The organism is Paenibacillus senegalensis JC66, assembly GCF_000285515.1.
Taxonomy (GTDB): Bacteria; Bacillota; Bacilli; order Paenibacillales; family NBRC-103111; genus Paenibacillus_L; species Paenibacillus_L senegalensis.
In genome coordinates this window covers 1,526,468-1,579,373 of sequence record NZ_HE610957.1, presented here as the reverse complement: position 1 = coordinate 1,579,373, position 52,906 = coordinate 1,526,468, and the positions used below count along the sequence as shown (strand labels likewise).

The window sequence follows — 52,906 nt, the reverse complement described above, 5'->3', positions numbered from 1 at the left end:
GGGGCTATAGCCAGCTGCGGCTGCGGGGCTTTTATCGCGATTCTCATCCGAAGGCAAATAAGGATAGCTCCATAGTCGGACTCGAAGATTACATTAACGAGTACTGTAATTTTGGTTGTGCGTACTTCGTGCTTGAGAAGCAGCCTAAGCAGCAGCGCAATTCAGCGGCAGCAGAAAGATAAGGAGTGCATCTGCCCTCCTTGTTGGCGTAAAATGCGGACAAAGCAATGAGTCTGTCCAGAAAGCCATTTTTAGCCAATTGCAGCGAAAGGAAAACCCCAGGAACGTTGATATAACCGCGTTCTTGGGGTTTGCTTTTTTTGGATATCGGGCTGAAGGAACTGCCGCCTTGGCGGACAGCCCTGTTCGATGAGCATGCATAAAGTAAAACATGTACTGTCCAGTGCGATGAATGAGAGGAGGCCAGTTGTTTTAATCCTCTGCTATCTACTTGTAGTCCATCCCAATAAACGCTTTTTGTACCCGGCTCCAGAACGGAAATGGACGAAATCGTGCGAATTTTACTTTTTGGTCAGGGCTCACCTTGCAGCGAATGGAAAGGACATCATCCCGCTGCAAATAGAGATGGTCTACGGATAACAGCACTTTTTTCTTGGTCTGCGGGTATATATCGCAGCTGTGATGCTTCGGCAAAATCATCGGCGAGCCAAGCGTACGGAATACGCGATTGTTAATCGATGCGATTTCCGCTATTTGAAGAGCCTCAAGCGAGGGGTGAATGAGGGCCCCATTGAGTGCTTTATTGTAGGCGGTACTCCCCGATGGGGTAGAAATGCAGATGCCATCACCGCGAAACATTTCAAACATCTCGTCATTTATATTTAATTGGGCGACCATCGTTTCTGCGATGCCTCTTAACGTGAACTCGTTGAGCGCAAGGTAGCTTTCCATTCCTTCCGCAGTTGTAAAGGTGATCTCCACAAGCGGATATTCAACTATCTGCATGCGGCTTTCTGTCGTTTGATGATACATAAGCTGAGCCAATTCCTCTAGCTCGTCGGGAGTCCAGTCCGCGTAGAAGCCCAAGCGGCCGGTGTGAATCCCTACGAATGCCGTATGCTCCAGCAAGTGCCGGAAACGGTGGAAGGCGTGAAGCATCGTCCCGTCTCCGCCAATCGAGAGTACAATGTCAGGCTTTGTACCATCCAGAACCATACCATAACCTTTGGCTAATTGATGAAATTGTTCAGTTAATCTGAGAGAAATGTCGTCCCCACGGTCTACTACAAAATAATTCAACGGTCATCCCCCTAATCGTTGCAAACCCTTATGTATAAGCTCCTGCAGCAGGAGATTGTTTAGCACATCAGAAAGTATAAGTGTCAATATCGAAACCCGCTTTCTGATTGGCATGAAAAGTTACCGCTAATACCGGGTTATCATCTTCGAATGGGCTTCGTTAGAAGCTTTCTTATCTGTTCTCATCATACCTAATAAGACTAGAGAACACAACTTGGGAAACTAGCGCCTTGCTAGGGGAAATGGGATTCCGTTATTTACTTAGACTTAAACCGAAGCAGCTTCGCTAGGAAAGACCCGGCCAACAGGATCAGGATGAGCAGAATAAAAGCTTTCATATTTCCTTGCAAGCTGTTCAGCCAGTCAAAGGAATAGTTGGGTGCTGAGAAAGGGAGCCAGACTTCTGTGGCGATAGTTAGCGGCTTCCACAATACAACTACGAGCATCGCGGCGAACAAACTGTGGGCCACTCTCGCCAGCAGGAATGGAGTGTAACGGATATTTGTTCTGTACAGCAAGCTGACGATCTGACCGTGTACAGACAGTCCGCCCCATGAAAGGACAATGGCTGCCAGCATGGCTTTGTACATTAGCGGAGTCTGAGCAGAGGCTTCGGCTGCCGCTTTGGCCCCTAAAGTGACCTCAAACAAGCCATTGACTATGGAATCGGTCAAGGGAGCAGGAATGGACAAAAGCGCGAAGAAGCCACCAGCCAATTGCTCTAACCATTGCAGCAGATAAGCCTGCCGGAAAAGCTCCATCACGACCGAAAAAAATACGACTAGACCGCCGATAACAAAAATCATATGCAATGAAGAGGTGACTGCATCGCGAAGCAGCTGGCCAATTGTTCTTCCATCTTTTAATCGTGCTTCATGCATGGCTTGAAACGCCCGCAGGATCAAAGGCGAGGCAGCTGAGGCGGATGCAGATTTAGGTGATGGAGTGGAATTTTTGCTGTGGAATCTCATCATCAAGCCGACAAGTAAAGCACCGCCATAATGAGCTGTTGCGAGAATGACAGCCAGCTGCGTACTGTGAAAAAAGCCAACAGAGACGGCGCCGATTAAAAAAATGGGATCAGAGCTGGTGGTGAAGGCAACAAGCCTTTCACCTTCTTCCCGAGTAACGAGCTTCTGTTCCCACAGCTGGCTGGTCAGCCGGGCCCCCACCGGATAGCCGGAGGCAAAACCCATAGCCATGACGAACCCGCCAATGCCCGGTATTCGAAATAAAGGTCTCATTATCGGATCAAACAAAGCCCCCATAAAATGCACCAACCCGAAACCAAGCATGATCTCCGATACGATGATAAAAGGTAGGAGTGTGGGAAAGAGAATTTCCCACCAAATCGCAATTCCTCTAAGCGAAGCTTCCATAGCGGCAGCCGGAAAAAGCAAGAGCAAAAGGGTAAGAGTTAGAGCGGAAAAAGCCAGCAAGTAAATTTTTATTGAACGTAGCCTAGGCATATATGCGTACCTCCTGCGTAGTCAGGAGATTGTCCCTGCTAACATCAATATATGTGAAAATAGGACTTCCATTCCTTGCAAATGGGTGCTGATCTCTAAAAGCGGTTATGATACAATAGGACTATATCAAATGTCAGGGGGGGAGCGAGGATGGGCATCATAATAACCGCTCTACTCGTATGTGCATTTGTTTATGTTATTAAAGAACATCTGATGAACTCCGCTGAAGATGATGCGGATTGCTGATAAGGAGCTTGCTTAATGATGAGATCATCCGAGCCAGGTACGATTTACGAGGCGATGGGCGGAGCTGAAGCGGTACGCCGTTTGGTGGAAGCTTTCTACCCGAAGGTTCAGCAAAATGAATTGCTTGCTCCCTTGTTCCCAGAAGATATAGAGCCTGTTATGGAGAAGCAGTATATGTTTCTTTCCCAGTTTTTTGGCGGGCCTTCCCTATATTCCGATGCATTCGGCCATCCGATGATGAGAGCAAGACATATGCCGTTTCCGATCACACCCGAACGGGCTAATGCTTGGCTGGGCTGTATGCGGGAAGCGTTGGAGCAAGAAGTGGAGGATCCGGAGCTGCGGAAGGTGATTCTGGAACGGTTGAAGGGCCCGGCGTACCACTTTGTGAACCAGCCATAGGACAAGAATAAGAGTGCGAGTTTCCGTACAGGATTCGCACTCTTTTTTTATGGATAAATGCTATCAATCAGGTGAACTTGCGCAAAGGCCGGTCTGCAAGCAAATAATCGCCATCTGCTTCTATTATGCTGACCTTATTAAAGCAGCAGGGGAATACAAGAAGCTTCTTTTCTCCTGTATTTACATGAGATAAATGTTTTTTCTTGAGGGGCAGCAAAACATGGCTCGCTTCACAAAATGGGCAATCCTGTACATACAGGTCATCGCCAATACTTTCATAGGGCCAGGTGTGGGAGAAGGGGATCATCCGCGGTTCTCTCCGGAATCTTTAGGTTGTTCCATGCTGCTGCTCGGGTGTCCGGCTTCTTTTTCCTGTTGTGCCAGCTCTGCAAGCTTTTGCATTAGAATATGCTGGGGCATGTGCATGAGATTCTCGATTGGGACGTTAAGCTTTTCCGATAATTTAATGGCGGTTTCAGCTGATATTTGCAGTGGTTTCATTGGATCACCCGCATTTTCATTTATTTCTTTCATTATAGGCTTCCCTGGAAAGGATGGCAAACGGATATGAGGAAACGGGGGGTTAGCCAAACCGGTTATTTATGTTTTAATAGAAGTAGTTATTAATCCAGCATTTTGCATAAATCCCAGCTAAGTGTTAAGGAATCGAGGTATAGATCAAAACAGTTTTTCTTTGTCTATATCTGGCTGCCGCATGCGGATGAATTCGATTTAGGCAAAATGCATAATCCTGAAAGTGAGGTGCTTCATGAAAACACCACTACAACCGACATGGGATCTAGATGTTTTGTTTACAGGAGGCAGCGAGTCTGCTGAATTCAAGCAATATCTGGACAATATTAAAGAACAGATTGCGCGCTTTCGCCAGCTTGGCCTTGAGACGAAAGCACCGGCAGCAGTTGAGGAAGCAGCGGAAAGCCTGCGCCCACGGGTGGAGCTTTTGCAGTCTATTTCGATCATGCTTTCGGAAAGCTCGGCGTTTACTTCATGTCTCGCGGCCCAGGACCAAAGAGACAAAAAAGCGGTACAGCTCGGTGCCGTAGTCACTTCGTTAAAAGCCGAATTTCTATCCGCTGTTACCGGACTGGATCAATGGCTGCTGCAAATTCCAGATGCAATCTGGACGGAGCTATTGACGATGGAGGAATGGGCTCCGATTGCATTCGGTTTGGAGGAGCGGAGAAACCAGGCCAAAGAAAAGCTGTCGCCCCAGTTGGAGGCGCTGATTCAGGATCTGTCTGTGGATGGTTATCACGGCTGGAGCCGGGCCTATGACACTGCAGTCAGTCAAGTGCGAATTGTTCATGAGGAAGGCGGCCAGCAGCATGAGCTTTCTGCCGGTCAAGCATTCAATAAACTGCACCAGTCTGACCGGGACAGCCGTCAAGCCTTGTTTGCCAAGTGGGAAGAGGCCTGGCAGGAAAAGGCGGATTTTTGTGCAGACGCCCTTAATCACCTCGCGGGCTTTCGGCTGCAGGTTTACAAGCATAGACAATGGTCTTCGATCCATAAGGAACCGCTAGCTATTAACCGGATGTCGGAAGAGACGTTAACGGCGATGTGGGATGTGATAGAGCGCAACAAAGCTCCGTTCGTAGAGTATCTTCAGCGAAAAGCGGAACGGCTTTCCATAGATCAATTAGAGTGGCATGATGTGGATGCTCCTTCAAGCAAGACCCAAAAAACATACAGCTATGATGAGGCAGCGGCCCTGATCGTTGAGCAGTTTGCCAAGTTCAGTCCGCAAATGGCCGACTTTGCTGTTCACGCCTTTGAAAACAGATGGATTGAAGCGGAGGATCGCGCTAACAAAAGACCCGGCGGCTTCTGTTCATCTTTTCCTGCGAGCGGCCAGACCAGAATCTTTATGACCTATGCAGGGACAGCAGACAATGTTTCGACTTTGGCCCACGAGCTTGGTCATGGATTTCATCAGCATGTAATGAAAGACCTGCCGGCTTTATCGCAGAAATACGCGATGAACGTAGCGGAAACCGCTTCGACTTTTGCCGAGATGATTGTCAGTGAGGCGGCGGTGCGGCAGGCTGCTTCGCCTGATGAAAGGCTGGCTTTGCTGGAGGATAAAATTCAGCGGTCCGTTGCGTTCTTCATGAACATTCATGCACGCTTTTTGTTCGAAACCCGCTTTTACGAAGAAAGGGTGAGAGGACCGCTAAGTGTTGATCGGCTTAATGAGCTTATGATAACTGCGCAGAAGGAAGCGTACTGCAACGCTCTCGGCAGCTATCATCCTCATTTCTGGGCGTCCAAGCTGCATTTTTATATTACCGGCGTTCCATTTTACAATTTTCCTTATACCTTCGGGTATTTGTTTAGCGCAGGCATTTATTCAGCAGCGATTCAGGAAGGGAAGTCGTTTGAGAATCGTTACATTGCCCTGCTTCAAGATACCGGCAGAATGAACGTAGAGGATTTGGCTCACAAGCATCTGGGGGTTGATCTGCGGCAGCCTGAATTTTGGCAGCAGGCTCTGGATTTATCCGTACAGGATGTCAGGCAGTTTCTAGAACTTACGAAATAGAATGTTTTCGAGAGCGCTAATTTGTCTGTATGCAGCTCTGAAGAACATTAACGAAGATCATTAACCCTTTCAGCACCGCACGAGAACTCCAAGCACGTGGTGTGTGGGTGCATAATGTAAGCCTCATAAGCAGCTATTTGAAATACAAGCAGCTATATGAGGCTTAGCGATAAAACATATAAATACGTTAATCAACAAATGAAATTGATTATGACGTTATATTTTGAAAATTTGGATTGTCCGCATAAGCTTGACCACGTTGGAGGTCATCTGTTCTGCCTGCTGCAGCATCTCTTGAACTGCATTAATCTGTTCGTTCATCGAAGCGGATACTTCTTCGGTACCGGCTGCGGATTGCTGGGTGATGGCTGCAATGTTCTCCATCGTTGCAGCGATCCTGCGGGCTCCCGAGAGCATTAACTCGCTTTCTTCGGCAAATGAGGATATGGATTGGCTGATGAAGCGTATGCTGTCCACGATTTCTGTGAATACGGATTCAGTTTGCAAAATAAATTCTTTCTGCATAAGAACGATCTCTTCATTAGTCTGAATATGGTGCAATGCTTGCTGGATCTCCCGGCTGATTCCCTGGACGAGGCCAAACACTTCCTTGGTTGACGCAGTAGATTCCTCGGCTAATTGGCGCACTTCATTGGCGACAACAGCAAAGCCTTGTCCGTGCTCGCCTGCCCGGGCGGCTTCAATAGAAGCGTTCAGCGAAAGCAGGTTGGTCTGCTCGGCGATATCGGATATCGTTCTGGTAATCCGGTTAATTCCTTCCGCTTGCTCCGCTAACTGTGCAATGGCGGTTGAAACCAGGGAGGTTGCTTCAATATTTTTCTGCATGCCGTGATTCTGACTCTCAACCGCGCTCTGACCTTTGGCGATCAGCTCAGCCATTGCCTGGGAACGGGAGTTCATCTCGCGCGAAGCGTCCACGGAACTGGCCATTCTTTGCTCGATTTCGTTAAGCGCTGAGGAAATCCCCGAGATTTCTGCGGAGATCTGATTGGCACCGGAGGCAAGCTCATCGGTGGAAAGCGTCACTTGTCCAAGCACCTGCTTCAGGCTCTGATTCTTGATGTAATTCTCGCGATTTTTGTCTGAAACGGTGCGCGAAATGGTTGTCGTCTCTTGTAAAATTTCCTTGAGCTTGTCGGTCATGCTGTTAAAAGCATGTCCTAACTCACCGACTGCATCGCTGCTATCCACTTTGATACGCTGGGTGAAATCCCCCTTGGTTATGGCTAAGGCGGCTCTAGCCATAGCTTCAATAGGTGCAGTCAGTGATCTCTCTAAAGCTTTAACCGCAGGCAGGGCAGTTAAAGCGATTGCAAGAAGGATCAGCAGATTTAGCCAGATAGCCAGCTTGGAAAGAAGCAGGAGCAGGATGGAGAAGACGCCAATGAGAACGTAAGCTCCGATGAGCAGCTTGGTGCCGAGGGGCATAGAATGAAAACGCTCCATACAGGTAACAGCCTCCTATCTACAAAGAGTGTAAAAATATGTATATAATTGGATTATAGCATTGCAGTGACTAACGGTCTATAAAGAATCTCACAAAAAACAGGTCTAGGGACCTGTTTTCGTTGTTTTTTTGGTTCCATAGACTGAAAAAATGCTTCGCTTGACCGGCAGTATGCCACATGAAAAGAGCAAGTAATTTGTGTTACAGCCTTGTGGGACTTGACGTATTGGACTTTTTTGCAATCCTCACGTTGAGAAATTGAGCGAATTTGGTAATTTTTTGTTGAACTAAGTCGGAGGTCGCAGTATAATGAGTCTAAAGTCTTGCTTAATTTTCTTATTTTTACATAATTTAGCGAGGGAGGGGTTTATTTGATATTAGAACGGGTTCCTCTGGCCAAGCAATTAGATCTAGTTTTTAAGGAAATCAGTGAAGAGTTGATGCATTTATCTTCTGGAGTTGTATTTGTTCAAATTCGTCAAAATACGGTAGGGAAATTCGGAGTCAGGCATTTCCCTGTAGAGAGCCGATCCGGTGTGCTGGAGCCTAAGCAAACAGGCTTATCCAAGGAGCATATTCGAATGTTCACTGAAATGGCGGTGGCTTCTTTGAAACGCAAGCACCACTGGACCCATGGGGAAATTCATTTTGAATTTGCACTCATTCAGAACACCTTGCGCGCCAGCGTCCAGTTCGAATCCAATTATAATATGATTAGAAAAGCCCGATAGTATAAGGGTTTTTTTCAGCGAAAATTCGCATTGCCCACTTTTTGCCCACTAAAGATTAAGTGCTTGGTCTAATTGCTCGGCAAGAGACTCTTGCATATTGGGGAGTACGTGAGTATAAGTGTTCAACGTAGTAGATGTTTTTGCATGGCCCAACCTCTCAGATACCGCCTTCAAACCTTGAGCTAGTCCAAATGGTGGAGGCGACAATAGGTAGGTTGCATGAGTGTGTCTAAGGTCATGAGGCGTTATCATTGGCAGTCCGGTGTTAGAAACGTCCTCTTTCATGATTTGATTGAGTACGGAGTTATACATAATCGGCCCTTTTCTTCCATGTATGATGAGGTTCAATTCATTTGGTTCCTGAGATACTTTTAATTCCCTTAAAAAGTTTACGGTTGTTTGGGGGATTGCGATAGTCCTTCTTGATGCATCGTTTTTTGGAGTTTCTTTAATAAAAATCCCCTTCTCCTTTGTCCACACGGTTGTCCTTTCTACTCGAATCGTTGATTTCCTGAAATTAATATGATCCCATGATAGAGCCGTTATTTCACCTGGTCGCATGCCGGACGTAAGGGCTATTAAATAAAATGGGTAAACTCGGCTAGAGTTACTTTTCTTCAGAAAATACTCAAATTGATCTTTCGTCCAAACTGAGAATTTTTTAACTTTATAAGTTGGTTTACTAACCAATGAAGCGACGTTTTTAACAACGTATCCCCACTCAACAGCTTTATTCAGAGTCTGGTTTAGTAATCGCATAATGTTGATTATAGTGCCTGCACTTAAATTCTTTGCCATGAGACTGTTAATAAAATTTTGAACTTGCATCGGAGTAAGTTTTTGCAATCCTATTTTACCTAAATGCGGCAAAATATGATTCTCCATAATAGCTATTTTGCCTTCATAAGTTTGCAATTCAATCTCGTTTTTCAATACATTATCCAAGTACTTTTTCATGAAGGATTCGACATTCTCTATTTTTGCGGATGCTGACAAATCACCTTTATTGTATTGTGTCAACATTTCAGCTGCAGCTTTCTCTGCTTCCGGCTTAGTTTTGTATCCACTCCCACCCGGTTGATGTCTTTTCCCGGTTGCAGGATCGATTACATTAATTCTAAATTCCCATGTTGCTCCGCAGTTACACTTCTTCTTTTTTTGGCAGGTGCATCCCCGTTTCCTAAAACTAGCCATTTCAACAACCTCCATTCAAACATATGTTCGGTTAATAGGTATATTTAAACAGCCTTGCAGCTGGAAAGCGCAAAAGTTTTAAATTATGAATCGACTCATTTCTTTGGGTACACCGCAGCGGGACAAATACCATTCTAATGGTTCGTCAATGTCTGGATCCTCAGCAGCTGTGAGCAAATGGGTTGCAAACTCGTCAGCCTGGTTCTCATAGCGGCCTAAGGAGAATCCGGTATGCCGGGTAATAAAGTAGTGACTATGGTCTTTATGGAGCCTAAAATGCGCTAGCTCATGTGCGCAAATAAACCGTTGCTCTTCAAATGGCAAGTTACCGTTGATAACGATAATCTTTCGGCGGAGTATCCTGTCCTGATAGCCCTTTACGTTTTCCGGCAAGTCTAGAAACATAATCGTTATGCCCAACTTGCCTGCAATCGTAAAGGGACAACTTGTCCTATATTTTCGATGTAAATTCCTGGCCCGACGCCTTATGTTCAAGTTGTCTCCCCCTAGCCGGCCAGACCGTTGTCATTCCTTGATGTTCTTCTGTCTGGATTTTTTGTAAACCTCTTTATTCTGCCGTTTGGCTTCCCAAAACATTGCTTCTAGCATACCTAACATTTTTGCACGGTCTTCCTCAGAAAACTCAATACCTTTGTAAAACAAGCCTTGGGGATCGGCAAGGTATTTTTCAAGATCACGCTTATCTTTTGTTGTAGCCCATTCAGGTGCGTCACTTGAGGCAAGATGGGGTTCATCGGTACGACCCAGTAGATAGTCTGTGGAAACCTTGAAATAGTCGGCAACTCTTATTAAGTTGGTCCCCTTGGGCGTATTCTTTTTCCAGGAATACAATGTGTTCTTACTCAATTCAAGCTTTTCTTCAAGTTTATTAACCGACATTCCTTGTGCATCACAAAGTTCTTTTAAGCGATCAAAAGCGGTCATCTCAACGATTCCTTTCTTTCGCTTACAAAAAGTTAAAACTAATTTTAATTTATGTGTTGACATTTAAAAGTAGTTTTAATATACTCTAGGTAAGCTATTCGGTTAGCTAAAAAGACAATAAAAAATATAACCTTTACAAATACATTTTCGCGCTGGGGAGCAAAGGAAATGTACTACACAACAGGCTTTTTAAAGTCTTATTTAGCTATGTCTATATATTAAATCTAGATTTAAAAAATGTCAATATTTTTAGCTAACTTTATAGCTTGATTTTACAAACTTTGTAAAAGGAGGTTAAGAGAATGCAGAAATATTCGGATTTCGGTCTGCAAGCACGAAAACTAATGCTTCAAAAAGGAATCACCTTGAAAGACATTGCAGAAAAACTTAATTTGTCCACTCCATACGTTTCCGAGATTCTAAAGGGTACACGAAGGGGCGAGAAGCAGAAGCCTATCATTGCTGAAATGCTTGGCATGGAGAAGGAGGTAGTGAAGTGACTCAACAGCAAATCATCCGAAAGTTACAGGAAGTTAGCAATGGTTTGGAACTTCATATCAGCAAATTGAACAGTAACGAATTGATGAAGAAGGCACTAAGTGAGGATTTAGAACAGTTGAGAAGGGTGACGGAGGATATAAAAACCCGCTCAAATTAAAACGGGTTTTAGGTGGAAATTTTATTCTCTTTTCATTTGAAATGCCTTGGATTTTTCAGAAACATTAAAAACCCAGTTTAGCTCTGAAGTATCTTGAACTTTGAATCCACACTTGAGCATTGCACCTTTAAATGCTCCATTGCCGACATAGCACCCTCCATTTCTTTCAAAAACATGCTTCAGTCCATATGACGTGTGCTTGTTATTGAACGATTCTCTGAAAGTCAAATTTTCTTTGATCCAATTAGTTAAGCGGTCTTGTTCTCCGGGTGTCAAATAATCAAATGCTTCAGGCTGATTATATCGCTCCGTTCCTGTTTCACTCATTCAATGACCTCATTTCTTAGAAAAATATGGTAAGCGTCAATTACCATTTTATCAGATCAAGAGGGAATAGAAAGGAGAAAATTCATGAACAATCTTCCTACTAACCTCACGGTGAAGCAAGTTGCCGATCTAGTAGGCTGGCATCCCAACACGGTTTATAAGCGCTGTACTAGCGGGGAGATCGTAAGTTTTAAGTCTGGCAACAGCCGCCGCATTCGCAAAGAAGCTTACCTAGACTGGATAGCTAGATTAGAACAAGGAGGCCACTCACAATGATCGGCATACACCCGGTACACCGTAAACTTGCTGAGATTGCCTACATGTCTACCGACAAGCACGGCAACTTAATCATTGGCTGGACGGAGCTGCAGCTCATCATGCCGCTGCTACGCCGAAACTTGGAGTTGGTGCGCAGGCTAGACGAGTTAAAGGAGCTGGCCTTCACGGTCCAGTGTGCAGGTCAGGATGAATGGGTGCAGGATATTTGCAAACAAATTGAGGAGTTAGTGGCTGAATTAGCGATTTAGGAGAGGGAGGGTGGAAATCCGATTAAGCAATATTTAGCTGTATCGGCTCGACAATCAGCAGAGTTAGAAGCCATTAAGGCTGAAAGGCCACCGCATTTATTAGTTTCATATTTTTACTTTAGGAACCGATCACTGCTTGACTTCGTTGCTGAGATTGGATATGTGCCGGAATTCTTACTAGATAGTGGAGCATACAGCGCATATACACAAGAGCGAAATATTAGCCTTATCGACTACATGGGTTACATCAATCGCAATGTACACGTCATTCAGAAATATATAACTCTTGACGTAATAGGGAATCCCCGTATCTCTCGTAGGTACTACCAAATCATGCGAGAGGAAGGTTTTAATCCGATACCAGTATTCCACTACGGTAGTGATTTTTCTTATCTTGATTGGTACGAATCCAAAGGGGAGGATTTCATAGCACTGGGCGGTACGGTTCCAATTCAGGATAAGAAGCGAGTAGTTGATTGGATAAATAAATGCATTAATAGAAAGCCTGGAGTTCGCTTTCACGTTTTGGGAACGAACCACAAGCAGATTTTAAATACTTGTACATCTTTAGAGAGTGTAGATTCTTCGACTTGGATTATGGCAGCCGCAAACGGATATCCCAAAACAATTCCCGGACGTGACAGAGAGGCCAAGATAGAACGTGCAAAAGCTAATATCAGGTCTATTGTGGGTACTGGCTCGATTAAATGGGGGAGGTGAACACCAAATGACCATTAATAGAATCGCTCCAGAGCAAGTAAAGGAAGCATATGAAAAAACTGGATTAAAGCCGATGCAAAATGGCTGGTTTGAAATTAGTACCAAATGTGCTTGTGGCCTGTCAGCAGTTCTTGCAGCCGAAAAAGGTATTGAATGGTTGGAAAGTCAGTTTCGTTTGCGTAGGAGTAGGAGTTACATAGCTAGCGAGAGATTAAATCTATTGCCCAGCTATGTAACTGGATTTACTAGTGGTTTTGATGGAGGAGTTTTCTTTCACTCGGAAGGCGGGACGTCCGCGCTAGGCTACGAGGACGGCAAAGCCGCTTGGGAAGCAGTTAAGCATTTAGCAGGGGGAGGTGAAATCTTAAATGAACGTAACCGCTAAGGCTTGGCTTGAATTTACCTTTGACGAACGCATGGTGATACTGCAATACGTCGTATCGGTCAATAAAACGCGAAAAGCCGCCGGCCAGGGCAGCTAATCGAAAAACACACTATTGTGCCCTCAGTATACCGTGAAACGGCTGAGAGGGCAAGAGGGAGGAAGTATGAACGTTACTAAAGCTCAATTGAGGGATTTCATCGACAAGAAGATTTTTGACAAAAAGGAAAAGTTAAAAAAGAAATTGAAGAAGCTGCAAAGATGGCGATGGGGAACGCATTGGATGAATTATTAGGCGACTTGACCGAATTCGGAAAGGTAGCCGATCAGTTCGGTGATATGTTGGCTGAAAGGATCGAATTGATTGGTAAGGATTCACTCAGCCACTACACTACAGTAACAATGATATACGCCAATAAACTCAGTAATCCAAAGGAGCATTTTCTTAAGGATGTTCTCAGTGATGCCGTGCCTGCTCTATTAAATGATAGTTACTACAGTAGGTTTAAGAGCGAGTCTTTAATGCCTGCGTTTAATGAGCTTAGCGAAAGCCTCCAGCCCAAAATCAAGCTTTACCATGACGGGCTGGATCAATTGAAGTGGGAACTAAACACCGCCATAACCAACGAGACAACAGGAAAAAAAGCTTATAACGCTTTGGTTGCCCTAGGTGTGGATATGTCCGATCTGCCGGAGGTAAATCCTAATCTTCCAGCAGTAACAAAGCTGTCCGTTGACGTATGCGTGATTAATGATAATTGCGGCGAGTCGCCATGAAGCGTAAAAATTTGACCTCTATCGGCATCGTCTGCACAATCGACCGTCACGGGAGAGTCACTGTCCCCGCCGTGATGCGGGACAGTATGGAGATCGAGCCCGGCAGCCAGTTAGATTTATTTGTTGTCGGTGACAAGCTTGTCCTGCGCAAGCATTACCCCGGTTGTGTGCTGTGTCTGGATACAGAGGACAAATTGGTCATGACGCCTACAGGCAAACAAGTCTGTATGCGCTGCGTAAATCGACTAAAAAGGGAGGTCATTCGATGAAAGCTACTGGAATTGTACGCCGCGTTGACCATTTGGGAAGGATCGTTATCCCCGTAGAACTTCGCAGAACTTTAGGGATTCAAACAGCGGACGGTCCTATAGATGGCGATTCGCTAGAAATTTACATGGACGGTGAACGGATCATTCTTAAGAAATACGCACCTGGCTGCCATTTGTGCGGCGAGGCAGGTCTACCGCTGCAAACAGTCATGAGTAAGCCTATATGTGGCAAGTGTGTCGCTGCTGTATGTCGGCAGGCTGGTTGTTAGTGATGAGTAAAGTAACCAACGTGTTATTGGCTGATGAGTGCGAGGTTTGCGGCCAAGAAGTTCCGCCTCAATACCTCATGAGCTGGAATGATAGAGAAGTTTGTAAGTACTGTATCCAAGAAATCACTAGGGAGAGTGAGCGATATGCCAGTAACAATCACAATTAACGGAGATTCCGCAACACAAGCTATTGAGGAGTTTGCAACGTTGTCAGCTGCTTTTGTGGGGGAGTCTGCTTCCACTGCTGAACCGGTCCAGCAAGAGAAGAAGCAGAAGACTAGAAAGCCTAAGAAGGAAGAGAAGCAGGCTGAGCCGGAAGAGGAATTAGAAGAGCAGTCGGAGGATCTGGAAGAAAAGAGCAGTAAAGTCGAGGAGCCGGAAACCGATCCAGAGGATGACAGCGGCAATGATGAAGGAGACGACATTCCTTCTGTGGAGGATTTGCGAGAGAAAGCTTCTGAGCTGGCGAAAGGCGGCAAGCGTGCAGAGGTGCGGGAACTGCTCAGTAAATATGGCGCTAAAGCCGTGTCCAACGTGCCGGAGAAGAAACGGGCTGAATTTGCTAAAGCGCTGCATGCTCTGGAGGATTCGGAATGAGCGGTCACGCAGAGAGGAAGCATGCTAAGCTCTCCGCTTCGGGTAGCCATCGTTGGATGGCTTGCCCTGGTAGCGTGACGCTAGAGGAGTTGTTCCCTGATAACTCTACTAGTTACGCCGATGAAGGAACAGCAGCACATGAATTATCTGAGTTGGTACTCAAGCTTCAGTTAGGTGAGATCACCAAGCGCAAATATAGCGCCGAACTCAAGAAACATGAGGAGGGCGAGTATTACAGCCCTGCAATGCTGGAGTACGTACAAACCTATGTGGATATCGTCTTGGAACGGTTCGCGGAAGCCCAGGTACGGACCAAAGACGCTCAAATTCTACTGGAGCAGCGTTTAGATTTTTCAGATTGGGTTCCGGATGGTTTCGGGACTGGTGACGTTGTGATTATATCCGATGGGATCCTTGAGGTTATTGACCTTAAATACGGCAAAGGCGTACAAGTTGACGCTGAAAATAATTCACAGTTAAGACTCTACGGTTTAGGGGCTTGGAGTGAACACGGCTTTTTGTATGACTTTGAAACAATCCGAATGACGATTGTCCAGCCCCGTTTGGATCACGTATCCACTGAAGAGCTGCCGCTTGCTGATTTACTGGCCTGGGGTGAGGACAAAGTTAAACCGGCTACAAAAAAGGTTTTTCTGCCACGTCCTCCTCATGCTGCGGGCGATTGGTGCAAATTCTGCCGGGCAAAATCTCATTGTCGGACACGGGCCAGAGCCAATTTAGAACTGGCAAAACATGAGTTTGAAGAGCCAGCGCTGCTCAGTCCGGAGGAAATCGGGGAAATTTTGCATAAGGCCGATGAACTGAAAGCTTGGGCTGAAGATATCTCGAAGTATGCACTTAACCAAGCTGAAAATCACGGTGTAAGGTTCCCCGGCTGGAAACTGGTTGAAGGTCGGAGCAACCGCACCATTACGGACAAGGAGAAGGCCCGGATGGTATTGCTGGATGCTAAGTATAAAGAGGATCAAATTTTAAAGCCGCAGGAGCTTCGCGGCATAACCGATCTGGAATCTCTCATTGGGAAGAAAACTTTTACATCCCTAATGGGGGATCTGATCACAAAGCCACCAGGCAAGCCAAAACTGGCTCCAGTGAGCGACCCACGTCCGGAAATATCCAGTGCAGCGTCTGCTGCTGAGGATTTTGCGGATGGGTGATATAGCAAACTATTACGTTGATCAGATGGCGGCTGGAAGAATGTCGTCAGGATACTATAACTCAAATAAAAGGAGAACTGCCAATATGGAAACTAAAGTGATCACAGGAAAATGTCGTTTGAGCTATGCACATGTATTCGCACCGAATAAAGATGGTAAATACAGCGTTTCGGTACTCATTCCTAAATCTGATAAGAAGACTGTTAAAAAAATCAAGGACGCCATTGAGGCTGCCAAGGAGCTAGGCAAAAGTAAATGGGGTGGTAAGGTGCCGAAAAACCTCAAGCTGCCGCTCCGGGATGGCGATGTAGATCGTGAAGACGATGAAGCGTATGAAGGTCACTATTTTGTGAATGCCAACAGCAACACTAAACCGGGAATCATTGATCTGGATAAGATCGAAATTACTGACTCCACAGAAGTTTATTCCGGTAGTTATGCTCGGTTAAGCTTGAACTTTTATCCATATGACAGAGACGGGAGTAAAGGAATTGCTTGCGGTCTGAACAACATTCAAAAGGTGGCGGATGGTGATCCGCTGGGTGGACGTGCGAGAGCTGAGGACGACTTTGACGACGAGTACGACGACGAAGAAGAGGACTTTTAATCATTATTGCATCTAAGAGGGGATTCGAGAGAGTCCCCTTTCCTATCAAAAATAATGGGAGCGTGAGATAGATGAACATTAAAGAGTTGGTCGAAAAAGCACATCAAAACGCCGTAAGTAAAGGTTGGTGGGAGAAGGGGCGGACGTATGGGGAATTGATCGTATTAGTGCATTCGGAAGTGTCAGAAGCACTGGAGGATCACAGGAACGGTCACGCTCCAACAAAAGTCTGGTATGAATTTACTGCCAGTAAAGGGAACGTTCTTAGGTCTGATACTTACCGTAACAGCCGATGGAAGCCTTGCGGAATCCCCTCGGAATTAGCTGACGTCTGCATCAGGATTTTTGATATCGCTGGTAAGTATGGATGGGGGGAGGAACTTCATGAAAAATTCAAGACGGTCAATGATATAAGTTTTGAATCCTGGTATGTCAATGCCTCCCTTCCGGAGCACCTGAATCACATCTATTACTGTTTGTCAATGTCGTGGATTAAGTTCGCCGGGGGATTACCAATTAGCGCATTTAAGAGCTTGGCTACCTGCCTTGGAAGCGTGCAATACGTGGCAGATAAATACGGTATCGATTTAGAGCGAGCCATAGCCGAAAAGATGGCCTACAATGCAACGAGGCCGCGCAGGCACGGGGGTAAGGTGCTATGAAGATTAAACTCTATTCCGAGACCTCGAAACGGTGGCTGTGTTTCCGGCACGCTGTAGCGAGATCGCTTACCGGTGAGGACATCGAGCTGGAAACGGACGAAGATGATTTTACCTCTGAGTTCGACATGAGAGACACTGGCTGCGCTGATTGTCGTTTGGAGGATTTCTGATGAGAACGCTCCGAATTGATATTGAAACCTATTCCTCCGTGGATCTGCTCAAATGTGGCGTTTATCCCTATGTTGAGGCACCCGATTTTGAAATCTTACTATTTGCTTATGCCTGGGATGACGAGCCGGTACAGCTTGTTGATCTGACCGATCTGGAGGAGCTGCCGGAGGACGTTTGGGATGCACTTACTGATCATAAGGTCATCAAAACAGCGTTCAATGCAAACTTCGAGAGGGTTTGTATTGCCAAGCACTACGGCATTGAGACTGACCCGAGTCAATGGCGCTGTACGGCTGTTCAATCATTAATGTTGGGGCTGCCTACTTACCTGGAAGGTGTTGCGCAGTGCCTTAAGCTGGAGCAGCAGAAGGATGCAGCTGGCAAGAACCTGATTAAGTTCTTTTCTGTACCGTGCAAACCAACCAAGAAGAACGGCGGCCGGACGCGCAATCACTCTTATCACAATCCGGAGAAATGGGAAGAGTACAAGGCTTACTGTATTCAGGACGTGGAGACGGAGAGGGCTATCAGTAAGGCACTGGACGGGTACGATATCCTGCCGTTTGAACAGCGGCTTTGGGAGTTGGATCAGCGCATAGCAGATCGTGGGATTGCCGTTGATATGGATCTGGTACAAAAGGCGATTCAAGCCGATCAGGAGTACAAGGAACGCTTGACAGCTGAGGCCGCTGAGTTAACCGGCCTGGATAACCCCAACAGTGTAGCTCAATTAAAAGCGTGGTTCTTGGAGCATGAAGGGGTCACGATTGACAGCCTGAGTAAAGACGCTTTACCCAAGATCAAGGAAGAGTTGCAGACTGATGAAGGTCTTGAAATGTTACGGCTTCGGAAGGAGCTGTCCAAGACATCTGTCCGTAAGTACGAGGCTATGCAGCGCGGCCATTGTCAAGATCACCGGCTGCGCGGACTACTTCAGTTCTATGGCGCTAACCGGACAGGGCGCTGGGCGGGTAGGCTGGTACAGGTCCATAACTTGCCCAAGAACAAGATCGCAGATTTGAAGCTTGCACGTGATCTACTGCGTGAAGGCGATTTTGAACTGCTGGAAATGTTGTACGGTTCGGTGTCCGGTGTGCTGTCACAGCTTATACGGACGGCGTTTATTCCTTCACCCGATAGTCGTTTTATCGTCTCTGACTTCTCAGCCATTGAGGCCCGCGTGATTGCGTGGCTGTCGGGGGAGCAGTGGCGTCTAGATGTATTCAACACGCACGGCAAGATATATGAGGCATCAGCTTCCGCCATGTTTGGCATTCCCATTGATCAGATCGACAAAGGCAGCGACCTCCGGCAGCGCGGGAAGGTGGCAGAGCTGGCGCTTGGCTACCAGGGCGGCCCAGGTGCTTTGATCCAAATGGGTGCTTTAGATATGGGCATTCCGGAGGACGACTTGCAAGGGCTAGTTGACGCCTGGCGCAATGCAAACCCGAAGATTAAACAGTTCTGGTATAAGGTCGGCAATGCGGCAGTAGATGCAGTAGACCAAAAGCGCGTGATCGAGTTGCATCACGGCCTCCGCTTTATCCCTGACGATCCCTTCTTATTTATAGAGCTACCTTCAAAGCGGCGGCTAGCTTACTACAAGCCAAAGCTCAAGCCTAATAAATGGGGTGGCACACAGCTCAGTTATGAAGGCGTGGACCAGGATACAAAGCGCTGGGGGCGGCTCTCCACGTATGGCGGGAAATTGGTGGAGAATATCGTCCAGGCGGTTGCGAGGGATTGCTTGGCAGTCTCACTGTTACGCCTGGACGAACGGGGCTACGATGTTGTGATGCACGTACATGATGAAGTTGTGCTTGACGAACCGAAGGACTGGGACTGTATGCAAGAGATTACGGACATCATGGGGCAGCCGATTGCCTGGGCTCCGGGGTTGCCGCTTGCCGCTGATGCTTTTGAGACGGAATTTTATATGAAGGACTGACGCACATGCTAGAAATCTCATTCGGGCGGAACCGATCTGATAAACACTGGAAAAATGAATATCTGGAGTGGGAAGAGTTCGTTCAGCGGCTGCGTAAAGTACGACGCACGACAGAGACCATGGCGCAGTACGACCGTCAAACCAAGGCGAAGCAATTCGATATCAAAGACGGTCCCGCATTCGTTGGCGGCTCTATCCGCGGCGGACGGCGGAAAAAGGAAAACATCGAATGCCGCTGGTTGATCACGTTGGATGTGGATCACGCCGATGAAGATTTCCAGCTTGCTGCTGACCTTGTCCTGGGCGGCTCCGCCTATCTGCTCTACTCTACCCACTCACACAGACCTAACAAACCGAAATACCGTTTAATTGCTCCGGTTGACCGGGAGATGGATCAGGACGAATATGCCGCTGTAAGCCGCAAGCTTGCTGATCAAATCGGGCTGGACTTCTTCGACAAAACAACTTTTGAAGTGCAGCGGCTCATGTACATGCCGAGTTGCAGCCAGGACGCCGAACCAGTCTTTGAGGTGTTTGAGGGTGAGCCGATCAGCGTTGATAGCATTTTAGACGAATACGACGACTGGAAGGACGTTAGTTCATGGCCGCGGCACGAGGACGAGAAGACGGCTGAAGGGTTGTTTGGCAAGAAGCCACAGGACCCGACTGACAAACCTGGGCTGATCGGCGTGTTCTGCAGGACGTATTCCATAGATGAAGGGATAGAAAAGTTCCTTTCTGATCAATACGAACCGGGCACGATGCCGAACCGCTACACCTATATAGATGGTAGCAGCGCGAACGGGCTAGAGGTATTTCCGGATCAAGGTTTAGCTTATTCACACCAGGAGTCAGACCCGGTCAGCGATGGCCGGAGTCACAACCTTTTTGACCTTATCCGGATCCACCGTTACCGCGATCTGGACGACAACCTGAAGGAGAAGACGCCTGCCAACAAGCACCCAAGCTATCTCGCCATGCTGGAGTTTGCTTCCAATGATTCGGAAGTTAAGAAGGCGAAGCTATCGGAACTAATAGATGAATTTGACGAACTAGAGCTTGAAGAGGACGACGACTGGCAAGCCAAGCTGGACACTCACAACAAGACCGGTGACGTTCTGCCAACGGCCAAAAATGCGGAGTTGATCCTTCGGAACGGGGAGTTTAAAGGTGTACTAGGTTATGACTCCTTTGGCAATACCGAAGTCATCCGCGGAGCTTTGCCGTGGCGAGGGCGTGAGCGACCACATAGGAGATACGAGCCGTGGTTAGGGGCTGATGACAAGCGGCTACAACACTATTTTGGTAAACGTTACGGATTTTCAACGGCTTCGACCATTCAGAACGCGTTTACGGAGGTTGTTCATATGAATAAATTTCACCCCATTAAGGAATTCATTGAAGGCGGAAAGTGGGACGGCGAGAAGAGAGCGGAACGGATCTTCATTACTTATTTAGGGGCTGACGACTCCCATTATGTACGCCAAGTAACCCGGAAAATGCTACTGGCAGCTGTTCGCAGGCTGTATGAGCCAGGCTGTAAATTTGATCAAATGCTTGTACTTGTCGGGCCACAAGGAGCCGGGAAAAGCAGCATTTTGGCAAAGCTGGGCCGGGAATGGTTCAGCGATTCCTTACGAACTTTTGAAAACAAGGAAGCGGGAGAGCATTTGCAGAGCGGTTGGTTGTTCGAGATTGGGGAGCTGTCAGCCATGAAGAAGACAGAGGTCGAAGAGGTCAAAGCGTTTCTATCTAAAACGGAAGACCGCTATCGGGTTGCTTATGATCGTCAGGTGTCGGATTTCCCGCGTAAATGCGTGTTTTTTGGAACCACGAATACTAAGGAGTTTTTACGTGACACGACCGGAAACCGGCGGTTTTGGCCCGTTGAGGTAGTGCCGGATCGAGCTGAAAAAAGTCATTGGGACGATATGGGCGATTACGAGGTAAGCCAAATATGGGCAGAAGTATTGTGCTGGTACAAGGCGGCGGAGGCTTTGGAGCTTGACTCCAAGGCAAGGAAAGCGGCAGAAGAGCAACAAGCGGCACATCTAGAGACGGATTCTCGCGAGGGGATTATCCGCGATTGGCTGGATGCTGAAGACTTTGACACCTCCGGGGAATCTATCGGACAGCGGCAGCGCGTCTGTGCAGCCCAGGTATGGACCGAGTGTTTAGGCAATAAAAAGGGTTCTATGCAGCCCTGGGATGCTAAACCTATTCTTGATATTTTGAATAACTCACCAGGTTGGGTGCGAAGAAAAAACAGAGCGAAAGTACCCGGCTACGGATTACAAACTGTATTTGAAAGGGATGAATTTTAAGGTAACAGTAAACCGGTATCAGTGGGGGTATCAGTGAAAATTACTGATACCTCAAAAGTAACAGTGGTAACAGTAAAGTAACAGTAAATTTGGAATTACTGATACCGCCTCAACGCTGTCATACCAAGGGTTTGAGGGGGTAGGTAACAGTAATAACAGTAAATATACCCTAAATCTATAAAAATAGTATATAGAGGGGAAATAGCGTATATAGCACGCCTAAACCGCGATCCCGCGCACATAAGGGAATTTTACTGATTTACTGTTACTTGACCAGAAAGGAGTTTACAATGCTGGAATCAAGTTTAGAGAAACGTTTGGTACGTGACGTTGAGAAAGCAGGGGGGCTTTGCTGGAAGATCGGTCAGAATGGAAAGCCAGATCGGATGTGCCTCTTGCCGGACGGAAAAGCGGTGTTCGTGGAGATGAAACGACCTGGCGAGGAGCCCAGGCCATTGCAGAAGAAAATGCACCGCCGTTTGAGAAGCTTAGGCTTCACGGTCGAGGTGATTGACTCCCAAGAGGGGATTGAGGTGTTCATCCGTGAAATTCGTACCGCATCGCTATCAGGATTACGCGATTGACAAGGTGATAGATACCGAGGCGATTGCCTTGCTGCTAGAAATGGGTTTAGGGAAAACCGTAATCACATTGACAGCACTGGAACGCTTGCTGTTCGACCTGTTTGATTCGGAGCGGGTGTTGATCATCGCACCGTTGCGGGTGGCTGAGGACACTTGGGCCAGAGAAACCGCCAAATGGGATCACCTGCAACATTTGCGAATCTCGAAGGTGTTGGGGCCCAAGACCAAACGCGAACAAGCACTGGAAGCCCCAGCTGATTTATATATCATCAACCGTGAGAATGTCCCCTGGCTTGTCAGTCATTACGGAAAGCACTGGCCGTTTGATACAGTGGTCATCGACGAGTTAAGCAGCTTCAAGTCAAGTAAGGCCCAGCGCTTCCGGGCACTACGTAAAGTCCGGCCATTGATTCGTCGGATCATCGGCTTGACTGGAACACCAGCCCCAAACGGTCTGCATGATTTATGGGCGCCAGTGTACCTCTTAGATCAAGGGGAGCGACTAGGTAAGACAGTCACAGGCTTCCGTGACCGGTACTTTACGCCAGGTCAGCGCAACGGCCACGTCGTTTACGAGTGGAAAGCTAAAGAGGAGTCAGAGCAGCGCGTTTATGATGCTATATCTGACATAACCGTGTCGATGAAAGCCGAAGATTGGCTTGAATTACCCGAGAAAGTGGAACGTACCGTTCCGGTGCCACTGACTCCCGCAGCCCGTGACCTATACAAGAAGCTTGAAAAGGATCTGCTGCTAGAATACGAGGATGCGGACGTTGTAGCTACTACAGCAGCAGTACTCTCCAACAAGCTGCGACAAATGGCAAGCGGCGCTGTTTATGACGAGGATCGAGGTATCAAAGAGATTCACACCGCCAAGCTGGACGCATTGGAGGACATCATAGAAGCGGCGAACGGCAAGCCGATCATGATATTTTACGAATTTAAACATTCGCTTGCCCGCATCCAACAACGTTTCCCGCAAGCGCGGATCCTTCGCAAAGGTGCTGACGGGAACGAAGATATCAGGGCCTGGAATAATAACGAAATTCCGATTTTGCTACTACATCCACAGTCAGCAGGGCACGGTCTCAACCTCCAGGAATCGAGTTGTCAGACGGTTGTCTGGTATGACCAAATCTGGAGTTTGGAGTATTACCAGCAAGCTAATGCCAGGGTATACCGGCAAGGGCAAACTAGACGAATCGTTGTCTTGAGACTGGCAGCTGAAAATACGATGGATGAAGAGACGGTGGCAGCTCTGGAGCGCAAAGAAACCGGCCAAGAGGCGCTAATGCAGGCGGTTAAAGCTAGAATCGAAAGGGTGAGAAGATGAAAGCACTATTAGGCATTGCGGCATTATTAATAGCCTTTGTAGCCGTAGCGTGCGTAATCGCTGGGGCTCTAGCGGAAAGGATGAAAGAGCAATGAAAAGACTCATAAAACCTGGATTGTGTATGAGGTGCAATTCTACTTTGCCAGCTGAGGATGAAGAGATTTTATGCGATTCCTGCAAGCCTTCTGACAACATTAACCATCCAAACCATTACACTACGGGCAAGGTTGAGTGTATAGACGCGATAGAAGCAGCAACCGAAGGATTAACCGGCATACAGGCCGTATGTACAGGTAACGTGATTAAATACGTTTGGCGCTGGCGGCGTAAGAACGGAGTCGAGGATTTACGTAAGGCCCGCTGGTACTTGGATAAGTTGATTAAGGAGGTTGAGGAACGATGACCGTAACCCGTTATTACTTAACCGAACAGGAGCGCATATATGCTGACAACAATCAGTTACACTTGATTCCAGCAGCTGACCAGCGGAACCCGGAAGAACTATCAGAATTCATCCCGGAAAAACCTCCTGAGCGAGTGTATACCGGTAAATATGCCAGACTGACTAAAAAATACTTGATTGAGCAACTGGCTACTGGAATTACGGTTCGGCAGTTAGCTAAGAAGTTGGGCATGCCGAGAGAATCGCTTAGCAGCAAGCTATTTGAATATGGAATCACGGAGGAGGTTGTGAGGGGTCATGAACAAACAAGAGATTGCTAAGGTAGCTGCCGAGTTGGCATTGGATTTTTACAAGAAGGAGCAGGAGCGACAGAATAAACTTAAACGGGATCGCCGGCTACGGAATACAAAGCTGCTGCTTCGTAATTATCGCAAGTTCAAGATTCACTGTGAGGAGAACACACAAAGCCTAAAAGTGCTACAAGACCCGAACTCTCTGGAGCATATAAACATTGACGAATTAGTTATAGAGTCGATTATCAAGAACAAAGAGCGTACTGCTGCCATGATCGCTTACGTTGATCGGATGATTGATATATATCGAGTGATGGCTGAGAGATCGAGTAAGCCGGAGGACTTGCGGAGGTTTAAGATCATGCATGATTACTACATCGCGGAAGAAATTATAAACGCCGAAAACATCGCCGCATGTCACTTTATAGATAAACGTACAGTGTACAGGGATATAAATAAAGCCTGTGAAGCCTTGTCCAGCTTGATATTTGGAGTTGATGGTATTCGTATGATCGTTTAAATCGCATGACACTAACGTGTCGTTTACGGCGTCATTTCTAAAATGTTATTATGATAGTGTGAAAAATTATGTTAACGGGAGTCTTCCTTTGCGGAGGCTCCTGTTTTTATGCAAAGAAAAAAGACCAGGCACGAGACCTAGTCTTTAATCTACCGGTGTTTCCGGATTTGTTTTTATTTTAACAAATAATGGATGTGGTGTAAATCATGTTTAAAAAACATTTTGCTGGTTGGATCAGTTATCGTCACGGCATTTGCTGGGGGATTAGCCGGGATCGTAAGGATAAGCGGACGGGAGTTATTAAGCGTGGAGGTGTCGTGAAGTGATTGCCATATGCAATGCAGGATGTCAGCAGCAATTTCAGCATAACGGAAATAAAGTACTCAGATTACCTGGTGGGGTAGAAAAGACTTACTTTGCTTGTCCGCATTGTCAGCATGAATATGTGTTGTATTATACGGACGCTGAAATCCGCAAACTGCAAAAGCGAATTCAGAAGACGCTTGCCAAGAAAGTTAATCCGAGCTTGAAGTCTTCAGCGGCTATTACTCAGGAGAAACGAATCCAGCAGCAAGTCAATGAACAGAAAAAAGTGATTGCTGAAAAGATGGCTGCTTTACGGTTACGGATCGAACAATGATTCCGGTATATAAAACTCCTGAACAGAAACGAAAGTTTTACGATGGCAAAGAGTGGAAGCAGCTCCGTGAAGAAGCGAAGGACCGTGACAATCATGAATGCCAAGAGTGCAAGCGTAACGCATCGGTTGGCATTGATACAAACGAATACAGCGAAAAGGCAGGGCGAAAGAAGATCGCCTTAGTAGTTGATCATATCAAGGAGCTAGAAGATCATCCGGAGTTAGCTTTGGAGATAGATAATCTTGAAACGCTATGCGTTCGCTGCCACAACGTAAAGCATGGGAGAGTCTTTGTTCCGAATGTGAATAAGTGGGCAGCAGATGAAAGGTGGTAGGATGATGGTTGTGAATATTTGTTGCGAATGCAATAAGTGGATAAGGGGACAGGTGGCTAAAGATGGAGTGTTGTGTGATGAATGCAAAGGGAAAGGCGGGATTGAATTGTACGTAAAGAAAGCTATTGAAAAAAGATTGCTTGATATACAGAATAAAGAATCGTTTTTAAGAGATGGACTTAATCATTTAACAGAACAGCTAAGGATAGGGGAAGCAAATCTTGATACGTTGTTGGAGGAAAAGAAACAACTCAAGGAATTCTTAAGAGATAGTTGACATACCCCCCGGGTCTAAGGTTTTAAGGAATCTCCTAGGCCGGGCACCGGTGCGGGGAGTCGACTGTCGAGTTTTTTAGCCGTTTCGCGCGTTTATAGTTAATTGGGAATTAATAACAAATAGGTTTTGTGGAGGGAGGGAGTAAATTTGGATGAGTCCGAAAGGGAGAAATTGAGGAAGCAGATCGAGCGGGACCTCAAAAAGCAAATGAAACTTAACAGCACGACGGCGAAATACCACGCCGACCTGGTTCAGGACTACTTGGCGCTGTGGGATCTGAAAAATGAATTGTTGGACGATATCCGAGACAGCGGGATTAAGGTGTCCGGGATGCACGGTCCCAAAAGTAACCCGTCCATTACCGACCTCCACAAGACAAATGACCGTATGCTCCGTATACTCGAAGCCTTGAACTTGAACGTGCCAAAAGCGGAAATCATCAAGCCTGACAAGACTACGAAAAATGACCTGATATGATCAATCAGAAATACGTCAATGAGTATATCGAGTTATACCGCAAAGGCAAAATCAGGTTAAACGAGGAACGGAAGCTGCTAATTGAATATTTGGAACGGGATGTGTTATCCCGTGACGATCTATATTTTGATGACGAAATGATTGAGAACTGTATCAAGTTTGCGGATAAGTGGTATTTCCCACTTCAGCCCTTTCAAAAGTTCTTGATTGCTTTCGTTTTTTTATTTTATACGGGCTCACGCAAATTGTTTTACCGGCGTTTTCTTTGGATGCTGGGCAGGGGAGGCGGTAAGAATGGTCTAATCTCTGTTATCAGCCATTTTTTAACCAGCGAGCTACATGGAGTGAGAGGGTATAATATTTCAGTCGTCGCTAACTCCGAAGAACAGGCTAAGACGTCCGTTGAAGAGGTTGGCGAGGTCGTTAAGCTGTACCCGACACTGCAGAAGCATTTCAAGGCAACAGCGACCCAGGTCCTGAGTAAGAAGACGAACAGCATTTTCAAGTTTCGGACATCAAACGGGAATACTAAAGACGGCCTGCGGGATGGTGCGGTTGTCTTTGATGAGATTCATTACTTTGAAGATAACCAAAATGTGAGGGTCCATATATCTGGACTTGGTAAGCGGCAGCCACCAAGGGAATTTTACATCGGCACAGATGGTTACGTCCGGGATGGCTTTCTTGACAAGATGAAAGAGCGGGCGAGGAAAGTCCTTGAAGGTAGTGCAAGGGCTAATTCGATGTTCCCTTTTATCTGTAAGCTGGACAAGGAAGAAGAAATTGACGATCCGGCCAATTGGGAAAAGGCCAATCCAATGTTGAGTGAGCCCCGAAACGAATACGCTCAAGGCCTATACGAGACAATCCAGGAAGAGTACGAGGATTTAATAGACGATCCGTCCAACCGCGAGGAATTCATGACTAAGCGCATGAATCTCCCTCTGACGGATCTGGAAAAGTCAGTAGCGAAGTGGGAAGAGATTGCAGGCACAAATCAACCTCTGCCTGACCTTGAAGGTCAGGAGTGCATTGGGTGCTTGGACTTCGCCCAAATCCGGGACTTTGCTTCTGTCGGCCTGGTATTCAAGCACGATGGTAAGGTTCCGTTCATAACCCATTCGTTTACCCGCAAGGAGTTCGTGGACAAGTATTACGGCTATTCCCGGCTTAACGTTGACGATAAGGAGAAATTCGCTCCAATCAAGGATTGGGAGTCCAAAGGACTGCTGACAGTGCTGAACGAGGAAATGATTAACCTGGAGCATATCGTCAACTGGTTTGTTACGATGCGTCTGAAATACAACATCAAGAAAATTATAGGCGATAATTACCGGATGGAGATGTTAAAGCCAATGCTTGAAGCCGTAGGGTTTGAGGTTGAAGTCATTCGCAGGCCGGAGGCGATTCACGGACTCTTGGCTCCCCGCGTGGAAATGTATTTTTCCAAGGGAATGTTTGTATGGGGTGACAATCCTTTAATGCGCTGGTATACCAACAACGTCCTTGTCACGATCAAAAAAGATGGGAACAAGGTATATGGGAAGAAAGAGCCGATCCGCAGAAAAACAGACGGTTTTCAGGCGCTGGTATGCGGGCTGTATCGGATTGAGGAATTGAGCGAAGGCAGCATTGACGATGCGCTGGATGCGTTAGATGCCTTGAACTTCTAAAGGGGGTGAGTAAAACGGAATGAAATTTTTGGAGAGCATACTCCGGCGAAATAGTGAGCTTGAGTCCATGTTTGATCTTGACCTTATTTACGACTTGTCCAGTCGCCCGTATCTCAAAAAAATGGCGCTAGAAACGTGTATCAATTTCATTGGGCGAACGATCAGCCTCAGCGACTTTAGGATTGTCGAGAACAAGAAGCGGGTATACGATGATTGGAATTATCTGCTCAATGTACGACCTAATACCGATCAATCAGCAGCCGAGTTTTGGCAACAGCTTGTGTATCGGTTGATATACGACAATGAAGTTTTGGTCATCTTATCAGATCGTAATGACTTGCTGATTGCTGATAGCTTCAGCCGGGTGGAGTACGCCGTTTACCCTGACACCTTCAAAGAAGTTACGGTCAAGGATTACACATTCAAGCGCACGTTCCAGATGGATGAAGTCATCTACTTAACCTATAACAATGAAAAGCTCACACGGTTTTTAAATGGCTTGTTTGAGGACTATTCCAGCCTATATGCCCGAATGCTAGAGACTCAGAAACTGAACAATCAGATCCGGGGAACAGTCGGAATTGATTCAACACAATCCCTTAATGATGACCAGCGAACCCGATTGCAGGAATTTATTGATAAGCTCTTTACTTCCTTCAAAAAAAATGTCATCGCTCTGGTCCCCAAGCTTAAGGGCTTTGAGTATGACGAGGTGAACAACGGATCGAATAACGGTAAGTCGATAGACGAGCTTACGAAGCTAAAACGTGACATTACAAACGAGGTTGCTAATATCATCGGTATCCCTAGCACCTTGATACACGGGGATATGTCGGAGTATGAAACAGCGATTAAGGCTTATAACAGATTTTGTGCAGCTCCACTCCTTAAAAAGATTCGAGATGAACTGACGGCCAAACTGATACCCAAAGCCGAATATATGGCAGGAAAGCGAATCAGTATTCACGGTGTGATTGAATCGAATCCGCTGGAGCTGGCTAATGCAGTGGACAAGCTTCGCGCATCCGGCGTTTACAACGGCAATGAAATCAGAATTAAGTTGGGGGATGAGCCAGTGGACAATCCAGCTTTGGATGAATACGTGATGACGAAAAACTATCAAGGTGCTGCTAGCTCAATGGAAGGGGGTGACGAAGAGAGTGAGCAAAATGACAAAACTTGATTTTCTAAAAACGTTCAAGAATCAAGCCTACTTACAGCAGCTGGAGAAGATCGAACGCAAGTTTGAGAGTCGATACAATGAGGCTGACGACACGACCGAGATTACGATTTACGGTCTTATCGGTGATTGGTGGGGGGAATCAGTTTCTGCTTCCGACATTGACAATGTGATTAAAGATGCAAAGGGCGATTTGTTGATTAACCTTAATTCACCGGGCGGGGATGCCTTCGATGGGATAGCCATTTACAACCGGCTCAAAAAGCATAAGGGAAAGGTGACCATCCACGTTGACGGCTGGGCCTGTTCCGCAGCATCGGTTATCGCAATGGCTGCCGATGAGCTGATTATGGGCTTAGGCTCCATGTGTATGATTCATGAGGCTAGCAATATCGTGTGGGGAACTAAGACACAGATGCGCAAGGAAGCCGATGTATTGGACGAGTTGGAAGAAGGAATCATTGACATCTACATGACCAAGGCCAAGGTGAGCCGCGAAGATATCCGGGTGGCGGTGGACGCTGAAACCTGGTACAGCGCACAAAAGGCGGTTGATATCGGGTTTGCTACAGCGGTAAGCGGTGATAACGGTGACGAGAAGGAAAATGAAATTGCTGCGCTTCGCACCCAACTGGCAGACGCGCATAACGAAATACAGCAGTTAAAAAACAAGAAGGAACCTGAACCGATTGCGGCAGCAGTTGGACCACGGTTCTATTTTTAATTCCAAAATAACGGAGGTACAATCATGACAATGAAATTGAAGGGTAAGATGGAAAACTTCGAGGCTAAAAAAGCCGCGTATATGGAGCTTGTGAGGGAAGGCGCTGACGCTAAAGCCCAGGCCGAAGCGTGGACTGAAATGCAGGATGCCCTTGTTACAGATCTGACGGAGAAAATCTCTGCTCATGTGCGCAACGAAAACATTGACAGTCAAATTCTTTCCTCCCGAGGTCAAAACGTACTGACTTCTGAGGAAAAGAAATACTTCAACGAAGTTATTGAGTTTGGCGGCTTTGACGATGATTCGATTCTTCCTGTGACTACGCAAAACCGGGTATTTGAAGACTTGGTTGCTGCTCATCCACTACTGGATGCAATCGGTCTGCAAGACCTTGGGGCAGTAACACGCTTTATCTATTCTGATGCGAACAAAACCTATGCTTGGGGTAACCTGTTTGGTCCAATCAAAGGACAAGTTAGCGCCGCGTTCCGCGAGGAGCAAATTGGGCAGCTTAAATTGACCGCATTTGCCGTAATCCCAAAAGACATGCTGGAGTTGGGACCTGAGTGGGTCGAGCGGTATGTCCGCACGTTGCTGGTGGAGTCGTACAGTGTTGGTCTGGAGTATGGTTTGGTCAATGGTCGCGGACCTGCTCAAAGTGAGCCAATCGGCCTCACAAAAGACGTGGCTCCTAACGGTGCTGTCACGGACAAAACATCCTCCGGGACGTTGACATTCGCGCCTTCCCAATTTGGCGAAGTGGTAGCCGGTGAATTGCATGACGTAATCAAAGCGTTGTCCACTGACGCAGAGGGCAAATCCCGCAAGGTACTAAACAAAGTGGTTATGGTCGTCAATCCGGTGGATGCTATCAGCGTGCAATTTAGAAACACGATCCAAACAGCGAATGGTCAGTGGGTAACAGCTCTTCCTTATAACATTCGCGTTGTTGAGTCGGAAGAAATTCCAGTTGGCAAGGCGCTGTTCTTTGTTCAAGGCGAATACCTTGCTATCTTGGCTGGTGGATACAAAGCCAATAGGTTCGACCAGACGCTGGCTATTGAGGATGCCATGTTATACACCATCAAGCAATTTGCCAATGGTAAGCCTAAAGATAACAAGGCCGCTCTGTTGTATGACTTGAATATCCAATTCAGTACCAACGGACCAGGTGGAGATGACGAAGAGACTCCTTAATAGGGGTTTCTTCTTTCTTTAGGAGAGGGGGAGAAAAATGTCCGAATCCTACAAGGTAGTACGCAGATTCCGGGACCAAGACGGCCGTGTCTATGAGATTGGGGACGTTTACCCTGCTGATGGTCTAAGAACCACGAAAAAACGCATCAAGCAGCTATCGACCACAAACAACCAGTATGGTCAGGTGTACATTGAAAGTGGTGAATGACCATGGATGATGCAATAACGCCGCAAATCGTTGCTGAATTTATGGCCAGGATGCACTTGGACGATGAAGAAGACGGCAACCTGGAACGCATCCTTAAGGCTTCATATAGCGATTTAAGACGGATTTGCGGTGACTATGAACTTGCTGACGAAGTATTTAAGGAACTGGTCTTTGAACGGTCCCGGTACGCTTATAACGATGCGCTGGAGTATTTTTATACGAACTTTTTGACGCAGATCAATAACCTCAACATCAGTAAGGCGCTAGAAGGTGATCCGGATGAATCCGAATAAGTACAACGCCAATAGTCACAGCGGAAGGTTTAACAAGCGTATTGGGATATGGGGGCCAACGGTTACACAGGACGAGATCGGCAACGAAATCGAAACGTTTGGTGAAATCATGAAATTGTGGTCGATGGTCAAAACGGTTAAAGGCTCAGAATACATTGCAGCTGCACAAACTCAATCTGAAAAAACAGTTCGGTTTGTTGTCCAGTATTCAAAACGGCTGGAGCGTCTCTTTGATGAACATAAGACGAACATCGTAATCGAGTATAAAGAAAACATGTATAGAGTTGTGGCACCGCCGATCAATGACGATGAACTGAACAAAACCTTCACCATTATTACTGAGGGGAGGCTTTGAACGGATATGGCTAAAACGATAAGCATAGACAGCTTAGCAGCAGAGATCGCAAACGCAGTCAAAGAGTACACGGAAGATGTAACAGCCGGAATTGAAAAGCAAGCGGACAAATCATCAAGAACGATGAACAGGGAGATTCGTAACGCCTCCCCAAGAAAAACAGGCGAATACGCGCGTGGCTGGACACGCAAGAAGTTTGGAACAGGCGGAGTAATTAGTTACGTCACCTATAACAAAACCAAACCTTGGCTTACACACTTGGCTGAGAAAGGACATGTCAAGCGCGGCGGCGGGCGTGTTGCAGGAAAACCGCATATTCGGCCTGCAGCAGATCGGGCGGTCGCTGAATTTGATAGGCGAGTCCGGGAAATCATCCGGAACGGAGGGTGATTATGACACAAGCAGAACTGCTGCAGGAATTAAGAGCAATCGGGTATCCGGTTGCTTATTCACATTTCAAATCATCCCCATCCCCTCCGTATCTTGTGTATTTGTTTGCTTATGGTAATGATTTAATCGCCGATAACCAGAACTATGCTGAAATCAGTAATTTCCAGATTGAGCTATACACGGAAATCAAGGATTTAGCAGCTGAGAGAGCTGTGCAAGAGAAATTGAAAGAACTTAGACTGCCTTATCGCAAGTCTGAAAGCTGGATTGAAGGCGAAGGTTTATTTCAAATCATGTATGAAATACAACTCATAGGAGGATGAACAAATGTCTCAAAATAAAGTAACTTTTGGTCTGGAACGTGTCCACCTTGCATTTTTGAATGAGAACGGCAACACTCCAACTTGGGGGACGCCGATCCCTATTCCCGGTGCCGTCCGCTGGACACCTACTGCACAAGGCGAGGCCAGTACGTTTTACGCTGATAACAATGCTTACTTTAATATCACTGCAAATAATGGATACACAGCTGAACTTGAAATGGCGTTGGTTCCCGATGAAGTGCAGGCCGAAATGCTGGGCTGGATTATTGATGACAATGGAATGCTGGTTGAAATATCCGATGCAATTCCGAAAAAATTTGCGCTGCTTGGGCAGATTCTGGGCGATCAGCGTAATCGTAGGTTTGTATATTACGATTGCCAAGCTAGCCGACCAGCTAAAGAGCGTACAACCAAAGGCGAATCCGTTGAAGTGGCGACAGATGTGCTAAACATAACTGTATCGCCAATCGAACTAGATGGGATCCGAATGGTAAAAGGAGATTTGGAACAGAGCGCTACGAATGTAGCAGCTTACAACAGCTTCTTCGATTCCGTTTATATCCCTACTATCGGGGGAAATGGCGGTGAAGAAGATTGAGAGAAATCAAAATCGGAGAACAGACCGTAAGGATTAAAGCAGCTCCGCTAGCGCTGCTCTATTACAAACAAGAATTTGAGTCTGACTTGTTGGGCGACTTGACTAGTCTCCAAACGTTAAAGGAAGATCCAACTAAGATTGACACGGTGCTGCTCCTGCAAATGGTTTGGGCTATGGCAAAATGTGACGCTTATAGTCTTCAAAAGGAACTCCCATCCTTCTTTGAATGGGTGGGCTCCTTAGAATCCATTGATTTCAACGAATTGAGTAACTTCGTGGGTATCTTGGAGGAAGCCGAAAACGGCTTTTTTCGTTCCGCTGGAGGAACAAAAGCGGCGAAAGCAGAAGCGAAGTAACCCTAAATCATTTGAAATTGAAATCCTTGCAGCAGCTAAAAAAATGAAGCTTAGTTTTCATGAATTAAACGAGTTCCGCTTGCGGGACTTTTTTGAATTTGCGGACGCTTATGCAGGTGAATCGAACGAGCCACAAGAAGCCACACAAGCCGATATTGACGCATTCTACGGAGGATAGGGGGATTAGGGATGGCGGAAACAATTCGCGGCATTAACGTAGTCATTGGAGCGGAGACAACCGGGTTATCTAAAGCCCTATCCGATGTAGACAAAAAGAGTAAAGACATTCAAAAGGAACTTAAGCAAGTCGAAAAACTGCTGAAGCTAGATCCGACAAATACGGAACTGTTAGCACAAAAGCAGCAGCTACTTGCAGATGCCGTCCAGCAGACACAGGAGCGCTTGAATCGGCTACGGGATGCCCAACAACAAGTTAATGAACAGTTTGCGCGGGGTGAGATCAGTGAAGGGCAATACAGAGCTTTCCAACGGGAACTTGAAGGAACAGAGTTAAAACTAAAGAATCTCCAAAGTCAACTTGGCAAAACACGCATCGACTTTGAAAAGCTTGGCAAGTCAATGCAAAATATTGGTCAAGGAATGAAAAATGTAGGGCAGTCGCTGACAAAAGCGGTGACTGCCCCTTTACTTGCCCTGGGTGGATTAGCGACCAAGGCTTCCGTAGACTTTGAATCGGCCTTTGCGGGTGTTCGCAAGACTGTGGACGCGACCGAAGAAGAATTCGCCGTGTTTCGGAAGGGCATGCGCGACATGGCTAAGGAGATTCCAGCCGCTGCTACTGAAATAGCGAGGGTTGGGGAAGCCGCGGGGCAGCTTGGTATCCAAAATGATGCCATATTAGGATTTACCCGCACCATGATTGATATGGGCGTGGCAACCAATATGAGCAGTGATGATGCTGCCATGGCTTTAGCTCGTTTGGCGACTATTACCCAAATGAACCAACAGGACTTTGACCGTCTTGGCGCAACCATCGTTGACTTGGGTAATAACCTGGCGGCTACGGAGTCTGAGATAGTAGAGATGGGCTTAAGGCTGGCAGGGGCCGGGGCTACGGTAGGCATGACGGAAGCGCAAATACTAGCCTTTGCCGGTTCGTTGGCAGCTGTTGGTATTAATGCGGAAGCTGGGGGTACAGCCTTTAGTAAGCTGATGATCAACATTGCTAATTCGGTAGCTATGGGCAGTGATGACTTGGCAGGGTTTGCACAAGTCGCGGGTATGACCTCTGAAGAGTTCGTAAAAGCGTTCGAGAAAGATGCAGCAACGGCAATTGTGGCCTTTATTGAGGGCTTAGGCAAAATCAACGAGACAGGCGGCAATACGTTCAAGGTCATCGAAGATTTAGGACTTTCTGAAATTCGTCTTCGGGATGCTCTTTTGCGGGCTTCCGGTGCTGGCGATGTTATGCGTAAATCCTTGGAGTTGGGGAACAAAGCTTGGGAAGAAAACGTTGCGTTGACCAACGAGGCTGAGGAACGTTATAAAACGACAGCATCCCAAGCCCAAATCTTCAAAAACCGCTTAGTTGATATTGGCATAACATTGGGCGATGCATTAGTACCAGCTCTCCTGAAATTGCTAGATTCCCTACAGCCTTTAATTACAAGAGTAGCACAGGCAGCGGAATGGTTTGCTGGCCTGGACGACAGCACGCGCGGGGTTATTATAGCCTTGGGGGGTCTGGCAATCGCTGCTGGACCTGCATTAATGATGTTAGGGTCTATGGTCAATAGCGTTGGTTCCATGATTATCACGTTTGGCAAGATTTCAACGGCTGTAACTAAGGGAGGCGGGATGCTTGCTACGTTCTCCAAAATAGCATCAGCTGCAGTAACCCCGATTCGTGCTTTGGGCACTGCGTTAGTTTTCTTGGCAACAAACCCGATTGGATTAGCTATTTCGGCCATTGCCGGGCTTGTGGCAGGGATAACGGCGTTAGTGAAGTTTTTGAGTAGGGATTCTCTTCCGGCTATTCAAAGCTTCGGAGATCAGGCGGCAGCGGCCACGGAAAAAGCATCAGGTAGCTTCAAAAACTTTCGATCCGGTACCGAGTCCGCATTACAGGACACGGCTAAGGCTGCTCAGACTCAAGGCGCTGCAATTGGCAATAACATTGCCGATGGGGTAGGAAAAGGCACTAAAAAGGCTAAGGATGCAGCCAAGGACAACATGAAACAGATGGTTGACACCTACAAGCAAAGTGTCGATGACATGAAGGAAATTGTTGACCGGAACACTGAAACCTTAAACCGGATGGGTGACGCGATTGTCAACGCATTAAAGAAGCAATATGACGAAGCCGAAAAAGCCCAATCTGACGCTATAGATTCCCGGATTGATGCCGAGAAAAAGGCATCCGATGCCGTCATTAAGCAATTTGATGATGAATTGCAAGCTAAACAGCGATCTTTAGATAAACAAAACGATGCCGAGAAAAAAGCTTCTGATGAGAGGTTGAAAATCTATGACAAGGAATATCAAGAAAAGCTCAAAGTCATAGATGAAGAAGCCTATCAACAGATCAAGGCTTTACAAGATCAAATAGATGCGATTGACGGGCAGACAGATGCTGAGGAAAAAGCGGCGAGAGAGCAGGAACATAACGCTAAGGTAGCCGAGCTCCAAAAACAGATAGCTGCAGCTGAGACAGCGGAAGAACGGGCCAAGATCCAAGCAGATTTAACCAAACTGCTTGCTGATTATGAACGCCAACAACTTCTGGAGCAGCGGAAGATGCAGAAAGACGCACTGAAAGAGCAAATTGACGCTGTGAAGGAAACGGCTACAGCCAAGAAAGACGCTCTTAAGGATGAAATAGACGCTCAGAAAGAGGCGGAGAAAGAGCGCCTTGCGGCTCTCCAGGAGTCAATCAAGGAAGAGAAGGAAGTCCTTAAGGAACGCTATGACGGCCTTAAGGAGCAGGAGCAAGAGCGGGTAAAAATCTTCACCGAAGGCTTGAACGAAGAGAAGGAAGCTATTAAGAAGCACTTTGAAGAGTTGAAGCAGGCAGAAAGCTTGCAGGCGGAAGCCCGCAGAATGCTGATTGAACAGAACAATGACGAAATCGTCAATCTCCTGGAAACCTATAATCCCAAATGGCAGGATGCTGGTCAGTCCTTTGCTGATAGCTTTAAAAACGGGCTGAACAGCGAGAAACAGTCCATTGCTGAAGCGGTAAGCCAAGCGGTGGATATCGCTCCAGCCATTGATAAGCAAGTGGCTGAGCTGGACCGGATGCAAGCAAAGCTGAAGGAATTGGAAGACGCTGCAAAAGGTTCTTCCACTGATACTGGTGGCGGTGGCGGTGGCGGCGGGGGAATCTCCGGATTAGCGCTTGATTTTGACAATGCTGCCTTATCTGCTGAGGAATTTGCGGATGTATTGGAGGGCCAAGTTGGTCCGGCCATGCGAGAAACAACGGAGGCTATGAGCGGATTGTCCGAAGAATCACTTCAGGCATTCGTAGGGCTAAACGACAAGGCCACAATGGAACTAAACCAACTTTACTGGTCTGGTGTGCAAATAACGGAGGACATGGCCGCGGAACTGGCTGACACCTATGCAGCTATGGGACAGGACATTTTAGCCAATCTGGACAGCAGCCACGCTGAACAACGTGCATCCTTAGAAAAGTTCCTTGATGGTAATAAAACATTGACTGATGAACGAAAAGAAGAGATGCTTCAGGATCTTATCAGTAAACAGGAACGGGAGCGGCAGGAAGTTGAAGATGGACAAACCCGGATATTTGAGATCCTATCCAATGCGCTTGACGATCAGCGCGGTCTTACCAAGGATGAGTACGAGGAAATCAACGGTATCCAAAGGACATTCCGAGATAGGGCGGTTGAAATCTACCGCGACTATGAGACGGAATCCAAAGCGATACTTGAAAGATTGAAAAATGACTCTTCTGAATTATCCGCGCAGCAGGCCGCTGAGATTGTCAAACAATCCAATCGCCAGAAAGAAGAGGCTATTCAAGCGGCTGAGGATCAATACAATGACATAGTTCGTTATGCGGTCCAGCAGCGTGATGAAACCGGGCAATTGTCTGCTGAGGAAGCAGACGCGATCATAGCAGAAGCCAAGCGGCAGCGGGATGAATCAGTAGCAGCAGCTGAGGATATGCAACAAAAAGTTGTAGCCGAAGCGAAGAAACAAGCGAAAGAGCATGTCGACCACGTGGATTGGGAAACCGGAGAAATTTATAGCAAGTGGGACATGTTTAAGAACAAAATGGGCACTGCCTGGAATGAAATGTGGAAAGATGCCAAGCGCAATGTTAACAACACTGTTAACGACGTAAAGAGCGGATACCAGGACATGAAAACCAAGGTCGATGAACACCTGAATGGTATGCGTATAGCTATCGAGGACAAAATGACATCCATTTCAGACGGAATTAAATCGGTTTGGGATGGGATCATGGACTTTTTCAGAAATTTAGATTTGAAACAGATTGGATCTGACATTATGCAAGGGTTGGCAGATGGTATTTCCAACACTATATCCAATGTTACCAATGCTGCTGGTATGATCGGTCGAGGAATTAAGGAAACGTTCACCGGAGCATTCCAAATTCAATCTCCTTCCAAAGTATCCGAGGGCTGGGGGAAAGATATTGGTCGTGGTTTGGAAATTGGCCTTGAAAAGTCCGTTGCCGGGATTAAGAGCCGAGTGGATGACCTTCACAATCGAGCAATTCCGGGCATTGACACACCGTTAGCCGGTGCAGGCGGGTCAACTGTCCAGCACATTAACTTTGACGGCCTGTTTAGTGGTGCAGTCCTGACGGTGAGAAATGATAATGACCTTCGAGAGCTTGGAAGAGAACTAGGCTTAACCGTCATGAAATCCAAGCGCGGAATGGGGGGATAGCAATTGAGCTTTATACTTGGCGGCAGGACAGCGCGGCAATTGGGGGTTGTCATGAAAGGCAGCTCCCAGCGTCCCATTCTGCCGGGCACAAATGATAAAACCTTGACGATCCCCAGTAAAAACGGGGCTTGGGACTTCGGGGCAGACGTGGGAACACGTCTTTTTTCTTTGGACCTGGCCTTTATCACGAAAGATTATGTCATGCTGCAGCAGGCTATAAGCAACTTTGCTGCTCATTTGGTGGACAGCTATGGGAAACCCCGGAAGCTGGAGCTCCGTTTCGATGCCCGGCCGGGCCAGCATTTTATTGTCCGGTACTCCGGAAACCTCCCCATTGAGCGCATAGCGGGATTTGGTCAGTTTACGTTGCCGCTGGTTGCCTTTGATCCATACGCACGAGATAACCGGGAAAGCCTGCTTGAAACTACGCTTACCACAAGTCCTTATGAGAGGATCATAGTTTCAAATGGAAACATCCGAACAGAGCCGGTAATTGTGCTTACTAATCAAGGCTCAACTACGATTACCAACTTCAAAATTACTAATGAATATCAATTGGAGTGATGAATGATGGCCGAATGCTTATTATCGAAGTCGAATTATTGGAAATTAGCCTGCTTGAATGCAGCTTTGCGCGGCGAAACCTTTACAGTACCGGAAACGGTCTATGTTGCACTGTATACCAGCGATCCCACACAAGCCGACACAGGCCAAGAAGTGGACGGAGAGGGCTATGCTAGGGTAGCCGTTACCTTTAGCGCACCAGTCATTTCCGGGCTTGTAGCAGTGACTAGTAATAGTACCGAACTGGAATTTCCGATTGCTGCAAACGGTTGGGGTCAAGTCACGCATATTGGGATCCGGGACGCGGCTACAGGGGGAAACTTGCTTTATCAGGGGTCTGTTGCCACTCCCCGAACCATTGAACCTAATGACCTTGTGAAGTTCCTGGAAGGCGCTCTCGAAGTCGAGGAAGGCTAATGTTTAACGGGGGCGCTTTTAACAGACTACCTTTTAACCGTATGACCGTTGTGTCTGTCGTATTTCTGTCAGCTGGCCTGGGCGGATCCGGAAGCATGTCGGCCACGGTAAACTTGGATATGACGGTTTCGGCTAATCTTTCCGGCAATGGTAGCATGGCAACCGATTTTGTTCGAGAGGTATTGTACAGGGCTGAAATGTCCGGCAGCGGCAACCTTGCACCAGTTCAATACATTCGGGAGCGACACTATGCTGTTAACCTCTCCGGCATCGGCAGTATGACAGGCAATATTAGCCGGTATCACATAGACGAGATCGAATTTGTTGGGGATTTTAAGCCAGGCGATGTAATTATTATTGATTCCAACACTTTAAAAATGACGCTCAACCGGGAAAACGCGCTGCGCTGGATGCGGGGCGATTTTTTTGACCTCAATCTTGGCAATAATCAGCTTACTTACACCGATGACCAAGGCAGCAGAACGGTACTTATGCGGGTTACGCATAGAGATAGATTCACGTAGGAGGTTTACATGAGGAAATCATATGTAACGATCTATGATTTACAGATGCATAAAGTCGCATACCTTGAGAACGCCAGCAACATTAGTTATGAAACACCTATGAACAGTTTGTGGACAACGAGCTTTGACCTGCCGCTGGATGATCCTAAAACCGAACACTGCCGGCCGTTCTACTTTGTTGAGATATGGGACGGATCCGAACGGCTTGATCTGTTCCGCATCCTCCCGCAAACCTCCCAAAGAAGCGCTGAAATCAGCCGTGTAAGGTACGAATGTGAACATGTCTTGGCTACGCTGCTTGACGATCTGATGTTTCAGTACCACACAGTTGGAAACCTAGGTTACCATACGGACCGGGTCATCCAATATGTCCTGAATCAGCAGTCCACCCCACGGTGGAAACTTGGGCGGGTAGATTTCAACTATCAATATGAATACAACTGGGAAAATACCAACCTTTTAGGCGGTCTATTTTCCGTTCCCAAGCCATTTGTGGACGAATATATGTGGACATGGGATACGACCTCTTACCCCTGGACGCTCAATCTGGTTCGTCCTAGTAATCAGGTTCAGGCTTACATCCGATACGGGAGGAATATGGAGGGAATCACGAAAGACGAAGACCCCACTAACCTTGTTAACCAAATATACGCCTTAGGTTATGGAGAGGGTATTAACCAGTTAACTTTTGCGGGCATTAACGGTGGCAAACCTTATGTTGAAGACATTGAATCACAGCAAAAGTACGGCTTGAAACGAACTGTTTTTGTGGATCGGCGTTTTGAATATGAAGAAACGTTACTAGCCAGATCCCAGGCGTTACTTGCCGAGCTTAAAGACCCAAGGATTTCCTACACGGTCGATACAACGGAACTTTATAACTTAACCCGTGATCCAATTGATAAATTCCGTACCGGATCATTGGTACGGGTGCAGGACCCGGACATAGGAGATTTTACAATCCGAGTAGTCAATGTTCGCAAGCCTGACTTGCGCGGGGAGCCGGGGGACGTAATATTGGAGATTGCCAATCGTCCACAGGATATAGCGGGCACGATAGCCGACCTGAGTAATCGCATGAAGATTGAAGAGGTCTATGCTCAGGGCGCGACTAACTATGATACACAAACCTTTGCGGATAACTGTGATCCTAACTATCCGGCGATTATTCGGTTTCGGATACCAGACGAGACGGCCAGGATTAATAAGGTGCTGCTGTCCTACCGATCGGAAGGGTTTCGGGCGTATAGCCGGGCGATTGAGTCAGCTCCAGCAGTTACTAGCGGCCCTAGCAGCCGGGAGACGACAGCTAGTGGAGGAGGAACAACAAGCGGTCCTAGCAGCAGGACAACGACGGCCAGCGGAGGCGGCACGACTTCAGGGCCTAGTAGTAGGACTACGACCGCAAGTGGCGGTGGAACAACGAGTGGGCCTAGTAGCGCCACTACTTCCCAGCCTGCGGGACACGCTAATTTGCAGACAGTTGCAGGAGCGGACTTGTGGGTTAGTGGTTCGTCATACCCTGTAGGTAATGCCGTACAATCGGATGGATTTCACACTCATGGTATTGATCCCGGCACATGGCTTATGACAGCTAATGGTAACCCTGTGCTGTTTCAGTATGATAGTATGCATGAACATAATCTCAGGAATCATGTTCATTTATATTCGACCATCGATCATGTTCACAATATGGCACACACGCACCAAATCAGTGCCCACACGCACGATATGGACCATACTCATACGATAGCAGCCCACACTCACAACATGGATCACACTCATACTATAGCGGCACATACGCACAATATGGATCATACCCATACTATCCCAGGTCACACGCATGGTATTGAGCACGGTATATTTGTTGGTCCTAGTCCTACTACTTTGGAAATTAGGGTGGATAATACCGTTATACCAATTACAGCAACGAACGGGGATGAGATCGACATAATCCCATTCTTAAGTAAAGACGGGGGAGGTAAAGTCCGGAGAGGCTGGCATGAAATAAGAATACGCCCCATCAATAGCTTGGGGCGTATCGAAGCATCTGTATTTAGTCAGGTGTTCGCTCAGAGTCGAGGCGGCGGGGATTATTGATCCCTTAAAAGTCTCTCGATGTCCGGTATATAGAAGTAGTTAAACCCTCCATTGCCCTTCATAGCTTGGATTTTACCGATGGAAGAGGTAACTTCTTTAGGTGTGAAGTATTCTTCATTCATTATGTCAGCATACCAGCTTTGCTCAAAGGTAACTTGGGGGTATTCCTTTTCTAGATCCGACATGCTTATCCAATCTGAATAAGTGGGTAAACCAAGGCTTTCTCCGATATCTGCAGGGTGATACCATTTTCCGTTAACTATTAAGAGGGAGTGATTGCCCGTCTCGTCTAGGTGTATAGTAGGTTCTGTTACATTTAAGGACTCCCAAAGTTTCAAAGGAAAAATAATATCGCTACCTGCTAAGGTAAGCTTTGTTTTACCGTCATCGGTTCCTTGTAATGAGGTGTTACCCTTGCCATTCCTGGAGTAAAAATCGTATAGATCATCATATGAAATCCATTCATCCATGTTAATTTCAGTCGCGTTCACTTTGGTTCCTCCTTTTGCGGGTTCTTTTATCGATCCAGCTTGTGGTTCATCCACAGGCGTATCCAAGGTAATCAACCGGTTACTATGCTCGTAATCTACATCATAACCCAAGAGGTTTGCAACCTCTCTTACTGGTAGGTAGCTAGTGCCGTCATAGACAAGCGGCTCAATCTCAACAAGCCCTTGACCGTCAATAGAGAGATTAAACTTTGCAAAGAGTGCTTGGACTTGCTGCGTAGTCGCTGCTAAGGCTGTACCGGCTGTGCCGATCATAAGGCCCGCAACGAGGCCGATAATCATTTTTTTCATTACATTATTCAACTCCATTTTTTGGATTAATTATACCATATTCTACTTAATTTTAGTTCATATGGTTTCACTATTTAGAAAGGGCTGATGACCATGGATTTTAAAGAAGCAAAAATGATTAAAGAGTCAACTGATAAGGCCAAGGCGCTGTTCGATGTTTTGTTGGCAGACTCTGAATATGCTCTTGAAGTAATTCCGAGGCGTAAAGATACTGTCATCAATACCGATCTTCTTAGTAAAGCGGGTTTCATCAATCCTAAACATATTCATTTTATCTCAGATCATTAAAGTTGCACTTCACGAATGAATCTGATCGGAGGTTTGATTAGCAATTCTGGTTTAGGTGAATTTGAAAATTCGCCGCTCCAGTATTTCTGTGCATAGTAAGCAGCTGTTAAGAAAGACGGATTCTTATAATCAAATATCAACCAAGCTGCATCTAATTCTATGTAGTTAGAGGGGTCAAACTCAATTTCCCAAAGTCTTTTTCCAAATGGGAAGTCAAGTTCGTCTCCCCATATCTTTACTACAGATAATTCTCTGGATGCAAAAACGGATTGGAATCGTGAAGTTCTATGAGGGAAATGCAATCGCCGTTCATATTCAAATACATTTTCAATATGCATTAACCTTACTTTCTTTTCATCCAATTCGTTACCCTGGCTGGCATAATATACGCTTCCTTGCCTTGACATACCTTCAGGATATCTTTCGGATACAATTTCTCCTAAAGCTGGAGGTTGAATATCATTGAGCTGATTTAAGTCAATAACGTCTCCAGCTTTATACTGCATTGTCCTATCAAAGTGAAATGCTTTCATAATTTTACCTCCCTTGTCTAAGAAGACTTGATTCGACATTAGGGAGGTTTTTCCTTTTACAAATTAAGAACAAGGAGGCAAACCATGGCACAATTACCCATGTATCCGGCAATCGCCAACAGCCCGCAGACTGAACTTGCCGAGGCAATAGACGCAACACAGACCACAATAACTGTAGTGGATCCGTCCGTGTTGCCCGATGGTCCGAACTTGGTCACGATCAACCCAGCAGACGAGACAGCCGAGACAATCCGATATGCTGCCATTGACGGCAACCAGATTACCGGATGCGAGAGAGGTTTTCAAGGCATGGCTCAGTCCTGGCAGGCCGGGACCAAGGCGAGAAGAGGGTATACGGCCTATGATCATGACACATTCAGGCATAATATTGATTTTTTGCAAAATGGTCTGACACAAACAGCAATCGACCTGGTGAACCACACGTTAGATAATGATAACCCGCATGGTGTTACCCCGGAACAGATCGGCGCAGAAACACCAACAGGCGCACAGGATAAAGCCAATCAAGCTGAAGCTAACGCAAAGGCTGCATCACTGCCTATAACCGGAGGGGAAATGTCAGGCAACATAGTTTTTGATAGTGATTCATCCGGTATACGTGGTCTTGATACTACCAGTCGTCAGATCATTACAGGAGGTCCCAATGCAAGTGCAGCATCTGGTGGTCGTATAGCGATAGAGGGGATGGATTTTGGAGGCAGCGGAGCCGGCGGCAATATAAGGATAATACCAGGTAGCGGAAAAGATGTCTTTATTGGTAACAACGCGGCATGGCATGGAGGTAATAATCCTTCTGGCGGCGTCTCTAATGGTTATCAAGTATTTGCAAGCGGTAAAATCATGCAATATGGAGGCGGTAATTACAGTAACGGAGACACGGTTACATTCCCTATTGCCTTTCCTGGAAATGTAAGGGCAGTAGTCTGTAGTACATCTGGTAGCCAATCCTTGGCTGTCCAAGCAGGGGTATATACGCCTACCTCATTTGTCGTTAACTTTGACGGAGGGTCCCGTAATATCAGATATATAGCATTTGGAGACTAAAGGAGGTCGGACATGCAATACTACGTAGATTTTGATGACACTGGCAATATAACGGGCTTTTACGTTGATGCGATTCATTCCAATATCCCGAAAACAGCTATTCCTATAACTGAAACAGAATGGGAATTATACAACGAGAATCATAAGCTATTCAAGCTTGACGGCGATAGGATCAGAGAAAAAACACAACAAGAGCTGGATGAAGAAGCATCAAGCCTACCCCCATCCACACCAATCCAAGGTGAGAGGATTGAAACGCTGGAAACTGAAAACGCCGATCTGTGGTATGACACGATGCTAAAGGATGCTAGGTTATCAGAGCATGACAATGATATAGCCGATCTATGGTATGAAATCATGACAGGGGGTGCTTGATATGTCAGCTTGGTTTGATCGTATTAAGAGGTTTTACGACCGTAATTTGTGGACATTGGAGCAAGTCAGGGACGGTGTCCGAACTAACACGATCACTGAAGCAGAATATAAGGAGATAACCGGACAGGATTATGACGATGGCTCTGCCGAATAGGTGGGGCCTTTACTTTATCTAAGGAGGGTTGAGCTTGAACATCAATAGGTACACTCCGCAAAATGGGCGGCATTTGACTGAGGATGGCAAGTTTGTCAATACCGCTGACTTGTTAAAGGCTATAGCCACCAACGTCCAAAGTATAGCCAATAACGGCGGCGGTGGAGGCGGAAGTCGGGCCAGTCATTTTCTTTACCCCGAATCTTTTGGGGCAACGGGTGACGGTGAGACAGATGACACCGCAGCCTTGCAGGAGGCCATAAATGAAGCGCAGGAAACGGGTAAGGTGCTATACCTGGGCGGTAACAAAGTTTACGCCATAAGCGACACTCTCGTTATCAGCGAGCCTATGACAATTGACGGAGCGGGCTCCTGGGAGACGTTCGATAACACTGACCGGCAGGGCGAACAACCTTACTTAAAGGGTACAGTCATCTTGGTCACAACGCATAATACAGATGCTATACGTGTTACAGCCTGCAAACGGACGGTCAATCTTCGCAATTTCGGCATTCTATTTAAAAACCAATTTTGGCAAACAGGCCACGGCATAACTTGCGTACCCCCAGCGGCCGGATCCGGTTATGATCACGGTCTTTTTTCTTCGGTATGGGAAAATATTCGTGTAGCCGGTCATGATGGCGATCATTACGCTTTCCATGTCATCAATGGTCTGTATAATACGTTTACTCATTTGAGGAGCTATGGGGGCGGCATTATACATCTAGACAACAATAGCGCCGAGGGTACGTCCTGGCACTATGGCAATACCGTCATTAACCATCCATACGGCATCTTGATGCAAGGGGGCAGCGCGGACGCTTATCGGCTTCAATCGACCACAGACAAGCTAAACTTTGTTACTATGATCCGCCCACAGGTTAACATATCGCAGATGTTACCCGGGCAAGGAGGCATGAGTCCGACTAACAACCAGCGGGCCGTCAATGCTGACTGGAACACGGCTAACTGTACAATCATTGACGGTGATTTCGAGGCAGACCCGGGTCTTGGGATCATCGATAACTGGTATGGTCATATGGGTTGGGACATCAATGAGGGTGGCTATCTAGGCTATACCCGCGAGCCGTACACCGACTTTGTCCCGGTATCCGGCCACCGCAACCAAAACCAAATGGGCAAGGGCGGTCAGATGTTAGGGCAGGTTACACTTAATCCAACGGAAGACGAACCAGCTATATTGACTGTTACTTTAGGTCCGGAAAGACTAGCAGAGCAAGGTAATGACACTGAGATTTACCGTATTTCACTGCCAGCTGGCTCACCTCCAGGGCAAGTTATGACTTATCCGTTTTACTGTCGAGCTGGTTATTACTATACGATAACGGTCACTAACGGCACACTTGGCAAGCTGATAAACACTAATCAACGCGGATGGGGATTAGGTAATCCGGGATAGATTCTAGACAAAGACCAATGACGGTCTTTTTTTTATTTGGAGGGGTCAGAATGGAAGCAGAATTACTAAAGGCCGCAGCATCACAGGGCATTTTTGCTGTATTGTTTATATTTTTGTTGTTCTATGTCATCAAAAAACAAGACAACAGGGACAAAAAGAATGAAGAACGTGAACAGAAGCTAATAGGAGCATTAGAACAAGCCCAGCGAAACAATCAGCAGCTGGCCCTTACAGTCCAGAAGTTGGCTGAAGATGTACAAGAGATTAATTACAAAATTGATTCTTGGGGGGTAAAGGCAAAATGATTAAAGTATTCATTGATCCAGGTCACGGCGGTAATGACCCCGGTGCCGTGGGGAATGGGCTGCAGGAAAAGGACCTAACTTTGCAGATAGCACTGAGGACGCGGGATATCCTTTATGCCGAGTACGATAACGTAAATATACTTATGAGCCGCACAGCAGATCAAACCGTTAGCCTGCAGGAGAGGACTAACGCAGCCAACGCTTGGGGAGCTGATTACTTCCTTTCTATTCACATCAACGCAGGCGGCGGCACTGGATTTGAAACCTTTGTGTACCCCGGCAGCGGCGCACCAACGACAATCGACCGTATCCATGTTCATGATCAAATCATGAACCGTGTTGACTTTACGGATCGTGGCAAGAAAACGGCGAATTTCCACGTTTTGCGCGAGTCCAATATGTCTGCCGTATTGACAGAGTGCGGGTTTATCGACCGGGTAGCCGATGCCGATAAGTTGAAGTCACCCGCCTTCATTGATGCTTTAGCGCGTGGACATGCTGTGGGTGTGGCAAGAGCCTTTAATCTGCCGATCAAACAAGCGTTCCCCGCGGAAAAGAAAGAAGAAGTATTAAAGCTTGTACAATGGCAGTGGAAAGACCTAGGGGACGCACTGAGTAACTTGTATCATTTGAGTGTCAGCGGCCAAGTAACCCCAGCCGTAATTACGGATTACACTTGGGCCGAGAAGGCATATAAAGGTCAATTAACTCACTCTGAGCTTGCTTGGCTAAACATGATCGTATTTGAAAGACGTTTGCAAGGCACTTTAAATCAGGAGGCTAAATAAAATGGAGAAAAAAAGATTGAGGAATTATGGATTTTGGACTGCGTTGGTCGCTCAACTGCTTCTAGTTGTACAGATTGGGGCTAAGCTGCTGTTTGATTATACGCTGACAGATGATTTTACAGCCGAGATTGTTTTGTTTGTTGATGCAATCCTTGTTGTGCTGGCTACGTTAGGGATCATTAGCAATCCGACCAAGCCAGACAGCAAGGGATTTAACTTATAAAGACAAGACCCCGCTTGGCCTTATGGCTGGGCGGGGGAAGATTTAACTATTTCGTTCCAGGTATCTAATAATTTTTCTTCTGCCTCTTCAAACGTTTTCCCGGAGTTGGTGAAGGTCTCCAGTCTATCGTCTGGTAACTGCAAAGTAAGAATTGCAACATATCCGTCATCAAAAGGCGTTACTGTTCCCGTTACCTCAATACCGTTTATAATCTCCTGCTTAATAACCATAGATTACCCCTCCCAATACACCAAGAATAGAATTTATTGGATAAATAGGCAATAGGAATTTTTGTCGATTTATGGCTGGGCGGGGAATGATTTAATATTTAATGGAGCGCAAACTTTGCTCTATTTGTCTCAATAGTTCAAAACGACTCGGAATCCCTGACTTTAACCCATCTTCTTCAAGCTCTAGCAACCTGTTGTTAATCAAAACGTCCAGTGCATCATCATGAGACAAAACAAACTCTATTCCCTGTAACTGGGCAATTCGCAATAATTCCTTATGGACTTCGCTATTAGGGTAAGTGGTGGTAATTGACAATGACTTGATTTTTTCATGCTGTTCCGTTGTAAGTTTTAAAGCTTCATCCATGAATAGTTATTCTCCTTCCGTCGTGAAAACATAAGCTGCTTCACAGCGATAGCAGTATCCTAATCTGGCTTGGGTGCCGTTAGCGAATTCGTAATTATTAAGACGGATTAGCTTGTAATCTACACTAGTGTCAGCCAAATACATATCTACCGATTCAGTTTCGTCCGAATGTTGACAGAAAAGCTCTGTTAATGGTGTATAGCGGATGTCCTTGACGTTACCGAATACCTCCCGTACAAACTCTTCATTATTCACGTTGGCCTACCAGCCTTCCTTTTCAATTGTATAGTAAATTTTATCACATAACTACTATAGCCGCACCTCTGGATTAATCCATAAAATCCGCCTTCTTTTTCATGCGAAGCATTTTATAGGCTTCGTTCAGAGCCTTGACCGCGTTAATAAGATCCGTACCTTTACGGTAATCGCATATTACGTCTAACAACATACACACGCCAACTTCTGGCGAGAATCGGTTTCCCTCTAGCTGCTGATGGTACGTGTTAATCAATTCATCGTCCATACCTACCTCCTATAAACTAACAACCTCATAGTCTCCAAGGCATGCGGCCAACTTACTGCCTGTCTCTCGTTACCATCCGGTGCGATAACCTTGATGTAACCGTTAGGGTTGGCCGCGCTATGAGGGACTTTACGTAGCTTGAAACCGTGACGTTGAGCAAATGCTTTAGCTTTTTCTTGCATGATTACCTCCCGGAAGGCCCCGAAGGGCCTGTGTTATTTTTTGAACCATTGTCCGCCGATTTTTTCGACTTCCATGTACTCGGCATTTCCGAAGGTTACTGTCTGACAGGCTCGGTAAGCCAGCGCGTAAAATTTTTCGCCATCAGTCCAGATTGCTCGGATTACTCTGCTGAATCCGTACCCACCATTTTTATACTTTACTTCTGTCCTTGGTTCTACCTTCGTCAAGTTCGCTGTGCCAGTCATCCCGCATACCTCCCCGCGTAAGCCCGCCGGCATATTGGAGGGGCCGAACCCCTGTGTTATGCGTTCAAAGCGTCTTTTCTCCATTGTTCAGCTTCAGGAAGATTGTCGAAAGTATCAACGTACAGATCATAGTTTGAGTACTCTCCCGGCTTCGGAACTTGCTCGTCAGAAACCTCTCTACCGTCCAGGATAACCGCCTTTACTTTACCGTTGTCGTAAAATGAGGTCACTACATGCCATTTCTCCATTTCAATCACCCTTTCAAGAAGTTATTCCCTCGCTTGCTATACCTTTATTATACAGACTTTAAAAGTCCTTGTAAAGGGGGTTTTAAAAATATTTTTAAGATTTACAAAGTCCCTTTAAGTGTGTACAATATTTAGTAACTAATAAGGAGTTGGTGAGAATGGCGAGAATGGGAAGGCCCCCAAAACCAGAAGGGGAAAAGAAAGAGCGCGAATCCATTTACTTTGACCCGGACATCCTGGAATGGTTAAGAAACCGTGCCGAGGAAGAAGATAGAACGGTAAGCGTGGAGTTAAACCGGATACTCCGAAAGGTAATGGAAGGTGAACGGAATTAAGCGAATATGATATTCTAATGTAGGGAGGCTGAAGCCATGAGTATTTTGCGGAAGCTTGAAGCACTCGACTATGTTGTAAAAGGGAAGGTCTTATACCCACTCGTCTACATGTCGTTTGAGGACTCCGGTCGGATCATTGATGATTATGTAGATGGTGTGGATAACGGGTATAAAACCGTTCCCTTGCCGCGGCGAAAAGCTAAATAGCAAGAAGGAGCCTTGCGGCTCCCCCTGACTAGCTGGCTTGCTTATTTGCTTTTGCGCTTCTGGTTATGCTTGTTGTAGGCTTGTTCCTCTTCAGCGGTAAGTGCGTACCGTTCGAGGATTTCAGCCTCCTTTTTGCGGAACATCTCTGGAGTGATGCGTCCTAGCGCCCGCTGGTCTCGTGCTGCTCTTAAGAGATGTTCTCTTTTTTCGAGCTTTTCAAAAGCTCTTTGTGTGTGCTTGTCCATTTGATCACCTCCTCTCTACACTTATAATTATACAGACTTTTAAAGTCCTTGTAAATAGAAGATAGATATAAAGACAATGTCCTAATATTGAGTCTATATTTATTTTTTGCATATAATAGGAACAAATGTTCCTATTAACGGAGGTGCGAGGATGAATCTAACAGAGAAACAGCAAGCCGTATTAACAGTGATTGAATCTCATATCGAGGAGAAGGGGTTTTCCCCTACTGTACGGGAGGTGTCAGTTAGAATGGGCTGGTCAAGTCCGTCCACAACCCACAATTGCCTTAATGTTTTAAAGCGAAAAGGATTTCTAACCTGGCATCCTAGGCAGCCACGCACGTTTCAGATTTTAAAACGGTAGGAGTGTAACGCTGATGACCGATCAGACCAACGAGAAAGAAGGTGGCGGTTAATTTGGCAAGCCAGGGCGTAGCTACTAAGGAAGAGTTAGAGCTAATACGTGATTACTGCATATTGCCGCACATGTTAACCATGCTTGAAAACGATCGTTTCAACTTGGAAAACGCCTACGGTATTAAACTTAAAGACATATTATACATACCAATCGACACAATGCATCAGTGGATACTCAACGATCTGAAGACAGCTAAGCGGCTGCTTAAGTCAGCCAGCATTAAAGTTTCCGATCCGGTTAGTAGTCCCGATGGAATTAGGTGTACCGTTTGGATAAGGGGATATGAGCAATCGTTTTGCTTTTGGCGTGAGTTGGCTAGATCGGAGATTAAAATAAGGTTTGGCAGGTATATGGGACAGATCATAAATAAGCACCCATCACATTAGCGTGAAGGGTGCTTTATTCTTTGGTCACGTTGCCCACTTTTTGCCCACATTGTGCGAAATTTCGGCCTGTTTTTGCCTGTTTTAAGGAGGGTAAAGGAGGGCAGTTGAAATATCTCCAATCCCTTGCCCCGTAAGGGGTGAAAGGGTATAAAAGGGCAATGGAGGGCAATGTCTAAAAAGTTTGAATCTAATTACAACATGGCTAATCTGGTAGTGCGGGGCCGCCGCTAGCTTCATTTACGAACGCTTGGGTAAAGGCTCGGGCAAAGGGCTTGGGCAAAGGGCTTGGGTAAGGCTCGGCAAGGTTCGGGTAAGGCTCGGACAAAGGTTCGGGTAAAGGGCTTGGGCAAACGGCTCTGCAATAGAGAAAGGTGACCGGATATGAATCCGGCCACCTTTTCTCACTTTTGCTTTAAACGTAAACTATGTTTTTAGCATTCATTATCTGCTGAATTGACCAGCCAATTGCTGTTCAGCGATTTGAACAAGACGGCGAGTAATGTGGCCCCCGATTGCACCTGTGTCACGAGTAGCCATGTAGCCGTAATAACCATCTTGCGGAATTTGGATTCCCAGTTCTTGAGCCACTTCGTATTTTAGTTGGTCAAGAGCTGCGTTTGCTTGAGGTACTACCAGTTGATTGCTGGAACGACTTTGTCCTTGTGCCATATTTATCACCTCCAGTAATAGGTATTATGAGCCGATATTGAAATTCTACTCTTTGAATTTGCTGGTAATTTTCGCCATGGCCTTAAGGCCAGCAGCTCAGGTGTGTTTAGAAGTGTGGCATAAAGAGTTTGTGCATTAGGATTATAGCTTTCAAGCAACAAAAAAGTAGGGTATTCTCGGGATTGTCGAAGATCACCAAGAATGAACCTACTTATGACGAGTACGCATTAAAGCATGCTTGCAATCTATTTGAAAACAGTCATATCTTCTCCAGTTCAGGCACAACTCCAGCATGAAAATAGCCAGGGTTGGCGGGGTTCGGGGCTGCGCGGGCTTGTGGGCTGCGTTTTGTACGAAATGTCGTACAAATTCATGGGGTTGAAGTGCGAATACCGGAGATTTGTATGAAACGTCGTACAAACACAGGGGACTGAAGGGCAATTACCCAAGATTTGTATGACAAATCGTACAAATGCAAGGGTTTCAGGAGCTGCAGCCAGTGTTCAGACGAAATTTCGTAGCAAGTTATGGGATTG

At 46.5% G+C, this 52,906-nt stretch carries 76 protein-coding genes (1 of these 76 only partly in view); 57 read left to right on the top strand and 19 right to left on the bottom strand.

Annotation, left to right across the window (positions count from 1 at the left end; genetic code table 11):
- Positions 1-182, top strand: the 3' portion of a protein-coding gene (locus PSHG_RS26855; protein ID WP_010271444.1) for a YutD family protein. The gene continues 124 nt to the left of window position 1, outside the view; only the last 182 of its 306 coding nucleotides appear in the window; the start codon falls outside the window, past its left edge; the stop codon is at positions 180-182.
- A gap of 265 nt (positions 183-447) precedes the next feature.
- On the opposite strand, the gene PSHG_RS07470 is transcribed toward PSHG_RS26855, so the two are convergent.
- Positions 448-1,260 carry an NAD kinase gene (locus PSHG_RS07470; RefSeq protein WP_010271441.1) on the bottom strand — a complete coding sequence of 271 codons (813 nt, stop codon included), beginning with the start codon at positions 1,258-1,260 and terminating at the stop codon, positions 448-450.
- Between the two features lie 257 nt (positions 1,261-1,517).
- Positions 1,518-2,729, bottom strand: a complete 1,212-nt coding sequence (ylbJ, locus tag PSHG_RS07465) for a sporulation integral membrane protein YlbJ (protein WP_010271438.1) — start codon at positions 2,727-2,729, stop codon at positions 1,518-1,520.
- A 264-nt stretch (positions 2,730-2,993) separates the two neighbouring features.
- Here ylbJ and PSHG_RS07455 point away from each other — a divergent pair, with 264 nt between their 5' ends.
- Complete coding sequence (locus tag PSHG_RS07455) at positions 2,994-3,377, top strand: globin domain-containing protein (RefSeq protein WP_010271435.1); 384 nt, start codon at positions 2,994-2,996, stop codon at positions 3,375-3,377.
- A gap of 67 nt (positions 3,378-3,444) precedes the next feature.
- Here the strand turns inward: PSHG_RS07455 and PSHG_RS31405 are convergent, their stop codons facing one another.
- Complete coding sequence (locus PSHG_RS31405; RefSeq protein WP_010271433.1) at positions 3,445-3,684, bottom strand: hypothetical protein; 240 nt, start codon at positions 3,682-3,684, stop codon at positions 3,445-3,447.
- Complete coding sequence (locus tag PSHG_RS07445; protein WP_026021234.1) at positions 3,681-3,878, bottom strand: YycC family protein; 198 nt, start codon at positions 3,876-3,878, stop codon at positions 3,681-3,683. The genes PSHG_RS31405 and PSHG_RS07445 overlap by 4 nt, the downstream gene beginning before the upstream one ends.
- A 268-nt stretch (positions 3,879-4,146) precedes the next feature.
- On the opposite strand from PSHG_RS07445, the gene PSHG_RS07440 reads away from it, so the two are divergent.
- Positions 4,147-5,940: a M3 family oligoendopeptidase gene (locus PSHG_RS07440; protein WP_010271429.1), complete on the top strand. Its 1,794-nt coding sequence runs from the start codon at positions 4,147-4,149 to the stop codon at positions 5,938-5,940.
- Positions 5,941-6,156: 216 nt separating this feature from the next.
- Here the strand turns inward: PSHG_RS07440 and PSHG_RS07435 are convergent, their stop codons facing one another.
- Positions 6,157-7,407: a methyl-accepting chemotaxis protein gene (locus tag PSHG_RS07435; RefSeq protein ID WP_010271427.1), complete on the bottom strand. Its 1,251-nt coding sequence runs from the start codon at positions 7,405-7,407 to the stop codon at positions 6,157-6,159.
- A gap of 372 nt (positions 7,408-7,779) precedes the next feature.
- Here PSHG_RS07435 and PSHG_RS07430 point away from each other — a divergent pair, with 372 nt between their 5' ends.
- The gene (locus tag PSHG_RS07430) at positions 7,780-8,139 is read left to right on the top strand and encodes a hypothetical protein (protein WP_010271425.1); all 360 of its coding nucleotides are present in this window, start codon (positions 7,780-7,782) and stop codon (positions 8,137-8,139) included.
- 48 nt (positions 8,140-8,187) lie between these two features.
- Here the strand turns inward: PSHG_RS07430 and PSHG_RS07425 are convergent, their stop codons facing one another.
- The 3 genes from PSHG_RS07425 to PSHG_RS29910 form a co-directional block, all read right to left on the bottom strand.
- A complete protein-coding gene (locus PSHG_RS07425; RefSeq protein ID WP_010271424.1) occupies positions 8,188-9,333 on the bottom strand; it encodes a site-specific integrase in 1,146 nt (381 codons plus the stop codon).
- 78 nt (positions 9,334-9,411) lie between these two features.
- Positions 9,412-9,828, bottom strand: a complete 417-nt coding sequence (locus PSHG_RS07420; RefSeq protein ID WP_010271422.1) for an ImmA/IrrE family metallo-endopeptidase — start codon at positions 9,826-9,828, stop codon at positions 9,412-9,414.
- A 30-nt stretch (positions 9,829-9,858) separates the two neighbouring features.
- Positions 9,859-10,278 carry a helix-turn-helix domain-containing protein gene (locus tag PSHG_RS29910; RefSeq protein WP_010271419.1) on the bottom strand — a complete coding sequence of 140 codons (420 nt, stop codon included), beginning with the start codon at positions 10,276-10,278 and terminating at the stop codon, positions 9,859-9,861.
- A 302-nt stretch (positions 10,279-10,580) separates the two neighbouring features.
- Between PSHG_RS29910 and PSHG_RS07410 the strand changes: the two genes are divergently transcribed.
- Complete coding sequence (locus tag PSHG_RS07410; protein WP_010271417.1) at positions 10,581-10,778, top strand: helix-turn-helix domain-containing protein; 198 nt, start codon at positions 10,581-10,583, stop codon at positions 10,776-10,778.
- Positions 10,775-10,936: a hypothetical protein gene (locus PSHG_RS30440; protein ID WP_157213432.1), complete on the top strand. Its 162-nt coding sequence runs from the start codon at positions 10,775-10,777 to the stop codon at positions 10,934-10,936. The genes PSHG_RS07410 and PSHG_RS30440 overlap by 4 nt, the downstream gene beginning before the upstream one ends.
- Before the next feature lie 21 nt (positions 10,937-10,957).
- On the opposite strand, the gene PSHG_RS07400 is transcribed toward PSHG_RS30440, so the two are convergent.
- Positions 10,958-11,263: a hypothetical protein gene (locus PSHG_RS07400; protein WP_010271415.1), complete on the bottom strand. Its 306-nt coding sequence runs from the start codon at positions 11,261-11,263 to the stop codon at positions 10,958-10,960.
- 84 nt (positions 11,264-11,347) lie between these two features.
- Here PSHG_RS07400 and PSHG_RS07395 point away from each other — a divergent pair, with 84 nt between their 5' ends.
- From PSHG_RS07395 to PSHG_RS07185, 40 genes are all read left to right on the top strand, one after another.
- Entirely contained in the window at positions 11,348-11,539 is a 192-nt protein-coding gene (locus tag PSHG_RS07395) for a helix-turn-helix domain-containing protein (RefSeq protein ID WP_010271413.1), read from the top strand.
- Positions 11,536-11,790 (top strand): DUF7667 family protein, encoded by a 255-nt coding sequence (locus PSHG_RS07390; RefSeq protein WP_010271412.1) that lies wholly within the window; start codon positions 11,536-11,538, stop codon positions 11,788-11,790. The genes PSHG_RS07395 and PSHG_RS07390 overlap by 4 nt, the downstream gene beginning before the upstream one ends.
- 727 nt (positions 11,791-12,517) lie before the next feature.
- A complete protein-coding gene (locus PSHG_RS07380) occupies positions 12,518-12,895 on the top strand; it encodes a hypothetical protein (RefSeq protein WP_010271408.1) in 378 nt (125 codons plus the stop codon).
- A 163-nt stretch (positions 12,896-13,058) separates the two neighbouring features.
- Positions 13,059-13,187: a hypothetical protein gene (locus tag PSHG_RS31690; protein WP_262362339.1), complete on the top strand. Its 129-nt coding sequence runs from the start codon at positions 13,059-13,061 to the stop codon at positions 13,185-13,187.
- Positions 13,172-13,669 (top strand): hypothetical protein, encoded by a 498-nt coding sequence (locus PSHG_RS07365; protein WP_010271406.1) that lies wholly within the window; start codon positions 13,172-13,174, stop codon positions 13,667-13,669. The genes PSHG_RS31690 and PSHG_RS07365 overlap by 16 nt, the downstream gene beginning before the upstream one ends.
- Complete coding sequence (locus tag PSHG_RS26845) at positions 13,666-13,938, top strand: AbrB/MazE/SpoVT family DNA-binding domain-containing protein (protein WP_026021233.1); 273 nt, start codon at positions 13,666-13,668, stop codon at positions 13,936-13,938. The genes PSHG_RS07365 and PSHG_RS26845 overlap by 4 nt, the downstream gene beginning before the upstream one ends.
- A complete protein-coding gene (locus tag PSHG_RS31830; RefSeq protein ID WP_010271401.1) occupies positions 13,935-14,207 on the top strand; it encodes an AbrB/MazE/SpoVT family DNA-binding domain-containing protein in 273 nt (90 codons plus the stop codon). The genes PSHG_RS26845 and PSHG_RS31830 overlap by 4 nt, the downstream gene beginning before the upstream one ends.
- Before the next feature lie 144 nt (positions 14,208-14,351).
- Positions 14,352-14,804: a hypothetical protein gene (locus PSHG_RS29220; protein ID WP_010271399.1), complete on the top strand. Its 453-nt coding sequence runs from the start codon at positions 14,352-14,354 to the stop codon at positions 14,802-14,804.
- Positions 14,801-15,982, top strand: coding sequence for a DUF2800 domain-containing protein (locus PSHG_RS07345; protein ID WP_010271397.1), 1,182 nt, complete (start codon positions 14,801-14,803; stop codon positions 15,980-15,982). Before PSHG_RS29220 ends, PSHG_RS07345 begins: the two co-directional genes overlap by 4 nt.
- An 85-nt stretch (positions 15,983-16,067) precedes the next feature.
- Complete coding sequence (locus tag PSHG_RS07340; protein WP_010271395.1) at positions 16,068-16,589, top strand: DUF2815 family protein; 522 nt, start codon at positions 16,068-16,070, stop codon at positions 16,587-16,589.
- 71 nt (positions 16,590-16,660) lie between these two features.
- A complete protein-coding gene (locus PSHG_RS07335) occupies positions 16,661-17,251 on the top strand; it encodes a nucleoside triphosphate pyrophosphohydrolase family protein (protein ID WP_010271393.1) in 591 nt (196 codons plus the stop codon).
- The gene (locus tag PSHG_RS30435) at positions 17,248-17,421 is read left to right on the top strand and encodes a hypothetical protein (RefSeq protein WP_157213431.1); all 174 of its coding nucleotides are present in this window, start codon (positions 17,248-17,250) and stop codon (positions 17,419-17,421) included. Before PSHG_RS07335 ends, PSHG_RS30435 begins: the two co-directional genes overlap by 4 nt.
- Positions 17,421-19,370, top strand: coding sequence for a DNA polymerase (locus PSHG_RS07325; RefSeq protein WP_010271390.1), 1,950 nt, complete (start codon positions 17,421-17,423; stop codon positions 19,368-19,370). The genes PSHG_RS30435 and PSHG_RS07325 overlap by 1 nt, the downstream gene beginning before the upstream one ends.
- A gap of 5 nt (positions 19,371-19,375) precedes the next feature.
- On the top strand, positions 19,376-21,694 hold the full coding sequence (locus tag PSHG_RS07320) for a virulence-associated E family protein (protein WP_010271387.1): 2,319 nt from the start codon (positions 19,376-19,378) through the stop codon (positions 21,692-21,694).
- Positions 21,695-21,984: 290 nt separating this feature from the next.
- On the top strand, positions 21,985-22,278 hold the full coding sequence (locus tag PSHG_RS07315) for a VRR-NUC domain-containing protein (protein WP_010271384.1): 294 nt from the start codon (positions 21,985-21,987) through the stop codon (positions 22,276-22,278).
- Entirely contained in the window at positions 22,238-23,611 is a 1,374-nt protein-coding gene (locus tag PSHG_RS07310) for a DEAD/DEAH box helicase (RefSeq protein WP_010271382.1), read from the top strand. The genes PSHG_RS07315 and PSHG_RS07310 overlap by 41 nt, the downstream gene beginning before the upstream one ends.
- A 91-nt stretch (positions 23,612-23,702) precedes the next feature.
- The gene (locus PSHG_RS07300; RefSeq protein ID WP_010271379.1) at positions 23,703-24,014 is read left to right on the top strand and encodes a DUF3310 domain-containing protein; all 312 of its coding nucleotides are present in this window, start codon (positions 23,703-23,705) and stop codon (positions 24,012-24,014) included.
- Positions 24,011-24,334: a hypothetical protein gene (locus tag PSHG_RS07295; RefSeq protein ID WP_010271377.1), complete on the top strand. Its 324-nt coding sequence runs from the start codon at positions 24,011-24,013 to the stop codon at positions 24,332-24,334. The genes PSHG_RS07300 and PSHG_RS07295 overlap by 4 nt, the downstream gene beginning before the upstream one ends.
- The gene (locus PSHG_RS07290; protein WP_010271376.1) at positions 24,312-24,827 is read left to right on the top strand and encodes a hypothetical protein; all 516 of its coding nucleotides are present in this window, start codon (positions 24,312-24,314) and stop codon (positions 24,825-24,827) included. Before PSHG_RS07295 ends, PSHG_RS07290 begins: the two co-directional genes overlap by 23 nt.
- Before the next feature lie 322 nt (positions 24,828-25,149).
- Positions 25,150-25,467, top strand: a complete 318-nt coding sequence (locus tag PSHG_RS29215; RefSeq protein ID WP_010271375.1) for a hypothetical protein — start codon at positions 25,150-25,152, stop codon at positions 25,465-25,467.
- Positions 25,467-25,802, top strand: coding sequence for an HNH endonuclease (locus tag PSHG_RS07280; protein WP_085980202.1), 336 nt, complete (start codon positions 25,467-25,469; stop codon positions 25,800-25,802). The genes PSHG_RS29215 and PSHG_RS07280 overlap by 1 nt, the downstream gene beginning before the upstream one ends.
- 1 nt (position 25,803) lies before the next feature.
- Positions 25,804-26,079 carry a hypothetical protein gene (locus PSHG_RS07275; RefSeq protein ID WP_148497663.1) on the top strand — a complete coding sequence of 92 codons (276 nt, stop codon included), beginning with the start codon at positions 25,804-25,806 and terminating at the stop codon, positions 26,077-26,079.
- Positions 26,080-26,226: 147 nt separating this feature from the next.
- Positions 26,227-26,556: a hypothetical protein gene (locus PSHG_RS07270; RefSeq protein WP_010271372.1), complete on the top strand. Its 330-nt coding sequence runs from the start codon at positions 26,227-26,229 to the stop codon at positions 26,554-26,556.
- Positions 26,553-28,229 (top strand): terminase TerL endonuclease subunit, encoded by a 1,677-nt coding sequence (locus tag PSHG_RS07265; RefSeq protein ID WP_010271371.1) that lies wholly within the window; start codon positions 26,553-26,555, stop codon positions 28,227-28,229. Before PSHG_RS07270 ends, PSHG_RS07265 begins: the two co-directional genes overlap by 4 nt.
- A gap of 19 nt (positions 28,230-28,248) precedes the next feature.
- Positions 28,249-29,412 (top strand): phage portal protein, encoded by a 1,164-nt coding sequence (locus tag PSHG_RS07260; RefSeq protein WP_010271369.1) that lies wholly within the window; start codon positions 28,249-28,251, stop codon positions 29,410-29,412.
- A complete protein-coding gene (locus PSHG_RS07255) occupies positions 29,399-30,133 on the top strand; it encodes a head maturation protease, ClpP-related (RefSeq protein WP_010271366.1) in 735 nt (244 codons plus the stop codon). Before PSHG_RS07260 ends, PSHG_RS07255 begins: the two co-directional genes overlap by 14 nt.
- 24 nt (positions 30,134-30,157) lie before the next feature.
- Positions 30,158-31,330, top strand: coding sequence for a phage major capsid family protein (locus PSHG_RS07250; RefSeq protein WP_010271363.1), 1,173 nt, complete (start codon positions 30,158-30,160; stop codon positions 31,328-31,330).
- A 37-nt stretch (positions 31,331-31,367) separates the two neighbouring features.
- Positions 31,368-31,538: a hypothetical protein gene (locus tag PSHG_RS07245; protein WP_010271361.1), complete on the top strand. Its 171-nt coding sequence runs from the start codon at positions 31,368-31,370 to the stop codon at positions 31,536-31,538.
- Positions 31,539-31,540: 2 nt separating this feature from the next.
- The gene (locus tag PSHG_RS07240) at positions 31,541-31,831 is read left to right on the top strand and encodes a hypothetical protein (protein ID WP_026021230.1); all 291 of its coding nucleotides are present in this window, start codon (positions 31,541-31,543) and stop codon (positions 31,829-31,831) included.
- The gene (locus PSHG_RS07235; RefSeq protein ID WP_010271355.1) at positions 31,818-32,186 is read left to right on the top strand and encodes a phage head closure protein; all 369 of its coding nucleotides are present in this window, start codon (positions 31,818-31,820) and stop codon (positions 32,184-32,186) included. Before PSHG_RS07240 ends, PSHG_RS07235 begins: the two co-directional genes overlap by 14 nt.
- Positions 32,187-32,192: 6 nt before the next feature.
- Positions 32,193-32,576, top strand: coding sequence for an HK97 gp10 family phage protein (locus PSHG_RS07230; RefSeq protein WP_010271354.1), 384 nt, complete (start codon positions 32,193-32,195; stop codon positions 32,574-32,576).
- Between the two features lie 2 nt (positions 32,577-32,578).
- Positions 32,579-32,899, top strand: coding sequence for a hypothetical protein (locus tag PSHG_RS07225; RefSeq protein WP_010271352.1), 321 nt, complete (start codon positions 32,579-32,581; stop codon positions 32,897-32,899).
- Positions 32,900-32,903: 4 nt separating this feature from the next.
- Positions 32,904-33,497 carry a major tail protein gene (locus PSHG_RS07220; RefSeq protein ID WP_010271351.1) on the top strand — a complete coding sequence of 198 codons (594 nt, stop codon included), beginning with the start codon at positions 32,904-32,906 and terminating at the stop codon, positions 33,495-33,497.
- A complete protein-coding gene (locus PSHG_RS07215) occupies positions 33,494-33,853 on the top strand; it encodes a hypothetical protein (protein WP_010271350.1) in 360 nt (119 codons plus the stop codon). The genes PSHG_RS07220 and PSHG_RS07215 overlap by 4 nt, the downstream gene beginning before the upstream one ends.
- A 43-nt stretch (positions 33,854-33,896) precedes the next feature.
- Positions 33,897-34,031, top strand: a complete 135-nt coding sequence (locus PSHG_RS31685; RefSeq protein WP_262362338.1) for a hypothetical protein — start codon at positions 33,897-33,899, stop codon at positions 34,029-34,031.
- 11 nt (positions 34,032-34,042) lie between these two features.
- Entirely contained in the window at positions 34,043-38,758 is a 4,716-nt protein-coding gene (locus PSHG_RS29210; RefSeq protein WP_010271348.1) for a phage tail tape measure protein, read from the top strand.
- 3 nt (positions 38,759-38,761) lie between these two features.
- A complete protein-coding gene (locus PSHG_RS07200) occupies positions 38,762-39,322 on the top strand; it encodes a phage tail domain-containing protein (protein WP_010271346.1) in 561 nt (186 codons plus the stop codon).
- 6 nt (positions 39,323-39,328) lie between these two features.
- A complete protein-coding gene (locus PSHG_RS07195) occupies positions 39,329-39,739 on the top strand; it encodes a phage tail fiber protein (protein WP_010271344.1) in 411 nt (136 codons plus the stop codon).
- A 95-nt stretch (positions 39,740-39,834) separates the two neighbouring features.
- On the top strand, positions 39,835-40,263 hold the full coding sequence (locus PSHG_RS07190) for a phage distal tail protein (RefSeq protein ID WP_235782015.1): 429 nt from the start codon (positions 39,835-39,837) through the stop codon (positions 40,261-40,263).
- Positions 40,264-40,272: 9 nt separating this feature from the next.
- Positions 40,273-42,363, top strand: coding sequence for a phage tail spike protein (locus tag PSHG_RS07185; RefSeq protein WP_010271340.1), 2,091 nt, complete (start codon positions 40,273-40,275; stop codon positions 42,361-42,363).
- Here the strand turns inward: PSHG_RS07185 and PSHG_RS07180 are convergent.
- Complete coding sequence (locus tag PSHG_RS07180; RefSeq protein ID WP_010271338.1) at positions 42,357-43,163, bottom strand: stalk domain-containing protein; 807 nt, start codon at positions 43,161-43,163, stop codon at positions 42,357-42,359. The genes PSHG_RS07185 and PSHG_RS07180 overlap by 7 nt on opposite strands.
- Positions 43,164-43,256: 93 nt before the next feature.
- Between PSHG_RS07180 and PSHG_RS07175 the strand changes: the two genes are divergently transcribed.
- Complete coding sequence (locus tag PSHG_RS07175; RefSeq protein ID WP_010271336.1) at positions 43,257-43,451, top strand: hypothetical protein; 195 nt, start codon at positions 43,257-43,259, stop codon at positions 43,449-43,451.
- Here the strand turns inward: PSHG_RS07175 and PSHG_RS07170 are convergent.
- Positions 43,448-43,984, bottom strand: a complete 537-nt coding sequence (locus PSHG_RS07170) for a hypothetical protein (RefSeq protein WP_026021227.1) — start codon at positions 43,982-43,984, stop codon at positions 43,448-43,450. The genes PSHG_RS07175 and PSHG_RS07170 overlap by 4 nt on opposite strands.
- An 84-nt stretch (positions 43,985-44,068) precedes the next feature.
- On the opposite strand from PSHG_RS07170, the gene PSHG_RS31165 reads away from it, so the two are divergent.
- The 7 genes from PSHG_RS31165 to PSHG_RS07135 are packed head-to-tail and all read left to right on the top strand — an operon-like array spanning position 44,069 to position 48,314.
- The gene (locus PSHG_RS31165; RefSeq protein ID WP_010271331.1) at positions 44,069-45,049 is read left to right on the top strand and encodes a gp53-like domain-containing protein; all 981 of its coding nucleotides are present in this window, start codon (positions 44,069-44,071) and stop codon (positions 45,047-45,049) included.
- A gap of 12 nt (positions 45,050-45,061) precedes the next feature.
- A complete protein-coding gene (locus PSHG_RS07160) occupies positions 45,062-45,424 on the top strand; it encodes a hypothetical protein (RefSeq protein ID WP_010271328.1) in 363 nt (120 codons plus the stop codon).
- 1 nt (position 45,425) lies between these two features.
- Positions 45,426-45,578 (top strand): XkdX family protein, encoded by a 153-nt coding sequence (locus PSHG_RS29905; protein WP_010271325.1) that lies wholly within the window; start codon positions 45,426-45,428, stop codon positions 45,576-45,578.
- A 34-nt stretch (positions 45,579-45,612) separates the two neighbouring features.
- Complete coding sequence (locus PSHG_RS07150) at positions 45,613-46,998, top strand: glycosyl hydrolase family 28-related protein (protein WP_010271323.1); 1,386 nt, start codon at positions 45,613-45,615, stop codon at positions 46,996-46,998.
- A 50-nt stretch (positions 46,999-47,048) separates the two neighbouring features.
- Positions 47,049-47,303 (top strand): BhlA/UviB family holin-like peptide, encoded by a 255-nt coding sequence (locus PSHG_RS26825; protein WP_010271320.1) that lies wholly within the window; start codon positions 47,049-47,051, stop codon positions 47,301-47,303.
- On the top strand, positions 47,300-48,091 hold the full coding sequence (locus tag PSHG_RS26820; RefSeq protein WP_010271317.1) for an N-acetylmuramoyl-L-alanine amidase family protein: 792 nt from the start codon (positions 47,300-47,302) through the stop codon (positions 48,089-48,091). Before PSHG_RS26825 ends, PSHG_RS26820 begins: the two co-directional genes overlap by 4 nt.
- 1 nt (position 48,092) lies before the next feature.
- Positions 48,093-48,314 (top strand): phage holin, encoded by a 222-nt coding sequence (locus tag PSHG_RS07135; RefSeq protein WP_010271316.1) that lies wholly within the window; start codon positions 48,093-48,095, stop codon positions 48,312-48,314.
- Between the two features lie 20 nt (positions 48,315-48,334).
- Here PSHG_RS07135 and PSHG_RS07130 read toward each other — a convergent pair whose 3' ends face one another.
- The 6 genes from PSHG_RS07130 to PSHG_RS07100 all read right to left on the bottom strand — a co-directional run bounded on the left by PSHG_RS07130 (position 48,335) and on the right by PSHG_RS07100 (position 50,110).
- Positions 48,335-48,544, bottom strand: coding sequence for a hypothetical protein (locus tag PSHG_RS07130; RefSeq protein WP_010271312.1), 210 nt, complete (start codon positions 48,542-48,544; stop codon positions 48,335-48,337).
- 91 nt (positions 48,545-48,635) lie between these two features.
- Positions 48,636-48,911, bottom strand: coding sequence for a hypothetical protein (locus PSHG_RS07125; protein WP_010271310.1), 276 nt, complete (start codon positions 48,909-48,911; stop codon positions 48,636-48,638).
- Between the two features lie 6 nt (positions 48,912-48,917).
- Complete coding sequence (locus PSHG_RS07120; RefSeq protein WP_010271308.1) at positions 48,918-49,166, bottom strand: hypothetical protein; 249 nt, start codon at positions 49,164-49,166, stop codon at positions 48,918-48,920.
- 73 nt (positions 49,167-49,239) lie between these two features.
- A complete protein-coding gene (locus tag PSHG_RS07115) occupies positions 49,240-49,434 on the bottom strand; it encodes a hypothetical protein (RefSeq protein WP_010271307.1) in 195 nt (64 codons plus the stop codon).
- A 215-nt stretch (positions 49,435-49,649) separates the two neighbouring features.
- Entirely contained in the window at positions 49,650-49,862 is a 213-nt protein-coding gene (locus PSHG_RS07105) for a hypothetical protein (protein ID WP_010271305.1), read from the bottom strand.
- Between the two features lie 56 nt (positions 49,863-49,918).
- Positions 49,919-50,110: a hypothetical protein gene (locus PSHG_RS07100; protein ID WP_010271303.1), complete on the bottom strand. Its 192-nt coding sequence runs from the start codon at positions 50,108-50,110 to the stop codon at positions 49,919-49,921.
- A gap of 158 nt (positions 50,111-50,268) precedes the next feature.
- Here PSHG_RS07100 and PSHG_RS30425 point away from each other — a divergent pair, with 158 nt between their 5' ends.
- Both PSHG_RS30425 and PSHG_RS30420 read left to right on the top strand, forming a co-directional pair.
- Complete coding sequence (locus PSHG_RS30425; protein WP_010271301.1) at positions 50,269-50,445, top strand: hypothetical protein; 177 nt, start codon at positions 50,269-50,271, stop codon at positions 50,443-50,445.
- Between the two features lie 36 nt (positions 50,446-50,481).
- Entirely contained in the window at positions 50,482-50,652 is a 171-nt protein-coding gene (locus PSHG_RS30420) for a hypothetical protein (protein WP_157213430.1), read from the top strand.
- 41 nt (positions 50,653-50,693) lie between these two features.
- Here the strand turns inward: PSHG_RS30420 and PSHG_RS07085 are convergent, their stop codons facing one another.
- Positions 50,694-50,897, bottom strand: coding sequence for a hypothetical protein (locus tag PSHG_RS07085; RefSeq protein WP_010271299.1), 204 nt, complete (start codon positions 50,895-50,897; stop codon positions 50,694-50,696).
- Between the two features lie 151 nt (positions 50,898-51,048).
- On the opposite strand from PSHG_RS07085, the gene PSHG_RS29900 reads away from it, so the two are divergent.
- Complete coding sequence (locus PSHG_RS29900) at positions 51,049-51,261, top strand: LexA family protein (protein ID WP_010271298.1); 213 nt, start codon at positions 51,049-51,051, stop codon at positions 51,259-51,261.
- Positions 51,262-52,142: 881 nt separating this feature from the next.
- On the opposite strand, the gene PSHG_RS07075 is transcribed toward PSHG_RS29900, so the two are convergent.
- A complete protein-coding gene (locus tag PSHG_RS07075) occupies positions 52,143-52,370 on the bottom strand; it encodes an alpha/beta-type small acid-soluble spore protein (RefSeq protein WP_010271295.1) in 228 nt (75 codons plus the stop codon).
- Positions 52,371-52,906: the final 536 nt, after the last annotated feature.

Excerpts from the sequence above, each read along its gene's own strand:
- ylbJ (WP_010271438.1), bottom strand. The coding sequence starts at position 2,729 with ATGCCTAGGCTACGTTCAATAAAAATTTACTTGCTGGCTTTTTCCGCT.
- PSHG_RS07455 (WP_010271435.1), top strand. The coding sequence starts at position 2,994 with ATGAGATCATCCGAGCCAGGTACGATTTACGAGGCGATGGGCGGAGCT.
- PSHG_RS31405 (WP_010271433.1), bottom strand. The coding sequence starts at position 3,684 with ATGATCCCCTTCTCCCACACCTGGCCCTATGAAAGTATTGGCGATGAC.
- PSHG_RS07445 (WP_026021234.1), bottom strand. The coding sequence starts at position 3,878 with ATGAAACCACTGCAAATATCAGCTGAAACCGCCATTAAATTATCGGAA.
- PSHG_RS07440 (WP_010271429.1), top strand. The coding sequence starts at position 4,147 with ATGAAAACACCACTACAACCGACATGGGATCTAGATGTTTTGTTTACA.
- PSHG_RS07435 (WP_010271427.1), bottom strand. The coding sequence starts at position 7,407 with ATGGAGCGTTTTCATTCTATGCCCCTCGGCACCAAGCTGCTCATCGGA.
- PSHG_RS07425 (WP_010271424.1), bottom strand. The coding sequence starts at position 9,333 with ATGGCTAGTTTTAGGAAACGGGGATGCACCTGCCAAAAAAAGAAGAAG.
- PSHG_RS29910 (WP_010271419.1), bottom strand. The coding sequence starts at position 10,278 with ATGACCGCTTTTGATCGCTTAAAAGAACTTTGTGATGCACAAGGAATG.
- PSHG_RS07410 (WP_010271417.1), top strand. The coding sequence starts at position 10,581 with ATGCAGAAATATTCGGATTTCGGTCTGCAAGCACGAAAACTAATGCTT.
- PSHG_RS07400 (WP_010271415.1), bottom strand. The coding sequence starts at position 11,263 with ATGAGTGAAACAGGAACGGAGCGATATAATCAGCCTGAAGCATTTGAT.
- PSHG_RS07395 (WP_010271413.1), top strand. The coding sequence starts at position 11,348 with ATGAACAATCTTCCTACTAACCTCACGGTGAAGCAAGTTGCCGATCTA.
- PSHG_RS07390 (WP_010271412.1), top strand. The coding sequence starts at position 11,536 with ATGATCGGCATACACCCGGTACACCGTAAACTTGCTGAGATTGCCTAC.
- PSHG_RS07380 (WP_010271408.1), top strand. The coding sequence starts at position 12,518 with ATGACCATTAATAGAATCGCTCCAGAGCAAGTAAAGGAAGCATATGAA.
- PSHG_RS31690 (WP_262362339.1), top strand. The coding sequence starts at position 13,059 with ATGAACGTTACTAAAGCTCAATTGAGGGATTTCATCGACAAGAAGATT.
- PSHG_RS26845 (WP_026021233.1), top strand. The coding sequence starts at position 13,666 with ATGAAGCGTAAAAATTTGACCTCTATCGGCATCGTCTGCACAATCGAC.
- PSHG_RS31830 (WP_010271401.1), top strand. The coding sequence starts at position 13,935 with ATGAAAGCTACTGGAATTGTACGCCGCGTTGACCATTTGGGAAGGATC.
- PSHG_RS29220 (WP_010271399.1), top strand. The coding sequence starts at position 14,352 with ATGCCAGTAACAATCACAATTAACGGAGATTCCGCAACACAAGCTATT.
- PSHG_RS07345 (WP_010271397.1), top strand. The coding sequence starts at position 14,801 with ATGAGCGGTCACGCAGAGAGGAAGCATGCTAAGCTCTCCGCTTCGGGT.
- PSHG_RS07340 (WP_010271395.1), top strand. The coding sequence starts at position 16,068 with ATGGAAACTAAAGTGATCACAGGAAAATGTCGTTTGAGCTATGCACAT.
- PSHG_RS07335 (WP_010271393.1), top strand. The coding sequence starts at position 16,661 with ATGAACATTAAAGAGTTGGTCGAAAAAGCACATCAAAACGCCGTAAGT.
- PSHG_RS30435 (WP_157213431.1), top strand. The coding sequence starts at position 17,248 with ATGAAGATTAAACTCTATTCCGAGACCTCGAAACGGTGGCTGTGTTTC.
- PSHG_RS07325 (WP_010271390.1), top strand. The coding sequence starts at position 17,421 with ATGAGAACGCTCCGAATTGATATTGAAACCTATTCCTCCGTGGATCTG.
- PSHG_RS07320 (WP_010271387.1), top strand. The coding sequence starts at position 19,376 with ATGCTAGAAATCTCATTCGGGCGGAACCGATCTGATAAACACTGGAAA.
- PSHG_RS07315 (WP_010271384.1), top strand. The coding sequence starts at position 21,985 with ATGCTGGAATCAAGTTTAGAGAAACGTTTGGTACGTGACGTTGAGAAA.
- PSHG_RS07300 (WP_010271379.1), top strand. The coding sequence starts at position 23,703 with ATGAAAAGACTCATAAAACCTGGATTGTGTATGAGGTGCAATTCTACT.
- PSHG_RS07295 (WP_010271377.1), top strand. The coding sequence starts at position 24,011 with ATGACCGTAACCCGTTATTACTTAACCGAACAGGAGCGCATATATGCT.
- PSHG_RS07290 (WP_010271376.1), top strand. The coding sequence starts at position 24,312 with ATGAACAAACAAGAGATTGCTAAGGTAGCTGCCGAGTTGGCATTGGAT.
- PSHG_RS07275 (WP_148497663.1), top strand. The coding sequence starts at position 25,804 with ATGATGGTTGTGAATATTTGTTGCGAATGCAATAAGTGGATAAGGGGA.
- PSHG_RS07265 (WP_010271371.1), top strand. The coding sequence starts at position 26,553 with ATGATCAATCAGAAATACGTCAATGAGTATATCGAGTTATACCGCAAA.
- PSHG_RS07260 (WP_010271369.1), top strand. The coding sequence starts at position 28,249 with ATGAAATTTTTGGAGAGCATACTCCGGCGAAATAGTGAGCTTGAGTCC.
- PSHG_RS07255 (WP_010271366.1), top strand. The coding sequence starts at position 29,399 with ATGACAAAACTTGATTTTCTAAAAACGTTCAAGAATCAAGCCTACTTA.
- PSHG_RS07250 (WP_010271363.1), top strand. The coding sequence starts at position 30,158 with ATGACAATGAAATTGAAGGGTAAGATGGAAAACTTCGAGGCTAAAAAA.
- PSHG_RS07245 (WP_010271361.1), top strand. The coding sequence starts at position 31,368 with ATGTCCGAATCCTACAAGGTAGTACGCAGATTCCGGGACCAAGACGGC.
- PSHG_RS07240 (WP_026021230.1), top strand. The coding sequence starts at position 31,541 with ATGGATGATGCAATAACGCCGCAAATCGTTGCTGAATTTATGGCCAGG.
- PSHG_RS07235 (WP_010271355.1), top strand. The coding sequence starts at position 31,818 with ATGAATCCGAATAAGTACAACGCCAATAGTCACAGCGGAAGGTTTAAC.
- PSHG_RS07230 (WP_010271354.1), top strand. The coding sequence starts at position 32,193 with ATGGCTAAAACGATAAGCATAGACAGCTTAGCAGCAGAGATCGCAAAC.
- PSHG_RS07225 (WP_010271352.1), top strand. The coding sequence starts at position 32,579 with ATGACACAAGCAGAACTGCTGCAGGAATTAAGAGCAATCGGGTATCCG.
- PSHG_RS07220 (WP_010271351.1), top strand. The coding sequence starts at position 32,904 with ATGTCTCAAAATAAAGTAACTTTTGGTCTGGAACGTGTCCACCTTGCA.
- PSHG_RS31685 (WP_262362338.1), top strand. The coding sequence starts at position 33,897 with ATGAAGCTTAGTTTTCATGAATTAAACGAGTTCCGCTTGCGGGACTTT.
- PSHG_RS29210 (WP_010271348.1), top strand. The coding sequence starts at position 34,043 with ATGGCGGAAACAATTCGCGGCATTAACGTAGTCATTGGAGCGGAGACA.
- PSHG_RS07195 (WP_010271344.1), top strand. The coding sequence starts at position 39,329 with ATGGCCGAATGCTTATTATCGAAGTCGAATTATTGGAAATTAGCCTGC.
- PSHG_RS07190 (WP_235782015.1), top strand. The coding sequence starts at position 39,835 with ATGTCGGCCACGGTAAACTTGGATATGACGGTTTCGGCTAATCTTTCC.
- PSHG_RS07185 (WP_010271340.1), top strand. The coding sequence starts at position 40,273 with ATGAGGAAATCATATGTAACGATCTATGATTTACAGATGCATAAAGTC.
- PSHG_RS07180 (WP_010271338.1), bottom strand. The coding sequence starts at position 43,163 with ATGAAAAAAATGATTATCGGCCTCGTTGCGGGCCTTATGATCGGCACA.
- PSHG_RS07175 (WP_010271336.1), top strand. The coding sequence starts at position 43,257 with ATGGATTTTAAAGAAGCAAAAATGATTAAAGAGTCAACTGATAAGGCC.
- PSHG_RS07170 (WP_026021227.1), bottom strand. The coding sequence starts at position 43,984 with ATGAAAGCATTTCACTTTGATAGGACAATGCAGTATAAAGCTGGAGAC.
- PSHG_RS31165 (WP_010271331.1), top strand. The coding sequence starts at position 44,069 with ATGGCACAATTACCCATGTATCCGGCAATCGCCAACAGCCCGCAGACT.
- PSHG_RS07160 (WP_010271328.1), top strand. The coding sequence starts at position 45,062 with ATGCAATACTACGTAGATTTTGATGACACTGGCAATATAACGGGCTTT.
- PSHG_RS29905 (WP_010271325.1), top strand. The coding sequence starts at position 45,426 with ATGTCAGCTTGGTTTGATCGTATTAAGAGGTTTTACGACCGTAATTTG.
- PSHG_RS26825 (WP_010271320.1), top strand. The coding sequence starts at position 47,049 with ATGGAAGCAGAATTACTAAAGGCCGCAGCATCACAGGGCATTTTTGCT.
- PSHG_RS26820 (WP_010271317.1), top strand. The coding sequence starts at position 47,300 with ATGATTAAAGTATTCATTGATCCAGGTCACGGCGGTAATGACCCCGGT.
- PSHG_RS07135 (WP_010271316.1), top strand. The coding sequence starts at position 48,093 with ATGGAGAAAAAAAGATTGAGGAATTATGGATTTTGGACTGCGTTGGTC.
- PSHG_RS07130 (WP_010271312.1), bottom strand. The coding sequence starts at position 48,544 with ATGGTTATTAAGCAGGAGATTATAAACGGTATTGAGGTAACGGGAACA.
- PSHG_RS07125 (WP_010271310.1), bottom strand. The coding sequence starts at position 48,911 with ATGGATGAAGCTTTAAAACTTACAACGGAACAGCATGAAAAAATCAAG.
- PSHG_RS07115 (WP_010271307.1), bottom strand. The coding sequence starts at position 49,434 with ATGGACGATGAATTGATTAACACGTACCATCAGCAGCTAGAGGGAAAC.
- PSHG_RS07105 (WP_010271305.1), bottom strand. The coding sequence starts at position 49,862 with ATGACTGGCACAGCGAACTTGACGAAGGTAGAACCAAGGACAGAAGTA.
- PSHG_RS07100 (WP_010271303.1), bottom strand. The coding sequence starts at position 50,110 with ATGGAGAAATGGCATGTAGTGACCTCATTTTACGACAACGGTAAAGTA.
- PSHG_RS30425 (WP_010271301.1), top strand. The coding sequence starts at position 50,269 with ATGGCGAGAATGGGAAGGCCCCCAAAACCAGAAGGGGAAAAGAAAGAG.
- PSHG_RS30420 (WP_157213430.1), top strand. The coding sequence starts at position 50,482 with ATGAGTATTTTGCGGAAGCTTGAAGCACTCGACTATGTTGTAAAAGGG.
- PSHG_RS07085 (WP_010271299.1), bottom strand. The coding sequence starts at position 50,897 with ATGGACAAGCACACACAAAGAGCTTTTGAAAAGCTCGAAAAAAGAGAA.
- PSHG_RS29900 (WP_010271298.1), top strand. The coding sequence starts at position 51,049 with ATGAATCTAACAGAGAAACAGCAAGCCGTATTAACAGTGATTGAATCT.
- PSHG_RS07075 (WP_010271295.1), bottom strand. The coding sequence starts at position 52,370 with ATGGCACAAGGACAAAGTCGTTCCAGCAATCAACTGGTAGTACCTCAA.